At 35.2% G+C, this 57671-nt stretch carries 37 protein-coding genes (2 of these 37 cut by a window edge); 23 read left to right on the forward strand and 14 right to left on the reverse strand.

Annotated elements, in window-relative coordinates:
- From speB to K7G79_RS07350, 10 genes are all read right to left on the reverse strand, one after another.
- Positions 1 to 414, reverse strand: partial view of an agmatinase gene (speB, locus tag K7G79_RS07305; RefSeq protein WP_223550600.1) — the start only. 525 nt of this gene lie to the left of the window's left edge; 414 of the gene's 939 nt are visible here — the first part of the coding sequence; its start codon is at positions 412 to 414; the stop codon falls past the left edge of the window.
- A complete protein-coding gene (locus tag K7G79_RS07310; protein ID WP_223550602.1) occupies positions 404 to 1801 on the reverse strand; it encodes an arginine decarboxylase in 1398 nt (465 codons plus the stop codon). Before K7G79_RS07310 ends, speB begins: the two co-directional genes overlap by 11 nt.
- Before the next feature lie 329 nt (positions 1802 to 2130).
- The gene (locus K7G79_RS07315; RefSeq protein ID WP_223550604.1) at positions 2131 to 2970 is read right to left on the reverse strand and encodes a pseudouridine synthase; all 840 of its coding nucleotides are present in this window, start codon (positions 2968 to 2970) and stop codon (positions 2131 to 2133) included.
- Positions 2971 to 3035: 65 nt separating this feature from the next.
- Positions 3036 to 3938 carry a geranylgeranylglycerol-phosphate geranylgeranyltransferase gene (locus K7G79_RS07320; RefSeq protein WP_223550605.1) on the reverse strand — a complete coding sequence of 301 codons (903 nt, stop codon included), beginning with the start codon at positions 3936 to 3938 and terminating at the stop codon, positions 3036 to 3038.
- A gap of 74 nt (positions 3939 to 4012) precedes the next feature.
- Positions 4013 to 4942: a mevalonate kinase gene (locus tag K7G79_RS07325; RefSeq protein ID WP_223550607.1), complete on the reverse strand. Its 930-nt coding sequence runs from the start codon at positions 4940 to 4942 to the stop codon at positions 4013 to 4015.
- 54 nt (positions 4943 to 4996) lie between these two features.
- Positions 4997 to 6079 (reverse strand): diphosphomevalonate/mevalonate 3,5-bisphosphate decarboxylase family protein, encoded by a 1083-nt coding sequence (locus K7G79_RS07330; protein WP_223550609.1) that lies wholly within the window; start codon positions 6077 to 6079, stop codon positions 4997 to 4999.
- A gap of 502 nt (positions 6080 to 6581) precedes the next feature.
- A complete protein-coding gene (locus tag K7G79_RS14790; protein ID WP_223550611.1) occupies positions 6582 to 6707 on the reverse strand; it encodes a DUF1697 domain-containing protein in 126 nt (41 codons plus the stop codon).
- 7 nt (positions 6708 to 6714) lie between these two features.
- Positions 6715 to 7935 (reverse strand): NAD(P)/FAD-dependent oxidoreductase, encoded by a 1221-nt coding sequence (locus K7G79_RS07340; RefSeq protein WP_223550613.1) that lies wholly within the window; start codon positions 7933 to 7935, stop codon positions 6715 to 6717.
- Entirely contained in the window at positions 7932 to 8621 is a 690-nt protein-coding gene (locus K7G79_RS07345; protein WP_223550614.1) for a glycerophosphodiester phosphodiesterase family protein, read from the reverse strand. The genes K7G79_RS07340 and K7G79_RS07345 overlap by 4 nt, the downstream gene beginning before the upstream one ends.
- On the reverse strand, positions 8618 to 9487 hold the full coding sequence (locus K7G79_RS07350; RefSeq protein ID WP_223550616.1) for an acyl-CoA thioesterase II: 870 nt from the start codon (positions 9485 to 9487) through the stop codon (positions 8618 to 8620). The genes K7G79_RS07345 and K7G79_RS07350 overlap by 4 nt, the downstream gene beginning before the upstream one ends.
- Positions 9488 to 9664: 177 nt before the next feature.
- Here K7G79_RS07350 and K7G79_RS07355 point away from each other — a divergent pair, with 177 nt between their 5' ends.
- Positions 9665 to 10417, forward strand: coding sequence for an SdiA-regulated domain-containing protein (locus K7G79_RS07355; protein ID WP_223550618.1), 753 nt, complete (start codon positions 9665 to 9667; stop codon positions 10415 to 10417).
- On the opposite strand, the gene K7G79_RS07360 is transcribed toward K7G79_RS07355, so the two are convergent.
- The 3 genes from K7G79_RS07360 to msrB all read right to left on the reverse strand — a co-directional run bounded on the left by K7G79_RS07360 (position 10414) and on the right by msrB (position 15283).
- Entirely contained in the window at positions 10414 to 14124 is a 3711-nt protein-coding gene (locus K7G79_RS07360) for a metallophosphoesterase (protein WP_223550620.1), read from the reverse strand. The genes K7G79_RS07355 and K7G79_RS07360 overlap by 4 nt on opposite strands.
- 159 nt (positions 14125 to 14283) lie before the next feature.
- On the reverse strand, positions 14284 to 14832 hold the full coding sequence (gene msrA, locus K7G79_RS07365; protein ID WP_223550622.1) for a peptide-methionine (S)-S-oxide reductase MsrA: 549 nt from the start codon (positions 14830 to 14832) through the stop codon (positions 14284 to 14286).
- Positions 14822 to 15283 carry a peptide-methionine (R)-S-oxide reductase MsrB gene (msrB, locus tag K7G79_RS07370; RefSeq protein WP_223550694.1) on the reverse strand — a complete coding sequence of 154 codons (462 nt, stop codon included), beginning with the start codon at positions 15281 to 15283 and terminating at the stop codon, positions 14822 to 14824. The genes msrA and msrB overlap by 11 nt, the downstream gene beginning before the upstream one ends.
- Positions 15284 to 15417: 134 nt before the next feature.
- Here msrB and K7G79_RS07375 point away from each other — a divergent pair, with 134 nt between their 5' ends.
- Positions 15418 to 16707: a Pycsar system effector family protein gene (locus K7G79_RS07375; protein ID WP_223550624.1), complete on the forward strand. Its 1290-nt coding sequence runs from the start codon at positions 15418 to 15420 to the stop codon at positions 16705 to 16707.
- On the opposite strand, the gene K7G79_RS07380 is transcribed toward K7G79_RS07375, so the two are convergent.
- Positions 16674 to 19055: a GAF domain-containing protein gene (locus K7G79_RS07380; protein ID WP_223550626.1), complete on the reverse strand. Its 2382-nt coding sequence runs from the start codon at positions 19053 to 19055 to the stop codon at positions 16674 to 16676. The two genes, K7G79_RS07375 and K7G79_RS07380, sit on opposite strands and share 34 nt — an antisense overlap.
- Positions 19056 to 19392: 337 nt before the next feature.
- Here K7G79_RS07380 and K7G79_RS07385 point away from each other — a divergent pair, with 337 nt between their 5' ends.
- From K7G79_RS07385 to K7G79_RS07485, 21 genes are all read left to right on the forward strand, one after another.
- Positions 19393 to 23661 (forward strand): T9SS type B sorting domain-containing protein, encoded by a 4269-nt coding sequence (locus tag K7G79_RS07385; protein WP_223550628.1) that lies wholly within the window; start codon positions 19393 to 19395, stop codon positions 23659 to 23661.
- Between the two features lie 95 nt (positions 23662 to 23756).
- Entirely contained in the window at positions 23757 to 26006 is a 2250-nt protein-coding gene (locus tag K7G79_RS07390) for a GH92 family glycosyl hydrolase (protein WP_223550630.1), read from the forward strand.
- A gap of 82 nt (positions 26007 to 26088) precedes the next feature.
- Entirely contained in the window at positions 26089 to 27966 is a 1878-nt protein-coding gene (locus tag K7G79_RS07395; protein WP_223550632.1) for a sodium:solute symporter family protein, read from the forward strand.
- Between the two features lie 104 nt (positions 27967 to 28070).
- On the forward strand, positions 28071 to 29036 hold the full coding sequence (locus K7G79_RS07400; protein WP_223550634.1) for a glycoside hydrolase family 130 protein: 966 nt from the start codon (positions 28071 to 28073) through the stop codon (positions 29034 to 29036).
- Positions 29037 to 29073: 37 nt separating this feature from the next.
- The gene (locus K7G79_RS07405) at positions 29074 to 30153 is read left to right on the forward strand and encodes a carbohydrate-binding family 9-like protein (RefSeq protein ID WP_370634197.1); all 1080 of its coding nucleotides are present in this window, start codon (positions 29074 to 29076) and stop codon (positions 30151 to 30153) included.
- Positions 30154 to 30172: 19 nt separating this feature from the next.
- Positions 30173 to 31315: a glycoside hydrolase family 18 protein gene (locus tag K7G79_RS07410; RefSeq protein WP_223550635.1), complete on the forward strand. Its 1143-nt coding sequence runs from the start codon at positions 30173 to 30175 to the stop codon at positions 31313 to 31315.
- A gap of 17 nt (positions 31316 to 31332) precedes the next feature.
- Positions 31333 to 32451, forward strand: coding sequence for a putative glycoside hydrolase (locus K7G79_RS07415; RefSeq protein ID WP_223550637.1), 1119 nt, complete (start codon positions 31333 to 31335; stop codon positions 32449 to 32451).
- A 28-nt stretch (positions 32452 to 32479) separates the two neighbouring features.
- Positions 32480 to 33499 (forward strand): isoaspartyl peptidase/L-asparaginase family protein, encoded by a 1020-nt coding sequence (locus K7G79_RS07420; protein WP_223550639.1) that lies wholly within the window; start codon positions 32480 to 32482, stop codon positions 33497 to 33499.
- Positions 33489 to 35831 (forward strand): beta-N-acetylhexosaminidase, encoded by a 2343-nt coding sequence (locus K7G79_RS07425; RefSeq protein WP_223550641.1) that lies wholly within the window; start codon positions 33489 to 33491, stop codon positions 35829 to 35831. The genes K7G79_RS07420 and K7G79_RS07425 overlap by 11 nt, the downstream gene beginning before the upstream one ends.
- A gap of 160 nt (positions 35832 to 35991) precedes the next feature.
- Entirely contained in the window at positions 35992 to 38349 is a 2358-nt protein-coding gene (locus tag K7G79_RS07430; RefSeq protein WP_223550643.1) for a PSD1 and planctomycete cytochrome C domain-containing protein, read from the forward strand.
- 4 nt (positions 38350 to 38353) lie between these two features.
- Complete coding sequence (locus tag K7G79_RS07435) at positions 38354 to 39814, forward strand: DUF1501 domain-containing protein (RefSeq protein ID WP_223550645.1); 1461 nt, start codon at positions 38354 to 38356, stop codon at positions 39812 to 39814.
- 2 nt (positions 39815 to 39816) lie between these two features.
- Complete coding sequence (locus K7G79_RS07440; protein WP_223550647.1) at positions 39817 to 40860, forward strand: 6-bladed beta-propeller; 1044 nt, start codon at positions 39817 to 39819, stop codon at positions 40858 to 40860.
- The gene (locus tag K7G79_RS07445; RefSeq protein ID WP_223550649.1) at positions 40857 to 41660 is read left to right on the forward strand and encodes a chitobiase/beta-hexosaminidase C-terminal domain-containing protein; all 804 of its coding nucleotides are present in this window, start codon (positions 40857 to 40859) and stop codon (positions 41658 to 41660) included. The genes K7G79_RS07440 and K7G79_RS07445 overlap by 4 nt, the downstream gene beginning before the upstream one ends.
- Before the next feature lie 4 nt (positions 41661 to 41664).
- The gene (locus tag K7G79_RS07450) at positions 41665 to 43779 is read left to right on the forward strand and encodes a c-type cytochrome domain-containing protein (RefSeq protein WP_223550651.1); all 2115 of its coding nucleotides are present in this window, start codon (positions 41665 to 41667) and stop codon (positions 43777 to 43779) included.
- Positions 43780 to 43784: 5 nt separating this feature from the next.
- The gene (locus tag K7G79_RS07455; protein WP_223550653.1) at positions 43785 to 45116 is read left to right on the forward strand and encodes an alpha-L-fucosidase; all 1332 of its coding nucleotides are present in this window, start codon (positions 43785 to 43787) and stop codon (positions 45114 to 45116) included.
- 2 nt (positions 45117 to 45118) lie between these two features.
- Positions 45119 to 47458: a GH92 family glycosyl hydrolase gene (locus K7G79_RS07460; RefSeq protein WP_223550655.1), complete on the forward strand. Its 2340-nt coding sequence runs from the start codon at positions 45119 to 45121 to the stop codon at positions 47456 to 47458.
- Positions 47459 to 47476: 18 nt separating this feature from the next.
- Positions 47477 to 48973, forward strand: coding sequence for an alpha-L-fucosidase (locus tag K7G79_RS07465; protein ID WP_223550657.1), 1497 nt, complete (start codon positions 47477 to 47479; stop codon positions 48971 to 48973).
- 209 nt (positions 48974 to 49182) lie between these two features.
- Positions 49183 to 51432: a hypothetical protein gene (locus K7G79_RS07470; protein WP_223550659.1), complete on the forward strand. Its 2250-nt coding sequence runs from the start codon at positions 49183 to 49185 to the stop codon at positions 51430 to 51432.
- Positions 51433 to 51450: 18 nt separating this feature from the next.
- Positions 51451 to 53706, forward strand: coding sequence for a GH92 family glycosyl hydrolase (locus tag K7G79_RS07475; RefSeq protein WP_223550661.1), 2256 nt, complete (start codon positions 51451 to 51453; stop codon positions 53704 to 53706).
- Between the two features lie 38 nt (positions 53707 to 53744).
- Positions 53745 to 56399, forward strand: coding sequence for a glycoside hydrolase family 3 N-terminal domain-containing protein (locus tag K7G79_RS07480; RefSeq protein WP_223550663.1), 2655 nt, complete (start codon positions 53745 to 53747; stop codon positions 56397 to 56399).
- A 16-nt stretch (positions 56400 to 56415) separates the two neighbouring features.
- Positions 56416 to 57671, forward strand: the 5' portion of a protein-coding gene (locus tag K7G79_RS07485; RefSeq protein ID WP_223550665.1) for a DUF4838 domain-containing protein. The gene runs 976 nt beyond the window's last position; only the first 1256 of its 2232 coding nucleotides appear in the window; it begins with the start codon at positions 56416 to 56418; the stop codon falls past the right edge of the window.

Genomic DNA, 57671 nt, shown 5'->3' on the forward strand with positions numbered 1-57671 from the left:
TTTACGTAAATCTGCATGGGCATCGATATGTAATACCGTCAAACTGGGAAACATTTCATTAAAAGCTCTTATAGTGCCTATGGATATAGAGTGTTCACCACCAAAAATCGTTACGAATTTGTTTTTCTTAATAAATTGCTTGGTTACTTTATGCACAGCATCGACCATGGCTTCCGGTGAACTGTTTTCGGTAATAGCATCAGCTAAATACACGCCTTGCTGGTATACTTCGGTATCCGTTTCAATATCATAGAGCTCCATATTAGCTGAAGCATCCAAAAAGGCCTGAGGCCCTTTATCGGCACCCTTTTGCCAGGTACTTGTACCATCGTAAGGCACAGGAATCAATACAATTTTTGCTTGTTCTAATTTTGCAAATTCTTCTGGAATTCCAGCATAGGTATTAGTTGTCATAACCTAAAATTTTAAGTAAGTCTTCACTTCTTTGTTGTTCACTAAATAATTCTGTTGTAATGTTTCCGTCTACATCACGGTCAATTAAAATATGCTTTGGTGAAGGAATCAAACAGTGTTGTAATCCGCCAAAACCACCAATAGTTTCCTGATAAGCTCCAGTATTGAAAAAACCTATATATAACGGTTTTTCTTTATTATATTTAGGCAAATAAATAGCGTTCATATGTTGTTCACTATTGTAATAATCATCGCTGTCGCAAGTCAAACCACCCAATAGTACACGCTCGTAGGTATCATTCCAACGGTTAACAGGCAACATGATAAACCGTTTGTTTATTGCCCAAGTATCTGGTAACGTGGTAATGAATGAGGAATTGATCATGTTCCACTTCTCTCGGTCATTTTGTTGTTTTTGGTACAATACTTCGTAAATGGCACCTCCACTTTCACCAACGGTAAAGCTACCAAACTCAGTAAAAATATGGGGCACTTTTACCCCTTCTTCATCGCAGGCCAGTTTTATTTGATTGATAATTTCATCGACCATATACTCATAGTCAAAATCGAAGGCCAACGAGTTTTTAATAGGAAACCCACCACCTATGTTTAAACTATCCAACGATGGACAAATCTTCTTTAAACTCGTGTATACCTTCAAACATTTTGAAAGCTCATTCCAATAATAGGCATTGTCCCTAATACCTGTATTGATAAAAAAGTGCAGCATTTTAAGCCTTACCTTTTTATTCCCTTTAATCTGATTTTTATAAAACGGCACTATATTTTTATAGCCTATGCCCAAACGTGAGGTATAAAACTCGAACTTGGGCTCTTCTTCTGAAGCAATTCGGATTCCAATGTTGAATTTCCCTTCTATCTCTTCGGAAAGCAAATCTATTTCTTCATAATTATCGATAATGGGAATACAGTTATTATGTCCATTATTTATTAACCTCGCAATATTGGTAATATATTGTGAACGTTTAAACCCATTACTCAACACATAGGTTTCATCGGTTATCTTACCTTCCTTTTTTAAACTTTCCACAATATCGATATCAAAAGCTGAAGAAGTTTCAATATGGATATCATTTTTTAAGGCTTCGTTCAGGACATGTTTAAAATGGGAACTTTTGGTACAATAACAATAACTGTATTTACCTCGGTACTTATTGTTTTTCATAGCCTTGTTGAACCAGCTTTTGGCTTTTTGTATGTTTGCCGAAATCTGTGGTAAATAGGTGAACTTTAATGGCGAACCATAGGTTTCTACCAATTCCATTAAATCGATACCATGAAATTGAAGTGTCTTATCTTCAAGTGTAAATTCCTCTTGCGGAAAATCAAAAGTTTGATTGATTAAATCAATGTATTTCGTATTCATCTATTTTTTAAAAATTTTAACATGGAAAATGTGTATAAACCACACGTTAATCGAATAAAAATAAATGGTATCAAATACGGATTTGACTTTGTGTTGTAGGCACAAAATCGTAGTGATGTTGGCTAGCACCTATTGCAGTCACGGAAGTTAGCTTTAAAATTCGGTTGCTTAATCTGTAAGCTGCTTTTGAATATGACTTCCTAATTTTCAAAAGCCCGAACGTAAAAACAGGTTTCAATTTGTTCAGCTAAATACAGTACAAATGAAATATAAAAAATTTAATTAAATCCGTTTTTTTTTATTTTTTTTAAATTTTTTTCACCCTTGATTTACAGCATCTTAAGATTATTAAGCTCTTGTTGGGTTAAATGCTTCCAATGCCCTCTTGGAATATCTTTTTTGGTAAGATGTGCTATGGCTACACAATCTATACTTAAAATATTATAGTTAAAATGGTCAAAAATAGTACGTATAATATTGTTTCCTGTGTTCTTAATCTTCAAACCAATTTCTTTTTTACTGGCACCATCGATATAACTAATCTCTTCAACAGCTATTAATTTACCGTCGATCTTAAAACCACTTTGAATCTTTTTTAAGTCTTCCAACTTTAGATTTTTATCTAACTCTATATGAAACAGTCTTGGCACCCCGTGTTTGGAATTGGTAAATTTATTAACAATAACCTCATCATTGGTAAACAATAGTAAGCCTTTGGAATTCCTCCCTAATCTACCAATGGGTTTAATACGCGATGATGTAGCGTTAGCTACCAAATCCATAACTGTCCTCCCTTTACCCTCACTTGTGGTGGTCGCAAAACCTTTTGGTTTATTAAGCAATACATAGGCTTTTTTCTCTGGGTTTATACGGGCTCCATCGTAACGTACCTCATCGTTATGTTTAACTTTATAACCCATTTCAGTTATTACCTTACCATTAATGGTTACCAAACCTGTGGCAATATGCACATCGGCCTCACGGCGCGAACAAATACCCGAATTGGCAATGTATTTATTTAACCGTATTCCGTCTGGGTTCAATGCTTCATTAACTTGCACAGCTTTTTTTACAGGTGCATTGCCCCTAGCATAACTAGTTTTACGATAGGTATTGTGTCCCCTTCCTGAAGGCTTCCCTTTTCCATTACTGCTTTGATGCCTATTCATGGTAATAAAATTTTATGCAAATATATATTTAAAATTACGATAGTGGTTTTTTAATGATGCTTTTATTAAATCCTATTCATCACCACATCTATATTAATCAACACAATGCTAAAAACCCCAACCACAATAATAAATTTAAGCATGTTATGTAGGATGAGATAATGGGTTTTTGTTTGGGATTTCCAAAGCAATCCCAAAAATAAAAGGAGCATTAATACACTTAAATAAAAAAATAAATACATGTAACCCACTTCAAAATAATACAACAGCAAATAAACTGGAATTAATGCTACAACAATTAATATAGTAAGCATAATCTTAGACACTTTTTCTCCATAAACAACAGGAATGGTCTTGTATCCCAATGCTAAATCGCCCTTAATGTTTTCCAAATCTTTGGTAAGCTCACGCATGGAAATCATTAAAAATAAAAAAATGGCATGTACAAAAATAACCGTCTCAAAATTTTTGTAGTACATGAAAATAGCAAAAAAGGGCAAAATTGTTAGAACTGCCGAGGTTAAATTACCTACAAACGGTAACTTTTTCAATTTATGTGAATACAGCCAAATACCAAAAATATAAAGAGAAAAAAATACTACGGCTCTAAATGACACATAACTAGCCATGATAACGGACATAAAATTGAGCACAAAATAAAATGAGAGTTTGGTGTTTTGGCCCACCAATCGATCCAATCGGGACTTAATAGGCTTATTAATTAAATCTTTTTCTGAATCATAAAAATTATTTATTATATAACCCCCAGCTATGGTCGCTGCTGAAGCCAAAACCAACATAAGCAGGTTTAAATCAAAAACCACCTGCTTCAACGGTTTATCATACGCTAAAATGTAAATAGACGTTAAATATTGAGCAATGACTACCACTAAAATATTATAGCCACGAACCACCGAAAACATGCTGAAGAATTTAAGTAAAATATGTTTATGTTTTCTGGATAGCATTTGAGAAAAGGATGAGATTCTGAAACAACACTTCAATAAGCTTAGAATGAAGTTCAGGATTACATATTTAAGATTTAGAAATTATAAACCACTTCCAACCTGTATCCTGAAAGGGCCTGTTTTGCTTTCTCTATATCTTGGGTAAACCCTAAAATATAGCCCCCACCACCAGAGCCACAAAGCTTTAAATAATAATCATTCGTCTCTATTCCATTTTTCCAAAGCTCATGAAACTGCTTAGGAATCATAGGTTTAAAATGATTTAACACCACTTTAGATAGCTTCTTAGTATTATGGAACAAGGATTTAATATCACCTTTCAAGAAATCGTCTACACAAGCATCGGTATGCTTTATAAATTGGTCTTTAAGCATATTACGGAAGCCTTCCTGCTTCATATTCTCCATAAAAATATGTACCATAGGAGCCGTTTCACCTACTGTTCCCGAATCCAATAAAAACACAGCGCCTTTTCCTTCACTCTGCTGTGCTGGAATACCCGTGGCTTCAATATTATCTTTAGAATTGATAAGGATTGGAATACTTAAATAACTATTTAATGGATCCAATCCAGAAGATTTACCATGGAAAAACGATTCCATTACAGAAAAAATAGCTTTTAACTTTAATAGTTTTTCACGGGTTAAGTTTTCCAAAACCGTGATTTTATCAAAAGCATATTTATCGTAAATTGCCGCGACCAAAGCTCCACTACTTCCAACACCATAACCTTGCGGAATAGAAGAATCGAAATACATCCCCGATTTAATATGACCTTGTAGTGCAGTAATGTCGAAAGTTACCAAACTACTATCTATAGTTTCTAAATAAGCAGCAAAATGCTTTAAACAGTCGTTGGATGTTTTAGCGTTTGCAGAAAGGTTTTTTTTTGTCTTTAAAGCACCATTATAAAAGTTATAAGGAATAGACAAACCTTTTGAATCCTTAATGATGCCATACTCACCAAAAAGTAAAATTTTAGAATAAAAAAGAGGACCTTTCATAAACCTTATTTGTTTCAAAAATAATATAAAATATTAAACAATATTAATATTTTTCTATAATTCGTTAGCTCCTAAGCCAATATTATCGCAAATATAGTTTCCATTTTCACAATGTGCAACTAATTCAGTATTAATGAATTTAAGCACATTTCTTGATTCCTTTTCTGGAAACAAAAGGTGCACATTGGCACCGGCATCAAGCGTAAAACATATTTTTGATCCCGTTTCCTTTCTATAACTCCATATTTTATTAATAATTTCCAAGGTATTAGGCTTTATCAAGATAAAATAAGGCTTACTGGTCATCATCATGGCGTGCAAGGTTAGAGCTTCACTTTCAACAATTTTAATAAACATATCTAAATCACCCTGTTCCAAAACCAATTTTAAAGCTGATATATTGTCATGCGCCTGTTTAAATCGTTCTTGTGCAAAAGGATGGTCATGCATCAAGTTATGCCCCAACGTACTGCTCACCTGTTTTTGACCTTTATCGACCAACAGGATAACATCCTGATAATTTTTAAAATTATCGTGAACCTCAAATGGATATTTTATTCCAAACAAATCTGAACTCCCTTCTATTTCCTGATGAGCTCCCCAAACCACTAAAGGCCCTTCCAAACTACGACAAGCACTGCCAGATCCCAATCGGGCAAGGAAAGATGCCTTTTGTGTAAAAAATAGTTCGTTTATTTCGACTTCACTCAATGACTGTTCAACACTCATTAAACACAAGGCCAACGCACTCATTCCTGATGCTGATGATGCAATCCCTGAGCTATGTGGAAAGGTATTTTGTGTCTCTATAATAAAATGGTAGTCCTTTAAAAAAGGTACATAAGCTTCAATACGCTTAAAAAAAGTATCAATCTTGGGCTTAAAAGCATCTTTTTTTTCACCATTCAGAATCACATCAAATGAAAAATTACCGCTATTTTCCCTCTTGGTATAATTCAACTTGGTTATTGTTTTACATGCGCTAAGCGTAAAGCTAATAGAAGGGTTTTCAGGAAGTTGCGGTTCTCGCTTTCCCCAGTATTTTACCAAAGCAATATTGCTAGGAGACGACCAGGTAACACTACCATTATATAAAGTTTTTGAATATGGTTTTGGAATAAAATCTATTAATCTCATCTAATCAGTTTCAATATACAAAGACGCTCTAAAGACAGGTATTTGTCCATGAGCTAATATTTTTGCAAAAGTAAGCAAAATCTAGTGTGCTTTTTCTTTTTCAATAGACATTGCAAATTACTTAGCATGGTTTTATAATTTCTTAATGTTGTATTAACTTTTAGTTTTCGTTCAAAAAAATCATTATTGAATTTTGACCTGCCATAATTTGCCTTTCTATAAAAATAAATACAATCTCCTCCAATGATAAACAATTCATCATTATTAGATAATCCTGGTACCTATGCAACTATTTGACTCGCTGTACAATAACTTAAAATAGACGTGGACTCTCTTTTCTTATGTTTCTTATGAAAACAGACAAATCTAAAAATTCTTTATAATTTTAATCGAGTTATTAACAATACTGGAAACTTTAAAATCAAAATGGCCTTTGATAACATCATGAATTTTCGATTCTAAACCATGAATGTTTTCTTCTATAGTTTGACAAACAACATTTCTACTTTGATATAAGTCTGTATCTTTTGAAATCCAAAGATTGACAAACACTCTCTAAGTTTAGCATAGAAACTTTCTTCTGTCCATTAACATTGATTCCCCGAAGTAATACAATATAAGCACTCATGATAATTTTACATATCCTTATTTGTTATGTGCTTAGCTGCAATATAGGCCCCCGTCCATGCATTCTGAAAGTTAAAGCCTCCCGTAACAGCATCAATATTCAATATTTCTCCAGCAAAATACAGGTTTTCATGAACCCTACTTTCAAAAGTCTTAAAATTAATTTCCTTTAAATCGATGCCTCCAGCAGTTACAAACTCCTCTTTAAAAGTACTTTTCCCTTCAACATTAAAAACAGCTTTAGTAAGTTGAGTCGACAAAAACTCTAATTGGGCTTTGTTAATATCTGCCCAGATCATATCTTCTTTAATAGTAGATGCCAATACTAACTGTTGCCATAACCGTTTAGGAAGATCAAACTGTGCTAACTTGATTATTTTTTTCTTTGCCAAATCATGTTTTACACATTTTAAAACCTTTAAACAATTTTCAAAAGGCTTGCTAACAAAGTTAATTTCAATTTGAAATCGATAATCCATCTTGGCCAATTCCAACGCTCCAAATGCTGATAATTTTAAAATAGCCGGCGCACTTAAACCATTATGGGTAATCAATAATGGTCCTTTTGACTGTAAATTTGTCCCCAAAACTTTTACCTCGACATTATTAGCAACTACACCTGGCATATTCTTAATGCGCTTGTCCTGAACATTAAAGGTAAAAAGGGAAGGCACAGGATTAATAATATTATGTCCCAACCCTTCCAAAATTTTCCACATTTTTATACTACTCCCTGTGGAGATAAGTATTTTTTTTGTAAGAAAATATCCTTTGTCGGTGTTTATAAACCAATTATCATCCTTCTTTTCAATTGATTTTACAATATGTTCATATTTAACTTCCACGTGTAGTTTTCGGGCTTCACGTAGAAAGCAATCAATAATAGTTTGTGAGGAATTGCTCTGTGGAAATATTCTGCCATCATCCTCTACTTTTAGCACAACTCCTTTATTTTCAAACCAAGCTATGGTATCTCCCGTCATAAATTGATGGAACGGCCCCAATAATTCTTTTTGCCCTCTAGGATAATTCATTACTAAATCCTGTGGAATAAATTCTGCGTGTGTAACATTACAACGCCCTCCTCCAGAAATTTTCACCTTTCGCAAGCCTTCTTTGTTACGTTCTAAAATAATGATCTTTAATTGGGGATTGAATTCTGCAATATTAATGGCTGCAAAAAAACCAGCAGCTCCGCCGCCAACAATTATAACATCAATTTTATTCATAACTTTTCCGGATTGTCTGATATAATACCATCAACACCATAATCTTTCATTCGCTTGATGGTTTCTTCGTCATTTACAGTCCATGTAATCACTTTATAACCTTTTGCCTGGGCGAACTTCACATTATCACGGGTTATAAGAGCAAAATTAGGATGTATAGCTACAGCTTTAACTGTTTTGGCAAATTCTATAGCTTCAGCTACATTGGCTTTTGTTAAAACTCCTAATGAAATATCTTTATTCATTTTAAAGACGTCTTCAAGTTCATGATGCTGAAAACTGGACACAATAAAGTTATTATAACTCCAACCTTTAGTTTCAATATAATACTTAATAATATGGCAAGCCTTGGAAGCAGTATACTTTCCCTTTAATTCAATATTTACCAAAAATTTGCTACCAACTAAGTCTAAAACTTCAGTTAATGTTGGTATTTGAAACATACCTTCCACCCTTAGTTGTTTTAATTCATAAAGCGATCGTTTACCAATCTCACCTGTACCATTAGTCATTCTATCTAAAGTAAAATCATGAAACACCACCAACTCACCTGTAGCACAGGCATGCACATCTATTTCTACACCGTCAATACCAAATGCTAAAGCCTTTTGTATAGATTCCAATGTATTTTCGGCCACATAGGCCATGGCTCCCCTGTGTCCCATTTTTAAAATTTTTATGTTCATTTTTTAGCTATAGGACGCATTAACCCTTCTTGTGTAACTGATGCCACCAACATACCATCTCTTGTAAAAATATGTCCTCTTGCAAACCCTCTTCCATTATGTGTACTTGGTGATTCCATAGAAAATAATAGCCAATCCTTAAAATCAAAATCCCTGAAAAACCACATTGAATGGTCCAAACTAGCGGTTTGTGTATTGCCCCAATGCGCTTTACTTGCATGTGGGTTAAGTGCTGAAACCAAAATATTATAGTCTGAAATATAGGTTAAAATTTGCTGTTTAACAGGCAAGTCCAACTGGTTTGGACCACCCTTAAGTCTAAACCAAACATCATTATAAGGAGGCAAATCTTTACGGTTCAAAGGATTTACAATAACCGTTGGTTTAAAATCTATAGGACGTTCAATTTCAAAAAATGTCTTAATGTGCTTGGGCAAAAAATCGTTGTACTGATATAAAATATCCGTCCAACTTAATAAATCCTCCGGCTGTTTTATTCCTGATTTCATTTTTATCTGATGGTTATACCCTTCTTCGCTTTTATGAAACGATGCTGCCAAAATAAAAATAACCTTATCATTTTGGCTAGCGGTTACACGGCGTACGGAAAAGCTACCTCCATCGCGTAAAACGGACACATTATAACGAATGGGGACTTCTAAATCACCTAGTTCCAAAAAATAAGCATGTAAGGAATGTAACACCCTATTATCAGTTATTGTTCTATAAGCAGCATTAATGGCCTGAGCCAATACTTGGCCTCCAAAAACATTAGGGCTGCCAACAGATTTACTAAACCCTAAAAACTCAGTTTCTTTAATTTTGTCTAATATTAAAATATCTAATAAATCTTTTACCGAGGTCATTTTATCATATACTTTCAAACCATAAAGCTATAAAAATCAAAAATTGGCATAGCATATTTTGATAAATAGTTTTAAATTTTATATTGTATTACATATTCTTATGTCTTTCAAACTTACAATATGCTATTTCAGATTAAATACTTACTTTTTGTTTCTCTTTTATTTTTATCCTGCGATATGGGCAAATTGAACCTTATTGCAAGTTTAAACAATGATCTAGATGAAGCTTCTGCTATTGAAACTTTAAACAGCTCTCATTTACTCTGGACTATTGAAGACGCTGGAAATAAAAACAACGTATATGGCATCGATTTAAATGGGAATATTGTTAAGGACATAGACATCGATAATGCTGAAAATGAAGATTGGGAAGATCTAACTTCAGATCATTTGGGTAACCTATACATTGGTGATTTTGGAAATAATAATAAAAAACGTGACCGTTTTACCATTTACAAAATAAATGATGTAGCTAATCTAAATGATGAAACACAAGCCGAAATGATTCATTTTAAATTACCAAAAGGAATAAAGTCTAAAGATTTTGAGGCCTTCTTTTTATATGAAAACGACTTTTACATTTTTAGCAAGGAAAACAAAAGGTGCATCCTTTTAAAAGTACCCAACAGTATTGGAGAACATTCGGCTAAATTGGTAAGTGATTTCAACTTAGATGGCAAACACCACAAAATTACTTCGGCTGCAGTTAGTCCAGATGGAAAAACCATTGTTCTTTTAAATCACGACAAACTTTGGAAGATTACCAACTTTAATTCAACCAATTTTTTAAAAGGCTCTATTGAAGAACTGAAATTCGATCACAATTCACAAAAAGAAGGCATCTGTTTTAAAGATAACAACGCTGTTTATATTACCGATGAACGCAACCATAGCGAAGGTGGAAATCTTTATACTTTTGATTTGAATTAAAAATTCATTCCAAAACCAAATGAAAACCGCAAACCTTCTACACTATTAAAGAAATTAAACGTCCCTGACAGGGTATCTGCTGCGGTTACCCAAAAACCGCCACCATAATCGTTGTGCCACTTATCTGAAAAATCACCCTTAAGCCATACCCTACCTATATCTCCTCCTGTAAAGATTCCTATTTGTAACGGTAGTGTTTTGGTCTTAAACTGAGGAAAACTAAATCGCAAATCGGCACTCCCAACTAAGGCATTCTTACCTGTAAAACGTTCTGTTCTAAATCCTCGCAAACCATTATTCCCCCCGATGTTTGCAGCTTGGTAAAAAACCAGATCATCACCAACTCGCAATTGAGTTCTTACATCAGTTTTTAAAACTAGGGTTTTATTGGTATTGATTGAATTATAAAACCCAAGATTTGAATTTAAATAGCCATAGGTGTTTTTTGTGTCTTCAAATTCAGTTTTTCCTCCTACTTGAAACATAAATGTCATGGCTTTTTTAGGATTTGCCTTGTTATCATAACTGACATAGTTATACTGTGCTTCCAAGCCTCCGAAAAAACGTCTCTCATAAAAATTTACATTTGGTAACGACATAAATTCTTCAGTGATAAACCGACCTTGAGTATCATCAATCTTTATACCTTCAAAAATAACCCCTAACCCATAGTCACTACCAAAATTTCCTTTTTTTACCATACCTACCTTAGCAGCCATAATGCTAGTTTTAACACGGTTATAGTCTAAATCCAGAACATCATCATTGTTTTGGGTTTCATTACCATACCCAAAGAAGTTGTTTGTAAAATTTTCCGTTGTAAATTTTCCACCAATACTTAAGTTCCAATCGTTCATAATATTGGCTATTTCACCATTATATTCTAATGAAAACCCTTTAGTAGCGAAATAATACCCCCCCTTGAAGTGATGTTGTTGGGAAAATGGATTTCTTTGAAACCCATTGGTGGTTTTGGTAAACGAAACACCTAACAGAAAACCATCATCTGGATTAAAACCTAACGCTGGAGCAATGACGCTATTCTTAACTATATTTTTACTAAAATCGAATAAATTAAGTTTATATACATCGGTAAACCTAATTCGTGCACCATTATTTTCTTCAACTGTATTCTTTTTACTTTCGTGGTCGTATATTTTAACCCGTCTACCATTTTTAATTCTATAGGTATCATTTTCTTGACCACCAATAAGTCTAATAAATATTGGATTGTTGGCTTTACCATTTACTTTAAAAATATCTTTATCGTCCAAACCATAAATCCAAATTTCTTTAGTAACATCTTTATTAAATACCTTATCAACAATTACTTCGGCTTTTTTATCATCAATTATACGTGATATTTTCACATGTGTTTCCTTATCGGCCTGTCGAGTTATCTCAATAAAATCATCTTTATCTGTACCTGTTAGAATCACCAGCTCATTTAAATAATTATAATAACGTTCAGCTATATCCAAAATATTACCCCTACGCTCAATTAATAATTGCTTGATTTCATCTAAAGCCTCTCCTTGAACCTCAACCGGAATTTTTTTAAAGGCTCTTTCTATAACCTCATTAGTAACATTTTCCTGTAAAAATTTTGCTTGCTGCAACCAAGTTTCCTTATCAGCCTGTCGTATTAAAACACGATCCAATTTTATTCCGGCCGAGTTCATCCATTCTATATTTTTAAGCTCCCCATCATATACCTGAAGTTGCTTAGTTGAACCTGATATCCCACGCATTATATCCAAAATCGCTCCATCAAAATTCGCAAAGACCTGGTCTCTATCCCTAGGTATAGGCTTGTAATATTTATCACCATTAGCTTTATTGAACTGTGCCCAACGCCACTGGTCTTGATGTCTGTCCCAATCGCCCACCAACATATCAAACAACCTAGCCCTTACAAAGGCGTTTTCATCTATTTTATGTTTTTCATCATCTCTAATTTTTTCAATAATATCATGTGTACTTTCAATATCATCGGCATATCCAAAATTTCGTTCATCAGCATAATTTTCCTCAGGCCGCTCTTCAATCATATATAATTCACCACCATATTTCCTATTATAATCTCCTAGATATTTATGTTTTGGAATAAAAAACAACTTAGGATTAGTGTGATATACTTCAGCTGCCTCTGAAAGGTCTGGCATAACCATAAACGCGTACGGATGTGCTGCTGTGTAAAAATCCATAATTAGTTTTTCTATAGCAGTTTTTTCAAAGTCATGTTCTATATAAGTGTCTTTAAAGACTACCGCTTGCAAATATTGTGTTGCACTTTTACGAAGGGCACGCATATTGAGTTCTCGACCATCTTTTGTTTTTAAGCGCATAGATCTTGTTTGATGACCACCACCTTCCCTAACTATTTCCAAACCACCATAAAGAGTGTCTAAAGTAGCTACTTTAGCTTTTATTTTTTTACTGTATATACTCCTATAATGATCACCCCAAATTGATTCATAAAACCCTGAAACATCTGTCTCTCTTTCACTGTAGATAGACACTTCCACTTCTTGTGGAAAAACATCAGGTAGATGGGATACGTCATAATGCTCTCTAGGAGCTATTACCTCTTTTTGAAATAGTAGTTTTGGTTGACCATTTTCAGCTCCAAAATATTGCACCAAACTACTTCCGTCCCTAAAGAGTTTAAGTTCAACAAAGCCTTGCTTTCCATATGTAAAAAGACCATTTTTACTAAGTTCAGCGGCCGACTCCTTAGCTCCTGACCCAGAAACTATTTGTTTTATATTTTCATTTTCTATGTATTGAAGCGTGTGTTCATGTCCCGACACAAAAATAATATTGTCCTCGTCCAAAGTCATCGCCTCAAGACGACTCATCAACTCATTATATCGTTCGTTATATCGATCTTGAATAGACACACCTCCTTGATTCCTCAACTGGGTTATTAATGAAGCTAAACCTGGTAATGGTATTTTTTTTTGAGTTGGATATAAATGTTTGGACAAAGGATATTTCCCACCATGTATCCCATTGGTGTACATAGGATGGTGCATAGCAAAAATAATGGTTTTATGTTGAGCCTTTTTTATTTCACCTTCAACCTCTTCGAAAAACCGTTCACGTGTTTTAATCTCACACTTATCGTTTATTGTAGGATGCCTATCCCAATTTTCTAAATACCATTGAGTATCTATTATGATGAGTTCAATATCATCACTAACATTAACAGTTTCTAAAGGGCACCCATGTTTGGGTAAAAAAGCATCATCTCCAATAAGATCCTCCACAAATTCCTCTTCCCTCTTAAGCCCTTTAACACCATCCGAATACCAATCATGGTTGCCTGGAATAAATATAGTATTCCCTTTAAAACCTTTTAATGACCTTGCTTGTGCTTGAAGGGCGTTTTCTGCTTCGGCTCGTCCTTTTTTATTTTTTTTTGGAAGACCATGTGGATAAATGTTATCCCCTAAAAAAAGAACATAATCCCTTTCTGTATTCTTATTTTGAATGTACTGATTAAATGCGGATAAAGCAAAAGACATACCTCCCATAGGTGAAAGTCCTGCATCTCCAATTAAATAAAATGTCCTTTCAACTTCTTTTTCCGGGTAAGTGTCATTTTTATCTGTTTCCTCTTTATATTGCGCTTTATAAGTTGCACAAGCATGTAAACATAAAATGACTAAAGATGCCCATAAGATTTTAAAATAATGTCCCATAAAAAAATGTTTAATTCCATGGCAAACTCAATTACCAAATAAAAGGTAAACACACCAATAAAATACTTGGTATCAACAAATGTTTAAAACAAACTAGCCTAAGATACTTAATTACCATTAATATTTTATTACGACCTCAATTAAATTAAACGTTTTTAATTATTCTTGGGACTTTAGCTTGTCTTTATGAAGTTGTTTGAATTTAGCCAACTTAGGTAAAATTACAAAACTGCAATACCCCTGTGACTGATTATTTCTATAATAGTCTTGATGATAATCTTCTGCCTCATAAAAAACGCCAAGAGGTGTAATTTCAGTAACAATTGGATGATCATAATATCCTGAAATCTTTTCAACTACACTTTGAGCTGCTTTTTTTTGAACCTCATTATGGTAAAAAATTACCGACCTATATTGTGTTCCTCTGTCGGCTCCTTGTTGGTTTAAGGTTGTAGGGTCGTGTGTGGTCATAAAAACCGTCAATATTTCCTCATAAGAAATCATCTGTGGATCAAAAGTTATCTGAACTACCTCAGCATGACCTGTTAAACCTGAACACACTTCTCTATAAGTTGGATGTCCAGGTACATTCCCACCAGAATATCCAGAAACCACCTTGACAACTCCTTTAACTTCTTGATAGATAGCTTCTGTGCACCAAAAGCAACCACCACCAACCGTTGCCAATTGTAAATTATCATTCTTCATTGAAAAATTCTTTAACTAGTTTGATGGATTCTGAATTCACACAATAACGTAGTCCACTTGGTTCTGGCCCATCCGAAAATACATGTCCTAAATGGGCATTACAAGTATTACACATCACTTCAACCCGTACCATCCCATAAGAGGTATCCTTTTCATACTTAATGGCATTAATCTTGATAGGTTGTGTAAAACTAGGCCATCCAGTACCTGAGCTAAACTTTATGCTGGAATCGAATAATGGCGCATTACAGCAAACACAAATGTATTTACCTTCATCGTAAGCATTACAAAGCTTCCCACTATGCGCATGTTCAGTCCCTTTTTCACGGGTAATCCTAAATTGTTCAGGTGTTAAAATCTTTTGCCATTCTTCGTCTGTCTTAAATATTTTATCCTCAGGCTCTGGATTGCCATTAACAGTGAAACTAACAATATCTTTCCAAGTTAACATAAATTCTATTATCGTTTTTAGAGATTTATAGGTCATGTTCTAAAAATGCTTTTTTTAGTTTAAAAAAACTTTTATTTAAAGCATATTAATATATTCAATTTTTAGTACTTTGTAAGCATAAATCTATCTGTTTTATGTCGAAATTAATTGAGAAAACTGAAAAATTTGTGTTCAATTTATTTAAAAATGAATTGGACCAGACTTTTATATACCATAACCATACCCATACCGAACGTGTACTAAAAAGTGTTCGAGAAATTATTGAGAATAGCAACATTGAAGATGAAGACGCAAAAGTACTGGAGCTTGCAGCATTATTGCATGACACTGGTTATACAGTAACTAGAGAAGGTCACGAAGAGGAAAGTGTAAAAATTGCTACAAAGTTTTTAAAGGACAATGATGTTGATGAAAAAACTATTGGATACGTTAACAAATGTATTATGGCCACTAAGTTTAAAGATTCACCCAGTACAGAGCTAGGTAAAATTATTCGTGACGCTGACGCTTCCCACTTCGGCAAAAAATATTTTGGGGAAGCCAGTGAGTTTTTACGCAAGGAATTGGAAATACAGGGTATAGCAAATTATACCCCCGCTGAATGGTTAGACAATAACATTAATGTATTGACGCAAAAGCATGAGTTCTATACAGATTATGCTCTAAAAAATTGGCAACCTAGAAAAGAAAAGAACTTAGCTAAGCTTATAAAAACTAAGAAGAAAAGAAGAAAAAAATTAAAAACTGAACAATTAAAAGCTAAATATAAAGCACAATACAAAAATGAGAGCCCCGAAAGAGGCATTCAAACATTTTACCGTGTTGCCCTTAGAAACCATATAAAGCTTAGTGATATTGCAGATACAAAAGCAAACATTTTGCTATCTGTAAATGCTATTATCATTTCTTTAGTTATGGCTAATCTAATCTCTAAGTTAGACACCAACGCTTACCTGCTATATCCAACAGCCATTTTTACCCTATCTTGTGTTGTATCGATGGTTCTTTCCATAATAGCAACAAGACCAAACATTACCGGTGGTGAATTTACTAAAGAGGATGTCGCCAATAAGGAAGTAAACCTCACTTTTTTTGGAAACTTTCATAAAATGAAATTGAAAGAATTTGAATGGGCTATTGGAGAGCTTTTAAAGGATAAAGATTATGTATACAAATCCCTAACGAAAGATCTCTATTTTTTAGGTAAAGTATTGGAAAGAAAATATAGGATTTTAAGACTAACCTATACCATTTTTATGATAGGCATGATAGTGTCTGTACTCGCTTTTGGGTGGGCATTAAAAACTAACGATGCAGATTTAGAGGATGTGCTTCCAACGGAAACACATGCAGGACCAATATTAAAACCTTCTATGTTTAACGAAACCGATTACGTTTTAAGTTCTTTCATTAAGTCATCATAGGTATAAAAGGCTTTATCATTTTCTTTACCATGATAAAGAATACCAACACGTATTGCCCTTAACCCTGTAACGCCTTGAAGATTTTCCAATTCAAGTATTTCTACATTTTCATCCAAAACCTTTTTACTTTGCAAAAATGAAATATATTGTAAATACTCTAACTCGTCTTCTTTTTGGGAAAATACAATAGTCATCTTTCCATTTTGTGTAATACGTTCTTCGGTACCTTTTACAAAGGCTTTATCTACACGCTTTTTCACAACTTCATACCTTGCATTATAAGTACCATCAACATCGAATTGTTTTTCATCCATTCTAAAACGGATGGATAGTGGTTGATTAAAAACCAATATCATCGAAGCCACATCCAAGGTCAATGGATACAAATGCTGGTTATTGTAGTATTCGTTTTCCATTTCACACATCACTTGTAACTGCCACAATCTTAAATTATAAAGATAAACAGGATTAAAGCTATCCTGTTTGGTAATAGCCTCACCAATATACATGTTATGCTCAACACCATCAGTTTTATAACGCTCAAAATAATGAGGGTGCATGGCTTGGGCTTCTTCCTGTTTTTCATCCAATAAAGACGACATGTTCTTATTAATAAGCATGATAGTGTCGTCATAGTTTTTACGATAATAGTAAATGAGGTTAATATCAGAATCTACTTTACTAAAATAATCTTCAATATCTTCTTTTAAATTCTTATTCTTCTCTAGTTGAAACTTTAACAAAGGCTCTATTTCTTTTCTTAAGAAAGCTACAATGTTTTGCTCACTGTCTACTTTAAAATCGGTCTTTAAACTTTTTTCAAATTGCTTAATACGAAACAACAGTTGTTCATAAATAGGCAGATTTTCCAAAACCATAATTTTTTCAACTATTTTCTCCAATAAAGACAGTTGCAATAACAAGTCCTTTTGTGTTGCTAGATTCCTAGCATTGGATGACCCCTTTACGTCCATTTGACCGAATAATGGGTAAATATTATCAAAAACAATGCTTTTAAACGAAACATTTACTCCCTGCTTTTGCTTATCTCTTAAAAATTGTTTTGCTGCATCGACAAACTTCCAGTACACACTGGGATGAATAGAGGTACATTCTTGTTGTATTATCGCCTCTATTAAATTTTCTTCCTCTCGTTTAGAACGCTCAATCCCGGAAATGATATAAGGCATTACGTCAACCAACTTGTTGGCATTAATGCTATTGAGCATTCGCGGTGTTTTGGATATAATCTCTAAAACACCCATCAACCCTGACTCGTTGGCTATAGGAGCAAGAATAACACTTTTTATACCTTGTTTATAAAATGCCTTTATATGGTGAGGAGCTTTTCCCTTAAGTTTTTTGTAAAGACCAGAAACGTCAGAAATTGAGAAATACTTTCGTTTATTAATGATTTTATTATACGACTGTTGGCACAACACTGCTTCACAAGTCGCCCGTGCTTCATCAACCAACAAGTAACTTTTTAATCCAACCCCTGGAGCCTGTTCAAAATTATTGTCGGCCTGATTATATATGGCAAACCCCAAATACAAATCCTTAATTCCAAAAAGCGACCTAAAAACTTCCTGAAAATCATCCATGAAATTGTCACAATCTTCTTGACCTTCCCCAATTAGATTGGATTTTATATTGGAAATGGATTGATCATCGGTAACATCAAAAATATTGGAAATAACAAACCCCTTAAATATATAACTGTTTGGCGGAAATTTTTCTTTCCATAAGTCAATATTCTCAAAATTATCCAACAGTTCATCGTAATCTTCTTCAGTTACTTTTTTTGTACCTGCCTTCGGAACAACTTCACAAAAATCGGCATTATATAAAATTTTATAATATCTCGTTACGCCATTTTTATCAGGGATTTCGTAATGAAACGGACGTTTAAAATTCAAATCATAATCATATAATGCATTTAAAATTACAGAACAGGCCATAATATACATATCGTCTTGCGGCATACTCTTAACCTTTAATTCAAAATCATTTCCTGCCGCTTTGATAATATCCTTAAACCGTTGGGAAGCATTGAATATTAAATCATGGAATGGTAGTGATGCTGTTTTAATTTCATTTTTAGTAAGCAAAGGGCTAAACAAATCTTGCAGAATAACGCCTATCTCTTTTTTACGTTTTAACAAAATTTCGGAATCGTTAAACCCATTCCTTAACTCTGGAAACTGATCTGCCATTTTTAAAACACGCTTAGCATTAGCCGAGATGAATTGATCGTCACTATCAACTAAAACTTCATAATGTCTTAAAAGCTTTTCAAAACTAAATTCAAGCTCAAATGGCGATAAAATATTATAATTAATGTTCATTATATTAACTCTACTATTTAACAAAGGTACTAATTTCGATTTTGTCGTTTTTTAATAAACTAACTAACACCAAAAAATTCCTGCTATGCAAAAAATTAAATACAATCTGTTTATTATAAATATTAAAAACTTTAAAGAACTTAAACCCTAACGTTCCTGTTAAATTGAGGCAAAAATAATATAACCTTTAGCCTTAATAATAGTAGTTCAAGGATAATAAGGAACCTAACTTTGATAAGTTTTTTTAAACTCCATTAAATTAAATCCTGTGTTAAAATTTACGATAAGAGGGTACATATTCTTCTGTACTATAATGTTGTTGTTAACTGTAAAGCTTTTGGCTTTTCAACTAATAGAACTACCTGCTACTCTAAAGTATAATTCTAACCCTATAGTAAGTAACTTAGCCGATTTTGATGGTGATGGCATAGATGACAGTATAGATTTGGATGACGACAATGATGGTATTCCAGATGCCATTGAATGTGGTGAAGTATATTGTGGTGAAAATATAATTAATGGTAGTTTTGAACAGCCAACAGTTAGCAGTGGTACGTGGATGCTCTTCCATGAAAACAATGTGCCAGGTTGGAAAACAACTGCATCAGACAAGCAAATTGAATTATGGAAAAGTGGGTTTTTGGGCGCACCATCAGCTGATGGTAACCAACATGCAGAATTGAACGCCAATCAAGTGGCCGCATTATACCAAGAACTTTGTATATCTGGAGGATCAAAAGTTCAGTGGGAAGTAAAACACAGAGGTAGGGACGGTGTTGATGTAGCGGAAGTAAAAATTGGGGCAGACTTAACATCAGCTACGGTTGTAGAAACCATGACAGATGGCACAGGATCTTGGGGAAGTTACTCTGGCACTTATGATGTTCCCGATGGACAAGATACTACTTTTTTCATATTTGAATCAAAAAGCACTTCTTCGGGAAGTACTTCTTCTGGAAATTTAATTGATGATATCATTATAACTATTTTATCAGAACCAATATGTACAACAGATTTTGATGGTGATGGAATCCCCAACAGCTTGGATTTAGATTCAGACAATGATGGCATTTATGATGTCGTTGAATCGGGCAATGGCCATTTAGACAGCAATAATGATGGAATTATTGATGATGCCGACATTAATTCTGGCACCAATGGTCTATTCAATGACATTGAAACCATTGTTGATAATGGTGTTATTACCTTTACGGTTTTAGATAGTGATAGCGATGGTGAAATTGATGCTTTGGAATTAGACAGTGATAACGATGGTTGTTTTGATGTTGTCGAAGCAGGCCATAACGATCCAGACAATAATGGTTTATTGGGTACCGACCCCGTAAACATAGATATTTATGGTATAGTAACTAGTGGCTCTGATGGCTATAACACTCCTTTAGATGGTGATGCTAATGACGTATCGGATTTTCAAGAAACAGGTAACAACTTATCTATTGTAAACCAACCAATAGAGCAAGTAAATTGCAAAGGAGAAATCAGTATTTTTGAAGTACTTCCGCAAGAACCAGATGTAACATCTTACCAATGGGAAGTCAATACAGGCAGTGGTTGGACTTCTGTCATTGATAATTCTAATTATAGTGGAAGCAACTCAAGCCAGCTGCAAATCACCAATACACCTCCAAACTTTACAGGCCATATTTATCGGGTCGTATTATCCCATTTAGCATTTTTATGTGATCCAGGCCTAGTATCAAACGAAGTAACACTTACCGTTTATGATACGCCTGAACCAACAGGAAATTCGATACAACAATTTTGTGATACAGACAAAGCCAGTATCGCAGATTTAATCGTTAGTGGTACAGATATACTTTGGTACGATGCTCCTAATGGAGGCAATCTTTTAAACACATCAAACATCTTGGTTAACAATACTGTATATTATGCATCACAAACCCTTAATAATTGTGAAAGCCAAACACGAATGGCCGTAACCGCAGAAGTTTACGAAACCATCGTGGCTTTACCCATTACAAACATACCTCCTATTGAAGTATGCGACACCGTAGAAAGTGGTAGTGACACCGATGGTATTGCCTCCTTCAATTTAAGAGAAAGAGAATCGCTCCTTTTAAACGGTAAAAATGCGGTAAATTATAATTTTAGATATTTTATCAATGATACCAGAACCAATGAAATTACCGGAATAAATGTATCGGCTTTTAATAATACATCAAATACACAAACTATTTTTGTGCGAATTGAAAATGTGGGGCGCATAGATTGTTATACGGATGTAGAGTTTGAAATAAAGGTAAACCCCAAACCGGTTATAAATACCGTAGTACAACTTACGCAATGTGACGACGACCTTGACGGCAAAGCTCCTTTTAACCTCACTGAAGCCAATCAACTTATTTCAATCAACCATTTGGACGAAACCTTCATCTATTATACAAATGCAGCCGATGCAGAGGTAGGGGGAGCCACAGGGAGGATTACCAATAATACCCAATCCCCAAATCCAGAGACCCAATTTGTCAATCCAATAGCTTTTAGTGGCAGTAGTGTGTTTGCAAGAGTTGAAACCTCTAATTTTTGTCACAGGGTAGCCGAGGTGCAACTATTGGTAGGTGCGTCTAATATTCCTTCAGACTTTCTTTTGGAATATTTTGAATGTGACACTGAAGTGGATGACAATGATGACACGAATGGCATTACAAACTTTAATTTTAGTGATGCTGAACAACAAATTGAAGCGATGTTTTCAAATAACGTTCAAGTTACATTTTATACTAGTCTAGAAGATGCCCAGGCCGAAATCAATGCCATTTCCAATATTAGTAATCATAGAAACGATTATACAAATAACAACTTCCCGAACACCCAAAATATCTATGTACGCGTAGATAGTGAAATAGTGAACGCTTGTGAAGGCTTAGGACACCATATTACCCTACATGTAAAATCCTTACCAGAAACACAGAGCATAACCGATTATCCTTTGTGTAGTGAGACAAATACTGCTACTTTTGATTTAGGGATTAAAGATACTGAAGCTATTGGCTCACAAACTAACCCCATCTTGGTAACTTATCACGAAACCCTAACCGAGGCTCAAGACCCTATAGGATTTCCTGTTGGTTTACCTAAAACCAATTATCTTTCGAATTCCAGAACCATTTACGTTAGAACACTTTTTGACAATAACAATAATGGACAACCAGATACAGATGAATGTTTTAACACACATATGACTTTTGACCTAATTGTAGAACCAAATCCAATTATACTCCAACCAAACCCAATACACATTTGCAGTGAACAAATTGATACAGAATACGATTTAACGCTACGTGAAGACCAAATAACCAATAACGACATAAGTATACAACTAGAATATTATGACTCGGCAAATAATTTAATTAACAATCCAAAAGCGTACCTTAGTACTCAACCCAACAACACTGTTATAGTATTGGCTACTGGTACAAATGGCTGTACTAAATCTGTCTTCTTAGAATTGAAAACTACAATATATGCCAATATCAATAATATGCCAGATCCTATTGAGGAATGTGAGATTGACAACAATGGCTTTGATAATTTTGATGTTCGCCGTAGAGAGGCTGATATTCTAAATGGATTAGATCCTTCCAATTTTGAACCATTAACTTATTACGAATTGCAAACCGACGCCATAGAAGGCAACTCCAATTTCATACAAGACCCCTCAAATTTCACTAATACAATACAAGACACACAAACTATATTTGTAAGAGTAACCCCTATAGGTAGTGAATGTCACCAAATAGTTGAACTAACCTTAATTGTAAACCCAGTACCAGAGATAGACATTGAAGATGAATATGTTATTTGCTTGAACAACAATAATCAATCCATACCTCCACAATTATTAACAACATTACCCAATCCCCCCATAGACACACAATTGGATATATCAGATTATAGCTTTCAATGGTATAATGGTACAGAAGCAGATGCCATTGATAATCCGATAGACACACAAATAGTAGGTGCTACAGATTCGAGTTTTATCCCTGCCGAAGCTGGTCAATATACTGTAATAGCTACCAATAGAACAACAGGATGTACCATTCCGGCCACAACGGAAGTCACAGGTTCTTATCCACCAGAGAATATTGCTGTCGAACTAAGTTCTGATGCTTTTTCGGGAAACAACATCTTAAACATCACCGTTGTTGGAAATGGTAGCTACGAATACCGCCTAGACACAACCGATTGGCAATTAAATCCTAGATTTGAAAACGTAAGGGGTGGTGAACGTATTATTTACGCTAGAGATATTTATAATTGTAACGACATTTCGACTTTTCAAATCGTTTTGGATTATCCAAAATTTTTCACTCCTAATGGAGATGGAGTAAATGACATATGGAATATACGAGGTATTGACACCCAACCCAATGCAAAGATTTTCATATACGACCGCTACGGAAAACTTCTAAAGCAATTGACCCCAAAAAGTCTTGGATGGGATGGAACTTTCAACGGAAACCCCATGCCTACAAATGCATATTGGTTTACTATAGAATATAATGAGCCTAAAGACAACACAATAAGAGTATTTAAGGCACACTTTACACTAAAGCGATAAAGATTTTAGTATTTAAAACAATGTTGTTCGACTTAGAATAGTCGTTATTAGTCTAAAATAATTAAGGATAAAAATTAAATTAAAGATATTAGTATATGATTAAAAAACACCTCATATTAGTCCTTGTTTTCACTTTATTCTTTTCTTGTAAAAAAGATTATAAAACAACAAAAAAACTAGTTAAAGAAAAAAATAAAATTGATTATGTAGACCCCTTTATAGGAACCGGTGGTCATGGTCACACCTATCCTGGTGCCACAGTGCCTTTTGGCATGTTGCAGGTTACTCCAATTAATGGCATTAGTAAATGGGATTGGTGTTCGGGTTACCATCATTCTGACTCTATTGCCGTGGGCTTTAGTCATTTGGCACTTAGTGGTACTGGAATTGGAGATTTAGCCGACATCTTATTTATGCCCACCAATAAAGAGGTCGATTTATCTATGGCATCATCCTCACGAGATTCACTTCCATACAAATCCAAGTACAATCATAACAACGAAACCGCTACTCCCGGGTACTATCAATTGTTTTTGGAAGATCATGATGTAAATGTAGAATTAACTACCTCAAAACGAACTGCTTATCATAAATACACCTTTAAAAAAGACGATACACAATCGGTTGTAATTGATTTGGGGTTTGCAATTAACTGGGATACAGCCATTGAATCTGCTATTAATATAGAAAACGACCATACTATTTCTGGTTACCGTTTTAGTAAAGGTTGGGCTCGAAACCAAAAAGTGTTTTTTGTGGCGAAATTCTCAAAACCAATAACCAAACATCATATGTTTGTTGACGGAAACAAAAAGGGAGAACAAACTTCCGAAGGCACTAAAACTTCAACACAACTATTTTTTGATGCTAATAACACTCAAGAATTGTTGGTCAAAGTATCCTTATCGTCTGTTAATATTGCCAATGCAAAAGACAATATGCGAGACGGCGGTTTTGAATTCGATACAATTAAAAAAGAAGCTGAAGCAGATTGGGAAAAAGCTTTGTCTATAATCACTGTCGAAACACCTGTTGATTCATTAAAAACTATATTTTATACAGCTATGTACCACGCCCAAGTGGCACCGGTAACTTTTAGCGATAAAAATGGTGCATTTAGAAAAGAAAATGATTCCATTGTAATAGCAGAAGGTTATACAGCCTATTCAACCCTATCACTTTGGGACACTTTTCGGGCAGAGCATCCGCTTTTAACCTTAACTGCACCTGAAAAGGTTTCTGATATCATTAACTCTATGTTAGCATACTACGAAACCAAAAAGATTCTTCCGGTATGGACACTTTATGCGAACGAGACCAACACCATGACTGGTTACCATTCCATTCCGGTAATAGCTGAAGCCTATAAAAAAGGGATAAAAGGATTTGATGCCGAAAAAGCCTATGAAGCCATGAAAAATACTATGATGCAGGACGAACGTGGATTAAACCACTATAAGAAGCATGGCTATATTCCGTTTAGCTTATTGGATGAATCAGTAACCATCTCTTTGGAGTTTGCTTATGATGATTGGTGTGTGGCACAAATGGCCAAAGCATTAGGAAAGGACGATGATTATAACTTTTTCTTGAATAGATCAAAAGCATACAGACATTTATTTGACAAAGAAACAGGTTTTATGAGAGGAAAATCGGTGGATGGCAACTCATGGAACGAACCTTTTGACCCTAAACATTCTAACCATAGAGAGCACACGGACTATACCGAAGGTAATGCATGGCAGCATAGTTGGTTCGTCCCTCACGCTGTTGAAGATTTGGCACAGTTGCACGGTGGTAACGATATTTTTACCCAACGTTTAGAACAACTCTTTACAGAAAGTTCTGAAATTACAGGTGATAATATTTCAGCAGATATTTCGGGGCTTATTGGTCAATATGCCCACGGAAATGAACCCAGCCACCATATTGCCTACATGTTTAACCATGCCAATAAACCATGGCGCACGCAATATTGGGCAAGACAAATTATGGATACCCAGTACAACACCTCTCCTAACGGACTGAGCGGCAATGAGGATTGCGGACAAATGAGTGCATGGTATGCCTTAAGTTCTATTGGTTTGTATCCTATGAATCCAGCTTCAACCAAATACGAAATTGGTAGTCCTATTTTTGAAAAAGCAACTCTTAATCTTTTAGGAAAAAAAACATTTATTATCGAAGCTGAAGGTGTTTCAAATGAGAATATTTATATTCAATCGGCTACCTTAAATGGTGAAGATTTTAACCAAACCTCAATTTCACATCAACAAATTATAGAAGGAGGCAGACTTCATTTTGTAATGGGAAATACCCCAAATAAGAATTGGGGAGTTGATTGATGGATTATAAAATATCATTACTAACCAAGTGAAGTAACCTGCTAAATAAAAACATCAAAATACCAACCGATAAACCAACAGTATGAACAGTATCGACATCTCCATTATAATAATATACATCGCCTTAACTTTGGGGGTAGGTATCTGGATTTCAAAAAAAGCCTCTAAAGGATTAGACTCTTATTTTTTGGGGGGCAACAGTATTAAATGGTATTATTTAGGGTTAAGTAATGGTTCGGGTATGTTTGATGTGTCTGGTACGGCATGGATGGTCGGTATTCTGTTTTTGTATGGTGCCAAAAGTTTTATGTTTATGTGGATTTGGCCTATTTGGAACCAAATCTTTATCATGATTTTTTTGGCCGCTTGGATTCGTCGGTCGAATATTATGACAGGTTCAGAATGGATTCTGACCCGTTTTGGTGATGATAGGGCCGGAAGAGCATCTCACTTAATAGTAGCTATATTTGCCATTATTGCTTCCATAGGTTTTATTGCCTATTTCTTTGAAGGTGTTGGTAAATTTATGACTATTATTTTACCTTGGGACTTAAGCATCTCTTTGGGAAATGGCATCTTGCTAACTTCTGAGCAAAGCTATGCTCTCATTATTATATTTTTAACCACCATCTACACCATTAAAGGCGGAATGTTTTCTGTTGTAGCTACCGAAGTATTGCAATACATTATTATGGTCTTAGCTGGTGTATTGGTAGCTGTTTATGCGTTTTTCACCATTAGTGATGCCCAAATTACGTCTATTATTCCTGCAGAATGGAACTCCATTCTCTTTGGCTGGGAACTAGAAGGCTTTTGGGATGGCAAACTCCAAGCCTTTAATGATTTAATCGATTCCCAAGGTTATAAAATGTTTGGGGCTTTTATAGGCATGTCCTTATTTAAAGGATTCTTTGCCAGTATCGCAGGTCCAACACCAAGCTACGATATGCAACGGATACTATCAACAAGATCGGTAAAAGAAGCAGCCTATATGAGTGGGTTTACAAATCTTATTTTATTCATTCCACGTTATTTGCTAATAGGAGGAATTGTGGTTATAGGGCTTGTGTTCTTAACACCTGAAATGAGCACCTTATCTGGTGTTAGTTCTAACGATCTGGAAATTATTCTGCCAAAAGTGATTAATTTTCACGTACCTGTAGGTGTTAAAGGATTATTGCTGGCCGGTTTATTAGCAGCATTTATGAGTACTTTTTCAGCATTTGTAAATTCTGGCCCCGCGTATATTGTAAACGATATCTATAAAAAGTATTTTAAACCGGAAGCTTCGGCAAAACACTATGTAAAAGCAAGCCATTTGGCATCGTTTGCAATAGTAATTATAGGGGTTGTTATGGGGTTTTTTGCAGAGTCTATTAATTCCTTAACCCTATGGATTACCAGTGCATTGTATGGAGGTTACGTGGCGGCCAACTTTTTAAAATGGGTTTGGTGGCGCTTTAATGGATGGGGTTATTTTTGGGGAATGCTAAGCGGTTTAATTATTGCAACCCTTCAGTATTTATTGGATTTGAACAAAACAAATTTTGAGATCGACACATGGCTTTACGACCTAGCGCAAATACCCCCAATTTATGTCTTCCCTATATTATTCTTTGTCTCACTATTGGGATCTTTTTTGGGCACTTGGCTTACTCCTGCAACCAATATGGAAACCCTTAAAAGCTTTTATAACAACGTTAGACCTTGGGGGTGGTGGAATCCAGTATATAAGGCTCTTAATAATGAAGATGGTACCATTACCAAAAACAACAATTTTATTAGCGACATGATTAATTGTGTTATTGGCATTGTATGGCAATCCAGCATGATTCTATTACCTATATATTTTATGGTTAGAGCCTACCCTAAAGCCCTTTGGACACTAATGTTATTTGTTATAACTTCAGTAATTTTAAAATTCACTTGGTTAGACAAGGTTAAAAAATATAAAAATTAAGAACTGAATAAAAAACTAAATGTCTTTTCGAATGATTCCGGACTTGCTTAGGTATAGCATCAAGAACTAAATCAAGATAAGACAACAAAATTAACTACATATTTATGAACTCCATTCCTTGGCAAGATAGACCTAAAAACTGTAACGACGTGATGTGGCGGTATTCTGAAAATCCTATTATAGAACGTTATCATATCCCAACATCCAATAGTATTTTTAATAGTGCTGTTGTCCCTTTTAAAGATGGTTATGCTGGCGTTTTTAGGTGTGATAATAAAGCAGTACAAATGAACATTTTTGCTGGATTTAGCAAAGACGGTATTCATTGGGATATCAACCATCAGCCAATTGAAATGAAAGCTGGGAATACCCAAATGATTGATTCTGATTACAAATACGACCCGCGTGTGGTTTTTATTGAAGATCGCTATTGGATTACATGGTGCAACGGATATCACGGACCAACTATAGGTATTGCTTATACGTTCGATTTCAAGGAATTTTTTCAATGTGAAAATGCCTTTTTACCTTTTAATAGAAATGGTGTGTTATTTCCTAAGAAAATAAACGGAAAATATGCCATGCTAAGTCGCCCTAGTGATAACGGACATACACCTTTTGGTGATATTTATATAAGCTACAGTCCCGATATGAAATACTGGGGTGAACATCGGTGCGTAATGAAAGCTACTCCTTTTGAAGACAGTGCGTGGCAATGCACAAAAATTGGTGCAGGACCAATTCCTATATTAACCCATGAAGGTTGGTTGATGATTTATCATGGAGTGATTACTACCTGCAACGGATTTCGCTATGCTATGGGAGCAGCATTACTTGACGAAAATGAGCCCAATAATGTCAAACACAGAACACAACCATATTTGTTAGGCCCAGCAGTAGATTACGAAATGGTAGGCGACGTTCCCAATGTTGTATTTCCTTGTGCCGCATTACATGATATTGAAGAAGATAAATTAGCGGTCTATTATGGTGCTGCCGATACAGTAGTAGCTCTTGCTTTTGGAAAAATAAGTGAAATTATCGAGTTTACTAAAAGCAATAGTTTATAAAGAATATTGAAGTGTTTAAAGTTAAAAAGTGTCTAAAGTGTTTATAAAGCAAATAAAGTTTACGTTTTTAGTGGTAGCCCTTGGTTCCTATTCCATACTAAGTTGTGCCCAAACCAAACAAGATATTGTACCTCAAACTTATGTTGCTCATAAAACACAGGAAACCATAACAATTGATGGGAAAGCAGATGAAACAAGTTGGCAAAAAGCCAAATGGACTAACGACTTTATAGATATTGAAGGTATAGTGACTCCAAAATACAAAACCAAAGTTAAAATGCTTTGGGATGAGACCTACTTTTACATCTTTGCTAATATTGAAGAACCCCACGTATGGGCTGACATTAAAAAACACGATGCCGTTATTTTTTACAATAATGACTTTGAAGTATTTGTAGATCCCGATGGCGATACCTATAACTACTACGAAACGGAAATAAACGCACTTAATACAGTTTGGGACCTGTTCATTACAAAACCCTATAGAGAGAATAATGTTGTTCTTAACGATTATGAAACGACTGGATTGAAATCGGCTGTGCAGATTCACGGTACCTTAAATGACCCTAATGACATTGATGAAGGTTGGACATTGGAAATTGCCATTCCATGGGATGTATATAAGACTTCATACTACGAGGATGCCGTACCTAGAGATCGGTTTTTTCGAGTTAATTTTTCTAGGGTTAATTGGAATTACAGCTTAGAAAATGGCAAATATTCCAGAAAAAAAGACGATAATGGCGACTACCTACATGAATACAATTGGGTATGGTCGCCCATAGGAGTTATCAATATGCACGAACCAGAAAAATGGGGCTATGTGTATTTTTCTACAAAGAAAATTGGCCAAACAGATCATTTTATCATTCCACAGGATGAAAAAATAAAATGGGAGTTATTTAAGTTATATCGTGCACAGAAAAAATATCATGAAATCAATAAAAAATGGGCTAACTCAATTGAAAATTTAACGCCTTCTGCTGTTACAATAGATAGTGAAATCTTATACCCAATATTAGAAACTCATAATTTTGGCTATAATATCTCGGTAAAAAGCCCTTTTACAAAAAAAATGCTAATCATTAATCAGGAAGGAAAATTCAAATCACAATAAAACTGTAGTCATTAATTATATGAGGTTTATTATAACATCCATAAAATCAATTACCTATTTTAGTTTATTTATACTTGTTTTTGCTTGTTCAAAACCTAAAAACATCAAAATAAAATCTGTTGAAAACTTAAAAATTATTGGTTATGTTGCGGGTTACGAAGATTTTGATCCCGCACAGGTCGATGCTACTAAACTTACCCATATTAATTATGCCTTTGCGAATATTGTTGATGGATATCCAAAGTTCGAATTGGATATAGATTCCTCCAAAATCTCAAAACTGATAGCCCTTAAAAAAAAGAATCCAGATTTAAAGGTACTGTATTCTATTGGCGGATGGGTATGGTCCGATAAGTTTTCACATGTTGCTGCTTACCCTGAAACGAGGTTGCAATTTGCAATTAATAGTGTAGCACTTATGAAAAAACACGGGTTTGATGGCATAGATTTAGATTGGGAATACCCTGGACAACGTGGTGAAGACAATGCCTTTAGACCCTCAGATAAAGAAAACTTCACTCTGCTCCTTGCTGAAGTTAGAAAGCAGTTGGATAAGGTTGGAAAAACAGACCAAACTCATTACCTGCTTACTATTGCAACTGGAGCAGACCAAAATTATATTGACCATACCAATTTAGAGAAAGCACATCAATACCTAGATTTTATCAATGTAATGTGTTATGATTTTTATCATGGTTGGCACTATCAAACGGGTCATCATGCCAATTTATATCCTTCAGAAAAAGAAAAATTCATGGGTAATAGTGGACAGGAAGCCATTAACCGACATATAAAAGCAGGTGTACCCGCTGAAAAACTAATCATGGGGATTCCGTTTTATGGGAGAATGTGGGAAAAAGTATCTATAGGGAATAACGGTCTCTATCAAACCGCTATGTCTACAGGAATGATTGTACCTTACTGGGATATTCTTGAAAAAATGAAATCGGGAAAGTACCAAAAAGGTTATGATGACTCAGCCAAAGCATCCTATTTATGGAATGCTAACGACAGTATTTTTATTTCTTGGGAAACTCCAAAAGAAATTCAACTAAAAACAAATTATATCAAACAAAATGGATTGGGGGGCACTATGTTTTGGGAATACAGTCTGGATAAAGACCAAGAGCTGCTCGATGCACTTTATAAAAACATGAAATAAACTTAAGTTCAAAGAAAATGAAAACCATACATTTATTGTTCACTATACTATTTCTTAGTATTACTGCATGTAACCAAAAAAAAGGAGATAAACAAGAAATAGCTGAAACATCAAGTATTGAAATCCCTGCATTTGAATTTGGCACTTGGATTACATCCAATAAAAACAAATCAAATGAAGATTACGCTGCTGAATTCAAAAAATATAAAGATGCCGGCATAGATGAAGTGCTTATAAACACTGGCACCGATCCAATAGAATTAGAGCGACTGGTACCTATAGCAACAAAAGTAGGCTTAAAAGTCCATGCTTGGATTATGGCGGTGAACCGCCCAGGAGACACCGTAGCTTTAAAACACCCAGAATGGTACCAAGTAAGTCGCGACGGTAAATCTTGCCACGATACGCGCCCCTATGTGGGCTACTACCAATGGTTATGTCCTACCAGAGAAGCTTCTAGAAACCATATTTTAGGTTTGGTTGAGGGACTGGCTAAGGTCGATGGTATTGAAAGTGTACATTTAGATTATATACGTTTTCCAGATATCTTCTTGCCTATTGGGTTATTGCCTAAGTATAATTTGGTTCAGGATGAAGAATTACCAGAATACGATTTTTGTTATTGTGATGTATGTGTGGAAGCTTTTGAAAATATGCACCATAAAAACCCTAGGGAAATTAAAAATACAGCTATAGATATGGAATGGAAAAACTTCCGCTTAAATGCTATTAAGGCCTTGGTAGATGATGCCTATAAAATTGTAAATAAAAACAATAAAAAATTAACCGCAGCAGTATTTCCGTATCCCGAAATGGCAGATCATATGGTGCGCCAGCGTTGGGATAAATGGGATATTGATGAAGTATACCCCATGATTTACCACAGCTTTTACAATGAGGAAATCGATTGGATTGGTTATGCCACCAAACAAGGTGTCGCCGATTTAGAAGCTAAAAATGTGGGGCTTAACACAGGCATTTATTTACCGCCTTTCACTTCGGGCGATGAATTAAAAGAAGCTATAAGATTAGCAATAGATAATGGCGCCAAAGGTGTTACATTTTTTGATGGCCCCGCACTAACGCCTGAATATTTACAGGCTATAAAGGAAGTAAAAGCATCATTAAAACTGTAGTTAGAATATAATGATAAAAATAAAAAGCATGGCAAACAGAAGAGATTTTATAAAGAAAGCGGCTTTAGGCTCAATGGGTATAAGTGCTATGGTAAGCTGCAAAGAACTTGCTAAAGATGATGAAAAAACTGAACCTCTTTTAGTAAAAAAAACACAAAAACCTTTAATTATAGCCACTTGGAAACATGGTCTGCCTGCCAATGAAGCTGCTTGGAAAACCCTTACCAATGGAGGTACAGGTATTGATGCTGTTGAAGCTGGCGTAAGAGTTCCCGAAGGTGACCCTAACGAGCGTAGCGTAGGTTATGGCGGATTGCCAGACCGTGAGGGAAAGGTAACTTTAGACGCTTGCATTATGGACGCTAACAGTAATTGTGGGTCAGTATCCTTCTTACAAGGTATTAAGCACCCTATTTCGGTAGCTAGAAAAGTGATGGAAGAAACTCCACATGTCATGCTTTCAGGTGAAGGAGCCCTTCAATTTGCACTATCTCAAGGATTCAAAGAAGAAAATCTATTAACCCCAAAATCTGAAGAAGATTGGAAAAACTGGTTGAAAAAGTCAAAATATAAACCTGTTATAAATATAGAAAACCATGACACTATAAGTATGCTGGTGTTAGATGACAACGGAAATCTATCCGGAGCCTGCACAACTAGTGGAGCTGCATGGAAAATGCATGGTCGTGTTGGCGATTCACCAATCATTGGTGCAGGATTATTTTTAGACAATGAAGTTGGAGCAGCAGCAGCTACCGGTCTTGGGGAAGCTGTTATTCGAACCGCTGGAAGCGCTATGGTTGTAGAACAAATGCGAATGGGGAAATCCCCTACCGAAGCTTGTAAAATAATTGTAGAACGCATTTACAACAAACACAAAAACCATCCTGACATGGAATACCTTCAAGTAGGCTTTATTGCCATTAACAAACAAGGGGAACATGGTGGGTACAGCTTGCGTTCCGGCTTTGACTATGCGGTTTACGACAAGGATAACGGTAACAGAATGGAGGATGCTACATATAAAATGACTTGGGATGAAAAATAAAACCTATTTTACAATAAAATCAATAGTTACAATCTTTTTTGTGACAGTATTCATGGGATGTCAAAGTAAACCCAAAAAAACATTTACCATAAATGATATTAAGGTCATACCAAAGCCAACAACATTAACCCTTGAACAAGGCAGCTTTAGCTTTAATAAAAATACAAAGGTTTATGTTACTAATGATGCTCAATTACAGGCCGCAGGTATTTTATTAAACAGATTAAAAATCGCAGCAAGCTTAGATCTAGAAGTAGTTAAAATGCCACCATCATCAAACTTTATTCAGTTTAAACTAAACGAAGATTTACAAAATGAGGCATATCAATTAAATGTAAACAGTAAAAGCATTACCGTTGAAGCCAATAGTTTTTCAGGGTTTATATATGGCTCTGAGACTTTGCGACAATTATTGCCTGCCGAAATTGAAAGCCAAAACAATATTGAGTCTGTAGCATGGGTAATTCCAAATGTCAACATCACCGATTCTCCACGTTTCAAATGGCGGGGCTTAATGTTGGACCTATCTCGACATTTTTTTGAAAAAGACTATATTAAGCAGACTATAGATCGCTTGGCCTATTTAAAAATGAACACCTTGCACCTACATTTAGTGGATGATCAAGGTTGGCGCATTGAAATAAAACAATATCCAAAACTTACCGAAGTAGGAGCTTTTAGGGTAAACCAAGAAGACAAACCTTGGAATGCCAGACACACTCCAAAACCAGAAGAAAAAGGAACCTATGGTGGTTTCCTTACTCAAGAAGATATTAAAGATATTGTTGCTTATGCTCAATCACGAGGGGTTACGGTAGTACCTGAAATTGAAATGCCAGCCCATGTTACAAGCGCTATTGCATCATACCCAGAGTTATCTTGTTTAGAGAAACCGGTAGCTGTTCCTTCAGGAGGACTTTGGCCAATAACAGATATTTTCTGTGCTGGAAAAGAATCTACATTTGAATTTTTAGAAAACGTTTTAACAGAAGTTATGGGTTTATTCCCCTCAAAGTATATTCATGTTGGTGGAGATGAAGCAACCAAAACCAATTGGAAAACCTGTAAGCATTGCCAAAAAAGAATGAAAACGGAAGGCTTGGAAAATGTTGAAGAACTACAGAGTTATTTTATTAAACGCATGGAACGATTTATTAGCTATAAAGGGCGTGTTTTAATTGGTTGGGATGAAATTCTAGAAGGTGGTTTGGCTCCTGGGGCAGCGGTAATGAGTTGGCGCGGTGTTAAAGGTGGCTTGGAAGCATCGTCCGAAGGACACGATGTGGTGATGACTCCCGGGTCACATTGCTATTTTGACCATTACCAAGGAGATATGGATACCGAACCCAAAGCTTGGGGTGGTTATACTCCAATTAGTAAAGTGTATGATTTTGACCCCGTTGTTGAATCCATGACCGAAAAACAAGCTCATCACGTATTAGGTGGGCAAGCTAATTTATGGGCAGAATATGTGTCTACCACATCACATTCAGAATATATGATTTTTCCAAGATTAGTGGCTTTATCCGAAACCCTTTGGAGTCCTAAGGCGGATAGAAATTGGGAAGAATTCACCACCCGATTAACACCTATGTTTAAGCGCCTAGAATACCAAGGCATTAATTATGCCAAAAGTGCTTATAATATTTCTGCCGAAACACATGTTAACAATAATACAAATGTAATATCCGTTACACTTAAAAATGAATTCCCTAATCCCGATATACGTTACACTTTAGACGGAACCGATGTAAACAATATGGCTATTCCCTACCAAACTCCTATTGAAATTACAAAGACCACTACGATTGAAGCGTCCTTATATGAAAACAACAAACCGATAGGTAAAGTTTTTGAAAAAACATTTAATTACCATAAAGGTGTTGGCAAACCCGTAAATTATATTACCAAATACAGCAACAGCTATCAAGGCGCCGGTACTAACAACATGAACAATATCGTTAGAGGTTCTAAAAACTTTCATGATGGCCAATGGCAAGCATGGATAGGTAATGACATGGAGTTGGTTATCGACCTAGAAAAAACAACCGAAGTTAGTAAAGTAAGCGTGGGCTCAATGGAAAATCAAGGGCCGGCGATTTACTTCCCAACTCATATAGAGGTTCTACTATCTAACGATGGAAAAAAGTTTAATAGTGTTGGTAAAATAAATAGACCTTTTAATTCAAATGCTGAGATAGTGCTTAAAGATTTTACCATTGCATTTGAAAAAAGAACATCGAGATATGTAAAGGTTATAGCTAAAAGCCTAAAAAAAACTCCTAATGGTGGAGGGGCTTGGTTATTTGTGGATGAAATCACAATAGAGTAATTATAATGTTTTCAGCTATAACTCACTGTTATTCGTCGAAATTTTTTTGTATATTTTATACATAAACCCCATATTATGGGTTCATTTGTTAAAACTATAAGTTTTATCATAATATTATTTGATTTTTTTAAATTAATATATTAATTAACAATACATTACAATGTTTAATCCTAAAACCTTAAGATCGTTAAAGCTAGCATTGTATTTTATAATACCATTCACTCTTTTACTGCTGATTAAATATAAACTCAGTAGAACCAATGTTGATTACACAGCACTAGGCAATACCCTATCAAACCACAGCTCAAGTACTTCCAGCTCCAATGTTGAACTCCCCCAAGCCATCGATTACATTTTTCATGTAAAACCCATTCTTTCAGATCGCTGTTATTTATGCCATGGACCTGATGAAGGCACTCGAGAAGCAGGATTACGTTTAGACACAAAAGAAGGCGCTTATGCAGCTATCGGTGAACATTTAGATAGATATGCCATTGTACCTAACAATATTGAAGCAAGCCAGTTGGTTCATAAAATCAATAGTCAAGATCCTGAAAAAGTCATGCCTCCCCCAGATTCAAACCTAAAATTATCGGATTACGAAAAAAAGATTCTTACCAAATGGGTAGAACAAGGCGCTGAATGGAAAGATCATTGGTCTTTTATTCCTCCAGCTAAACCAGAGATTCCTAAAGTTTCTATTACAAATTGGCCAAGCAACGAAATAGATTATTTCATTTTAAAACATTTGGATGAAAAAGGGTTAACTCCTTCTGAAAAAGCATCAAAAGAAAAATTAATTAGGAAAGTTTATTTCGACCTAACAGGTTTGCCTCCCTCACTTGCAGCTATTGACGAATTTTTATCGAATCAAGATGAAAATGCTTATGAAAAAGTCGTTGATAAACTCTTGGCGTCCAAAGCCTATGGAGAACGTATGGCATCGAATTGGCTTGATATAGCTCGTTATGCAGACACTCATGGTTATCAGGACGATTTGGAACGAGTCATGTGGCCATGGCGTGATTGGGTAATCCATGCATTTAATGAAAATTTATCTTATGACGAATTTATTAAATGGCAAATCGCTGGTGACCTCCTACCTAATCCAACATTAGAACAAATTGTCGCTACGGGATTTAACAGAAATCATAAAATTACACAAGAAGGTGGTGTAATTGATGAAGAATACAGAGTTGAGTACGTTATGGATCGTACCAATACAACCTCTACAGCTCTATTGGGTTTAACTATGGAATGTGCAAGATGTCATGATCATAAATACGATCCAATATCACAAAAAGAATTTTATAGCATTTATGGGTTCTTTAATAAAGTAGATGAAAAAGGTAGAATTGAATATGATGAAATTCCAGAACCTAATATTAAGATAACAAATAAAGAAATTGAAGAAAGTTTGTCTTTTATAAATAAGCCTGATTCCATCCCTGAAATTAGGCTAATGGTTATGAAAGATGGTGCTCCAGACAGGCAAACCTATATCTTAAAAAGAGGTCAATATAACGCTCCTACTGATAAAGTAAGTACAGGAACACCAGATGCTATCTTATCATTTCCTGAAACTCTCCCTAAAAACAGACTAGGATTAGTCCAATGGCTTTTCGACGAAAAAAACCCTTTAACAGCTAGGGTCGCCATTAACAGAATATGGCAGCAAATTTTTGGAACAGGAATTGTTTCTACTGTCGATGATTTTGGCAACCAAGGTGCTTTACCTACACACCCTGAATTATTAGACTGGTTGGCAGTTACCTTTAGGGAAAAAGGCTGGGATATGAAACAAATGATTAAAATGATGGTCATGTCCAGCACCTATCAACAAACCTCAAAAGCAACACCCGAACTATTAGAAATAGATCCTGACAATCTATTACTGGCTCGAAGTTCAAGAAGTAAGTTAACCGCCGAAATGGTACGAGACAATGCATTAGCATTAAGCGGTCTTTTAGTTGATAAAATTGGTGGGCCTAGCGTAAAACCATTTCAACCAGAGGGCTTGTGGGCAGAAACTACATCTGGCCAAGGACTAACAAAGTACATTATGGATTCAGGTGAAAATAAGTATAGAAGAAGCTTGTACACGTTTTGGAAACGGACAGTCCCCCCTCCGGCCATGATTACCTTTGATGCCGCAACACGAGATATTTGTTCGGTCAAGCGCCAAAAAACAAGCACACCACTTCAAGCCTTGGTAATGTTAAATGACCCCCAATTAATTGAAGCTTCTGAACATTTAGCACAAGATATACTTGATTTAGATTCATTGAACGATGAAGAACGTATAAAAAGAATTTTTAGAAAAATAACATCGCGTTACCCACAAAAAGATGAAACCGATAAACTGTTGGACTATTTAGAATCATCAAAAGAAACTTTTGAACTAAATTCTCAAGGCACAATAATATCCAATACTGAAGAAAACAACAAAGAGCTATATGCATATATTGTATTAACCAGTTTAATTTTTAATCTTGATGAAGCGATTGTAAAAGGATAATACCATGGATGAGTTAAGCAAACATTTTATTAATAACAACCGAAGACATTTTCTTAAAAAACTTGGATTTGGTATTGGAGGTTTAGCTGCGGCTTCATTACTGGATCCTTTTTCCAGCTTTTCTGGTCAAGAACAGTTAAATAGTTCTTTAGGATTAAACTTACCTCATTTTGCTCCTAAAGCAAAAAGAATCATATATCTTTTCCAGAGTGGTGGTCCATCCCAATTAGAGCTTTTTGATTATAAGCCGTTACTTGATAAAATGCGAGGTCAAGACCTTCCAGACTCGGTAAGGAAAGGGCAACGGTTAACAGGGATGACCTCTGGTCAAGAACGTTTTCCTTTAGTTGGAAGCCTTTTTAAATTTAACCAATATGGAGAATCCAGGGCTTGGGTGAGTGACCTAATGCCATATACTGCCAAAATAGTAGATGAGCTATGTTTCATTAAATCCATGCATACTGAAGCTATTAACCACGATCCCGCCATCACCTTTTTTCAAACGGGATCTCAGCAAACAGGAAGACCTAGTATGGGCTCTTGGTTTAGTTATGGCCTTGGTAGCTTAAATGAAAACCTACCTGCGTTTACAGTATTATTATCGCGAGGTACTGGGCGTCCATTTTCACAACCTCTGTATTCACGCCTTTGGGGTAATGGTTTTTTAAGCTCATTACATCAAGGCGTACAGTTTAGATCAGGCAAGGATCCTGTATTATACCTTAAAGATCCCGAAGGTATGACCCGAGGTGAACGTAGAAAAATGTTAGATTATATAAGTGAGCTCAACCATAAGCAGGAAGAAGAATTTGGTGATCCAGAAATCAATAGTCGTATTGCACAATATGAAATGGCATACCGTATGCAAACATCTGTTCCTGAAACAATGAACATAGATGATGAGCCAGAGCATATTATAAAAATGTACGGTGCCAATTGTACAACTCCAGGCACCTATGCCTCAAATTGTTTGCTAGCAAGACGATTAGTTGAAAAAGACGTGCGATTTGTTCAACTTTATCATATGGGTTGGGACCAGCATTTCGATTTGCCATCTCAAATAGAAAGACAAGCAAGAGACATCGACCAAGCTACAGCGGCTTTAATTCTGGACCTAAAACAACGTGGGTTACTTGAAGATACACTTGTGGTATGGGGTGGTGAGTTTGGCAGGACCAATTACAGTCAAGGCACTTTAACTGACATCAATTATGGTAGGGACCATCATCCTAAATGTTTTACCATGTTCATGGCCGGCGGTGGCGTAAAACCCGGATTTACCTATGGTGAAACTGATGATTTTGGATATAACATTGCTAAGGACCCTATGCATGTACACGATTTGCAAGCTACTATAATGCACCAAATGGGTATTGACCACACCAAGTTTACTTACAAACACCAAGGCAGACGATTCAGACTTACAGATGTGTCTGGTCATGTTATTAACGATATACTTACATAATCATGAGCCGTAGAATCTTTTTAAAACAATCATCCTGTGCATCGTTGGGTATCTTATTGTCCCCTTTGTATAGTAATGCTTTTTCTTTTAGTGACAACAAAGATATTATTATTGGGCATAATTCACATCAATATAAAGTTAATATGAACTGGGGGAATTTAGATCCATTAAAAACTCCAGTAAAAGATTGTCATGAAATGGTTCAGGACTCAAAAGGGCGTATTGTCTTGCTAACCAATCACACTAAAAACAATATTATCATCTATGATAAGTCGGGCAAATTATTGGAAACATGGGGCACTCAATTTCCTGGTGGTCATGGTTTAACTTTATGCAAAGAAAACGGTGAAGATTTTCTATTAATTACCGATTATGAAAGACATCAAATCATTAAAACTACTATTGATGGTAAAGTTATTTTTGAAATAGATTATCCAAAAGAAACCGGGAAATACAATGCTAAAGAAGAGTTTAAACCAACCGAAACAACCGTTTTGGAAAATGGTGATTTTTATGTCGCCGATGGTTATGGAAATCAATACATCTTGCATTACAACCATAAAGGAGAATTATTGAACATTTTTGGTGGTCGAGGTACTGGTGATTCCCAATTTTTAAATGCACATGGTATTTGTTACGATAACAGAGATAAAAACAATCCATCAATTTTAATTTCTGCCAGGGAAATGAACATACTGAAGCGTTTCAGTTTGGATGGCAACTATATGTCATCAATAGACATTCCTGGGGCATTGATTTGTAGACCTGTAATTCATAAAGACCATATTTATTTTGCCGTATTAAAATCGAAAAAAGCACCTAATAGCGATTCCGGTTTCTTACTAATAATGGACAACAACAATAAGGTTGTTTCCTGTCCAGGAGCAACAGCACCCACCTACAATAATAGTAATTTAGAAGAGTTGTACCAAACTATTAGGTTATTCCAATATCCCCATGATGTTTGCATAGACGAAGACGAAAATGTATATGTAGCACAATGGAATTCAGGAAACACTTATCCTATTAAACTATCAAGAGTATGAAGCTAAAAGTAATAATATGCTTTTTAGCATTTATATTTTTTAATTGTAAGCAGAAACCAGAGAACCTGTTTTTACAACAAGATCAAATTCAAATAACCCAACCTAGGCTAGAAGCTACTAATCAACTAATAGATTCTATAGCTTATTTAACTGCGAGCTTAAAATTGGAAGGCACTAAAATTTACTATACGACTAATGGTGAATCTCCTTCTGAAAATTCAAACCTATATACTTCGCCAATAAAAGTTATAAATCCTGGAACATATAAATTTAAGGCCTATCATCCTGACTGGAAAGAAAGCGATATTGTTGAGAAAGTATTTTATAAAAAAGGCATTCCTATTGATAGTATTATTTGGCATTCGAATGCAAGTGATCGCTACAAAGGTGTTGGTTCATTGACATTAAACAACAACAAAAAAGGAACTGTTGATTTTAAGGATACTCAATGGCTAGGTTTTGATACCATTGCACATGCTTCCTTACAATTAAAAATTGAATCGTTTGTTAAATCTCTAACTATTGGTTATTTAAGTGATCCTAGCTCTTGGATTTTCCCTCCAGAACATATTACTGTAAAAACATCGGTTGATGGTAATAATTTTAAGAAGTTGTCTATCAACCTACAATCAATTGACGGTATTTCGGCCCCATCTTTAAAACATGTTGATATCCCCATTGGGGAACCCATAAAATATGTTCAGGTAGAAGTAAAAAATGTATCATCCATTCCAGACTGGCATGAAGGAAAAGGAAATAAAGCATGGCTATTTATGGACGAATGGGTTTTAAACTATTAACTGAATGAAGGTTTTAAAAACGAAACATATTTTAACAATTACCGTTGTATTTGTTACGGTTTTAATCGTATTTGTTCAACCATCAAGGGTGGTACTTTTTTTAGGCAGATTCCATCCCGTTATTTTGCACCTCCCCATTGGAGCTATTATACTTACCCTATTCATAGATATTGTTGGACGCATAAAAAACAATTACCCCAGTTTAGTTATTCAATATGCTTTAGGGTTTTCTTTGGTTTTTTCAGTATTAGCTTGTATTCTAGGTTATTTTTTATCATTTGAAGGCGGTTATGATTTAAATACACTAGATAAACATTTATGGCTAGGCGTAATTTCCACTTTGCTTATTACAGGTCTATTTCTTTTAAGTAAATCTAAAAGGAAACGCACCTCAAAACTGTTTATACCATTTTTTGTATTAACATTGATTGGTATTACAATTACAGGTCATTATGGAAGCATCTTGACTCATGGAAGTGATTTTTTAACCCAATATGCTAAAACTCCTGTCAAATTGAAGCCTATAAAGCAAATAGACAGCCTGAAACTATTTGATGATGTTGTTTTTAAAATTTTGGATTCCAAATGCATTCAATGCCATAACACAACTAAAAGAAAAGGAGAATTAGCTTTAAACACTCCCGAAAACATTTTAAAAGGAGGGAAACATGGTAAAGTAATTGTAAAAGGAAATGCTAGTGAAAGTCAACTATTTAAAAGCATAACACTACCATTGTCAGATGACAAACACATGCCTCCAGAGGGAAAACCTCAACTAACTAAAGAAGAGCAATGGCTTATCTCTTATTGGATAAACCATAACGCCAATTTTGAAAATAAAGTTGTTAATTTAACTGAAAATGATACATTAAATAAGTTACTCGAAAAATATCTAGTTTTTGAAACCCATAATATTAAAGAGGCTTCATTGAGCGATATCAATAAGGTTAAAGGTGTTGGCTTTTCAATATTTAAATTAGTTCCTAACAAACCTGAGCTTAGTGTAAAATTTCAAAAAACAGAACTAAGTAAAGACGCCTTAAAAGTGTTGGAAAAAATTAAAGACCAAATTATCGAATTGGACTTAAGCAATACCAATCTATCAGATGAAATGACTATTGGTTTTAAAAAGTTTAAAAATCTTAAAAAATTACATATAAACAATACTGATATTACTGACGTGTCCTTGAAGTCTTTATATAATGCCAAAAGACTTCAAACCCTAAACCTATATAATACCAAAGTTACTAATAAAGGTTTGAATACACTTTTGGAAAATATTGTTCCAAAGCACATTTATGTATGGCAAACAGAAGTCGACGATAAAGCTATTGCCATGTTAAAATCAAAATATGATACAGTAATATATGGCGCAGCAGATACTAATTTTGTTGAAATTTCTAATTTAGAAACTCCAACATTCCTTTCGGATAAAAATTTATTTGTAGATACCATTTCTGTTAGGCTTCAATCCAAAATCAAAAATGTTAAAATCTATTATACCCTTGATGGTACTGACCCCGATTCGACATCACTTATTTACCAAGATAAGATTTTCTTAGATCGCCCTGCACAATTAAAAATAAGAACATATAAAAAGGGATGGTTACCAAGTAATATATTGGAAAAAAAGTTTTTTAAGGTAAAACACCAAGTCTCAAAATACAACTTAGTGAACCAACCCGACGAAAGATACCCTGGAGGGAATAAATTATTTGATTTTAAAGAAGGTAGTGAGTTGTTTAGGGACGGTAAATGGATAGGATTTTCTGGTGATGACATTAATGCAACAATAGATTTGGAATCGGTTAAGACCATTGACAAAATTTCCGTAAATTGTTTGGAAAATGTTGCCAATTGGATTCTTTTTCCCAAGAAAATATTGGTATATTCAGCAACAAACGAAAATTCTGATTTCAGAAAAATAGGAGAACTTACAATTAACAGAACGGGACAATATGGGAATGGTACAGAAATAAAAAAATATACTATTAATATCCCCAATACAAAAACCCAATATTTAAGAGTAGTGGTAGAAAATTTTAAAACACTACCTAGTTGGCACGAAGGTGCTGGAACTGATGCTTGGCTTTTTGTAGATGAAATTCTAATACAGTAATAAAAATGAAACACTTTTTTAAGATTACAACAACCTCTTTTTTTATTCTTTTTGGATTAATAGCAAAAAGCCAAAATACTGAACTATCAAAAGAAGAACGCCTAGAATGGTTTAAAGACGCAAAGTTTGGGGTTTTTATTCATTGGGGTATTTATTCGGTTAATGGCATAGATGAATCTTGGTCTTTCTTTAATAAATACATCCAATATTCTGACTATATGAAACAACTAGACGGTTTTACGGCCAAAAAATACAACCCTGAATATTGGGCCAACATCATTAAGGAAAGTGGTGCTAAATACACAGTTATTACTACAAAGCACCATGATGGTGTTGCCCTTTGGGACTCTAAATATGGCAATCTGAATACGGTTAAGCAAACTAAGGCTAAAAAAGATTTGCTAACACCTTTTGTTAAGGCTGCTCGTAAAGAAAACCTAAAAGTAGGCTTATATTATTCCTTATTGGATTGGTCTTACCCTGATTACCCTAATTTTTTAAGGGGCGAAAAGCGATATACCGAAGATGCCAAGCGGTGGGAAAAATTCACCAAATATAATTTCGGCCAAATAGAGGAATTAACACGTTACGATCCTGATTTATATTGGTTTGATGGTGATTGGGAGCAATCTGCTGAAAAATGGAAAGCCAAAGAAATTCGTCAATTATTGTTGGATAGAACTCCAACAACTATTATAAATTCAAGGCTCCAAGGCTATGGTGACTATGCTACTCCAGAACAAGGTGTGCCCGTAACAAAACCAGAAAACAAGTATTGGGAATTATGTTTAACCATGAATAACTCATGGGGCTACCAACCAAACGATAAACAATATAAATCAGTAAACCAATTGATACGTATTTTAGTTGACTGTATTAGTATGGGAGGGAATTTACTGCTTGACATAGGCCCCAAACCAGACGGCACTATTCCACAAGAACAAATAGATATTTTACAAGGTATTGGCAAGTGGACCAACAAACATAAAGAAGCTATTTATGGGACTAGAGCAGGTATTCCGCATGGTCACTTTAATGGATATACCGCACTATCAAAAGACAAAAACATTTTGTATTTATATGTAGACTACAAACCAAATGGTCCCTTATTGATAAAAGGACTTAAAAACAAGGTCAATAGAATATGGGTAGTTGGCAATGGCACAAAGTTATCACATCAGGTGGTTGGTAAACAATACTGGAGTGCTGTTCCCGGTTTGTTATATATAGACATGCCTGAAAAAGTACAAGATGATAATGTTACTGTAATTGCGGTGTTATTGGATGGCGAAGTAGATTTGTATAGAGAGGAAGGGCAAAAAATTGAAAGTAATTAAAAATGAAGTTCTCTTTAAAGATTTTTAAAGTATATCTAATTATTGTTTTATTTTCTTTTACATCGTGTAAACAGGATACAAAAGATAGTAATACAACTGTTATCGGTTTAAAAACCAACCTCGTTGACTTTGTCAACCCATTAATGGGTACCGATTCTGATTTCAGTCTATCCAATGGTAATACCTATCCTGCTATAGCCACACCTTGGGGCATGAACTTCTGGACACCTCAAACCTCTAAAATGGGTGATGGCTGGACCTATAAGTACGATGACAAAACCATTAGGGGAATTAAACAGACCCATCAACCAAGTCCTTGGATAAACGATTATGCAGCTTTTTCATTAATGGCTGTTACAGGCAATCTAAAATACAAAGAAGACGAACGTGCTTCCTATTTTTCGCATAAAGCTGAAATTGTAAAACCGAATTATTACAGTGTGTACTTGGCAGATTACGATATTACAGCCGAGGTTACCCCTGCCGAACGTGCGGCCCATTTTAAATTCACTTTCCCAAAAGCCGATTCATCCTATATTATGCTAGATGCTTTCTTTAAAGGCTCCATGGTGAAAATCATCCCAAAAGAACGTAAAATAATTGGCTACTGTCGAAATAACAGTGGTGGTGTTCCTGATAATTTTCACAATTATTTTGTGGCTCAATTTGATAAGGATTTTGAAGTGAATCATACTTGGGGGGATGATTGGCAACTCCAAAAAAACTCTAGCAGAAGTCAAGGTGAGCATGTAGGTGCCATTATTGGTTTTAAAACCAATAATGGCGAACAGATACACGTTAAAGTCGCCTCCTCCTTTATTAGCCCAGAGCAAGCCGAATTAAATTTACAGCAAGAAATAGGTAACGATTCTTTCGAGCAGACCAAAGAAAAAGCACAATTGGCTTGGGAAAACGAATTGCATCGCATTACCATTGAGGATGATAATGTAGATAACATCCGAACCTTTTATTCCTGTTTGTATCGCGTGTTGTTATTCCCAAGAAAATTTTACGAATACGATGCCGATGGAAACATCCTGCATTACAGCCCATATAACGGCAAAGTGCTACCAGGATATATGTTTACCGATAATGGGTTTTGGGACACTTTTAGAGCGGTTTTCCCATTTTTTAATTTGATGTATCCAGAATTGAACAGTCAAATTATGGAAGGTTTGGCCAATACCTATAAAGAATCGGGCTGGTTACCCGAGTGGGCCAGTCCAGGGCATCGCGATTGCATGATCGGTTCCAACTCTGCTCCAATTATTGCAGACGCTTTTTTAAAGGGTAACGTAAAAGATAAAGATGCAGATGTGCTTTTTGAAGCCGTTTTAAAAAACGCCCAAGTTTCCGAAGGACGTCCCGTTAACTCGGTAGGACGCGCAGGTTTGGAATACTACAATACCTTAGGCTACGTACCTTACAATGTCGGTATCCATGAAAATACAGCGCGTACTTTAGAATATGCTTATGCCGACTTCACCATAGCCAGAATGGCTGAAAAATTCGGCCAAAAGGATGTAGCGAATGCATTTTACGAGCAATCCAACAACTATAAAAAGGTATTCGATGCCTCAACCAATCTTATGCGTGGTAAAAATGAGGACGGCAGTTTTCAGTCTCCTTTCAACCCTTTAAAATGGGGTGATGCGTTTACCGAAGGCAATAGCTTACATTATACCTGGTCCGTGTTTCATGATGTACAAGGGTTAATCGATTTAATGGGTGGAAAAGAAAATTTTATTTCTAAACTAGATGAAGTTTTTACTATGCCCCCTGATTTTGATGATTCCTACTACGGTTTTACCATACATGAAATACGTGAAATGCAGATTATGAATATGGGCAACTATGCACATGGCAATCAACCCATTCAACATATGATCTACTTGTACAATTATGCAGGAGTACCCTACAAAACCCAAGAAAAAATTCGCAAGGTATTAACTAAATTATACACTCCTACTCCAGATGGCTATTGTGGCGATGAAGATAACGGACAAACCTCTGCTTGGTATGTGTTTAGTGCTTTAGGATTTTATCCTGTTACGCCAAGCATTGACCAATATGTATTAGGCAGCCCTTTATTCAAAAAAGCGGCCATTACATTAGAAAACGGAAAAACCTTTATTATAACTGCTAATAATAATTCAGAAGACCACATGTATATAAACTCAGCTTATTTGAACAATTTGGACTGGGAACATAATTTTATTCGTTTTCAAGACCTTATTAAAGGAGGGCAACTCAATTTTATTATGAGCAAATCACCTAATAAAGAGAGAGGCATTAATACCGAAAATATGCCTTATTCATTAAGCAATCAAAATAAATATTAAGACAATAAATCCACACTTATGAAACATTTAATCCATAGTATCTTAACATCAATTATCGTTTTAATTGTATCACATAATTGCATGACTGCACAAGCCATTTATGAGGATGAACGTTATGTTCCAGAAGCCGATCCCTTGGTCATTCAAAAAGTAGACGAATGGCAAGATTTAAAATTTGGACTGCTCATGCATTGGGGGACCTATAGCCAATGGGGCATTGTAGAATCATGGTCCTTATGTCCAGAGGAATATGGTTGGTGCGAACGCAGAAAAGGCAGCAACCCTAATAATTATTTTGCCTACAAAAAAGAATATGAAGGATTGCAAAACACTTTCAACCCTGTAAAATTCGACCCAGACAGATGGGCTAAAGCAGCAAAATATGCTGGGATGAAATATGTGGTTTTTACAACAAAACATCATGATGGTTTTAGTATGTTCGATTCCAAATACACCGATTACAAAATCACATCGCCTAATACGCCATTTTCATCACACCCAAAAGCAAATATTACTAAAGAAATTTTTAAATCTTTTAGAAAAGAAGGCTTATGGACCGGTGCTTACTTTTCAAAACCCGACTGGCATGTTAAGAGTTATTGGGATCCGTATTTTCCACCTAAAGACAGAAATGTGAATTATTCTCCTGTAGATTATCCTGAAAAATGGAATGAGTATGTTCAATTTACCCATAACCAAATCATGGAATTAATGACCGATTATGGAAAAGTGGATATTCTCTGGCTTGATGGTGGCTGGGTTGCTAAAACACCTAAAGCCGAAATAACCCAATGGTACAAACATACTGTCGACAATGCTGAAGAGGGCTATCTAAAACACCGTATTATTAATCAAGATATAAAAATGGATGAACTGGTTATTAAGGCACGTAAAAAACAACCCGGCCTTATTGTTGTAGATAGAGCTGTACATGGTAAAAACCAAAACTATTTAACTCCTGAAAATCGTGTGCCAGAAAAGACTTTACCATACCCATGGGAGTCCTGTATCATTTCTGGTGGTGGCTGGTCTTACACCCCCAACGCCAAGTATATGAGTGGTAGAGCGGGTATTCACATGTTGGTAGATATTGTAGCCAAAGGTGGAAACTTATTACTAAACATTGCTCCTAGTCCAGAAGGCGAATGGCAACAAGGGGCCTATGATCTTTTAAAAGAATATGGAGATTGGATGACCGTTAACAGTAGTGCCATTTATGCAACAGAACCCATTTCTCCTTACAAGGAAAACAATATCTGTATGACCCAGAATAAAGCGGGTAATGTATTTTTGTTTTATTTAGCTCAAGAAGGTGAAAACAAAGTTCCTTCAGAAATTGTTGTTAATTCCATTAGCCCTAAAAAAGGTACTAGAATAAGAATGATGGGTTCCAACAAAAATTTGAAATGGAAAAAACAGGACAAAGGTTTTAAAATAATTGTTCCTGAATCTTTACAAAACAACCCAACATCAAAATACGCATGGGTATTTAAAATTGATGCTATAGAAAAATAATCATGCTTAAAAAATTTAACTTTAACCTTTTAGCTGTATTAATTTTAAGCTGTTTTTTTGTCATCACATCGTGCAATAACAAAAATAAAGTCTTAACATTAAAAAACAACTCACTGAAATTTGAGTTTAATAGCAGTGGAGAGGTCATCGGAATTTTTGATAAACACACAAACACAAACTATTTAGACAGGAGTACCCCATCTTACTTGATGGCTATTCGTACTGATGATATTTTCGAGTACCCTACTGCAATGGAAGTAAAAGAAGATATAATAACTTTAAGTTATCCTTCAAATACACAAGCTGAAATTAAATTTAAGATTAAAGAAACTTTTTTCACTTTCGAGTTAGCAGGTATAAAAGGCAATGATAATATCGATTTGATAACTTGGGGGCCTTACCATACAACTATTAGTGAAACTATAGGTGAAACTGTAGGTGTTGTTCGCAATGACGAATTTGCCCTTGGAATCCAATCTTTAAATCTAAAAACGTTGGGCGGATATCCGTATAATGAAAACGATTGTATGCCTGAATTTGATGTGTTTTCACAAAACGATATCACTAACCTCGATGAAGAAGGAAAACCCCATGTTCTTTATCGAATTGAAGCTGCAAAACCAACCAAGGCTGGATCAAGCTTACAAACCTATTGTAGAAATAGAAATGAAGATAGAATTATAGAAAACCTAGGTCACGATAAGTTTGTTTCACCCAAATACAACGACGGTGGTATAATAGGCTCAAAAACAGCCCTTTTTGGGGTCCCTACTAATGATGCTTTAAATACAATTGAGACCATTGAATTAACTGAAGGATTGCCACATCCAACCCTAAATGGCAAATGGATGAAAACAGTCCCTGAGGCTTCTTCAGCATACATCATTATGAACTTTAATGAAGAAACCATAGATGAAGCCATAGAAATTACTAAACAAGCAGGGTTAAAACATTTATACCATCCCGGAAAGCTTTATGAAAGTTGGGGGCATTTTGAATTGTACAATAAAGTATTTCCCAACGGATATAAAGGAATGAAGGCCTGTGTTGAAAAAGCAAAAAAAGAAGGTATTTCAATAGGCTCCCATACTCTTTCCAACTTTATTACCACAAATGATTCTTATGTAACACCTATCCCAGATAAGCGATTGGCTGAAGTAGGAAGTTCTGAAATCACACTAGATACAGATGATAAACAAACAGAAATCCAAATAGCATCACCAGATTTTTTCAACCAATTTAAAAATAACAGTTTACGAACCGTAAGGATTGGCAGCGAATTAATTAGATATGGTAGTGTTTCCGAAAAAAAACCCTGGAAATTATTAGATTGCCAACGTGGTGCTTTTGATACTAAACCATCGTTACATAAATCAGGAACCAAAATTGCCAAATTACTAGATCATCCTTATAAAGTATTTTTATCTAATACTGAGTTGACAAAAGTGCTTTCAAAAAATATTGCTGATGTCTATAATAAAACAGGAATGAAGCAAATCTCTTTTGATGGTTTAGAGGGCAATAAATCTACTGGATTAGGCAATTACGGTGAAGCAATGATGCCTTATGTTTGGTACAATAATTTATCGGAAGACCTCAAAGACGGGTTTATTATCGATGCCAGTAGAACCACACATTTTTTCTGGCATATCTTCACCCGAATGAATTGGGGTGAACCTTGGTATGCGGGTTTTCGTGAAAGTCAAACAGAATATCGCATGAAGAACCAACCGTATTTTAAAAGAAACTACATGCCTGCTATGCTAGGTTGGTTTAGAATGACTCCTGAAATCAGTCTAGAAGATATGGAATGGATGCTTGCCAGAAGTGCCGCTTTTGATGCTGGGTATGCATTTGTTACATCTCACGAAACTATTCAAACCCATGGACAATCTAACGCTATTCTAGAATTGATTAAACAATGGGAACAAGCTAGATTAGCTGGAGTTTTTCCAGAAAGCTTAAAAACAGAAATGGAAAATTTAAAAAATGAATACCATTTAGAAGCCATTTCAGAAAACTCTTGGAAGCTATTTCCCATTACCTTTAACGTCTTAAATCATTCAAAAAAAATAAGGCAACCTGGAGAACCTTTATATTCAACATTTAATTTTGAAAATTCATCTGGTATGCAACCGTTGGTATTTACCATTAAACCATCAAAAGCCACTATATGTAAAAATATTATAATAGAGTTAGATAACTATAAGAAAATCCAGTTACCCATAACCCTAACCAACAACCAGATATTTAAATACAAAGGTGGTGATGAAGGCTTTCTGTACGATAAAAACTGGAACATTATCAAAACTATAGATTTAAATATTGATACTATTGAAATTACAAAAGGAGATCATTCATTAACGCTAGATTGCGAATTTTTAAGTGACGAGGATTCTGAAATAGAATTACAAGTTAAAACTATGGGAAAATCCATTTTGTTGACTAAAAATGAGTAACACATAAAAATTATAAAGATGTTGATTAAAGAACTTAAATCGTTAAAGCTTTTATCTACCATATTTTTATTTACTCTTGTATACCAGTTGTATGCTCAAACTCCTAAGGATTATGTCAATCCATTTATAGGAACCTCCAATTATGGAGCCACTAACCCAGGGGCTATCGCCCCTAGAGGTATGGTTAGTGTATCACCTTTTAACGTGGCTGGAACACAAAATGCACCAATGGAAAAAGATAGTCGGTGGCTCTCCAATCCTTATGTCTATGAAAACACTTTTTTAACAGGATTTAGCCACGTAAACTTAAGTGGGGTAGGGTGTCCTGATTTAGGTGTTATTCTAACTATGCCTACTACTGGAGAATTAGAAACTGATTTTGTAAAATATGGCTCCCCCTATTCGTTTGAAATTGCCAAACCTGGTTATTACAGTACAACACTTAACAAGTATAAGGTAAAAGTAGAAACCACGGCTACAACTAGAACGGGTATTTCTAAATACTATTTCCCTGAAGGCCAGGCAAACATATTAATCAATTTAGGCTTAGGATTAACCAATGAAGAAGGAGCAACTGTAAAAATTGTATCACCTACCGAAGTAGAAGGTATGCGTAACGTGGGGTCATTTTGTTATTATAAACCCGATGAATCTTACCCAGTCTTTTTCGTAGCAAAGTTTAGTAAACCCGCCGATAAATATGGCGTCTGGAAAAAACCTCGAAAATATGAAGGATTAGAAGGCCAATGGATGGGGTATAATGGTAAAATCCGTCTGTACAAGCAATATAGAAAAGAAGTTATTGGTGATAGCATAGGAAGTTATTTTAGCTATAATTTTAAAGAACCCACAGAAGTTGAGGTTAAAATAGGGGTGTCTTATGTAAGTATTGAAAATGCAAGAGAAAACCTAGAGAGAGAAACAGAAGGGTTAACATTTATAGATATTTATAAAAAGACATCAACTTACTGGAATGATCTACTCTCCAAAATTGAAGTAGAAGGTGGCACTAAAGACGACAAGACCATTTTTTATACTGCTTTGTACCACACACTCATTCACCCAAATATTTTAAATGATGTTAATGGTGAATACCCTACTATGTCAAAACGGGAAACAGCCAATACTAGTGGTACACGATTTACAGTGTTTTCCTTTTGGGACACCTATAGAAACTTGCATTCTCTCATGTCCTTGGTCTACCCAAAACAACAATCAGACATGATAAAAAGCATGATAAGCATTTATGACGAAAGTGGTTGGTTACCAAAATGGGAGCTCAATGCTACCGAAACTACTACCATGGTTGGTGATCCTGCAGGAATTGTGATAGCCGACACCTATTTAAGAGGTATTAATGATTTTGATATAGAAAAAGCCTATGAAGCCATGAGTAAAAGTGCAATGCAGTTAGAAAATAATCCGCTTCGTCCTGGAATTAAAGATTATGTAAACAAGGGGTTTTTAACGACAACCACAACAAAAAGTGGGTCGGTTTCTACAACACAGGAATATAATATTTCTGACTTTGCTATTGCTCAATTAGCAAAAACCTTAGGCAAAACAAAAGATTATAAATTATTCTCAAAACGTTCTATTTCCTATAGAAATTTATTCGACAAAGAATTCAACTTGTTGCGTCCAAAAAACCATGACGGTTCATGGTACTCCCCTTTCGATCCAAACAAAGGTGCAAATTTTGAAAAAAACCTTGGCTTTATAGAAGGCAATTCATGGCAATATACTTTCATGGTTTCCCATGACATACCATGGCTAATGAGAAGTATGGGTGGACAAAATCAATTTGTGAAAAAGTTAGATGAAGTGTTTGAAAAAAATCTGTTTGATATGGCTAATGAGCCCGATATTGCATATCCCTATTTATACAATTTTACAAATGGTTATGAATGGAAAACCCAAGACCGAGTTTCTAATCTCATAAAAACATATTTTACCAATAAACCAGCTGGTCTCCCTGGCAATGACGATACCGGAACCATGAGTGCTTGGCTAATTTATAGTATGATGGGTATTTATCCTGTATTACCAGCAAAACCTTTATACACCATTACCACACCAGTCTTCGATAAAGTCACTATTCATCTGGACAAACGCTATTATAAAAACAACACCCTTGTAATAACTTCCAATTCTTTTAAAACTGGCAAAAAACACATAAAAAATATTCAAATCAACAACGAAAACTTAAACAGTTACTTTATATCCCATGATAAACTGGTTAATGGGCAACTTTTAAAAATTAATTTAAAATAAACAGGTTTTATTTACAATAAAACAAAATACTCATATTGATGAAAAAAGCAAATATTCTATTAGTAATTTTACTTACAGTCATTCAAACAATTAATGCTCAAAAAACAATAAAACACCCTTATCAAGACTCTAATTTGGATGTAGAGGAGAGAGTGAAAGATTTATTAAGCAGAATGAGCTTAGAGGAAAAAGTACGTCAAATGGACATGTACAAAGGTCCTGCTTTTAAAGAAGATGAGCAATTTTCGGAAACTAAAACCCAAAAACTTATTGGAAACCATTTAGGGGTTGGTGCAATCCATGACATTTACCCGCGTTCTGCCAAAATGATAAACGATTTACAAACTCATGTCATTAAAAATAATCGCTGGGGCATTCCTGCATTAATAATGTGTGAAATGCTTCATGGTTATTTAGACGATGGAAGCACGGCTTTCCCCATGAGTATTGGACTTGGAGCCACTTGGGACACTGATTTAATGGCTCAAGTAGGACAAGTTGTGGGTACCGAAGCCCGGGCCCATGGTGTGCATTATGGATTAGGGCCTGTACTAGGGGTAGGTAGAGAACCAAGATGGGGAAGAGTTGCAGAAACTTTTAGTGAAGATGCTTATTTGGCTGGAGAAATAGGTTTGGCCATGATAACTGGTATCCAAGGCGACTCGCTATCTTCAGACAGATCTATTATTGCTGAACCGAAACACTTTGCCGTTCATAGTTATCCTCAAGCAGGAGGAAATTCGTCACCAGTGATTGTAGGACAACGTACCGCAAGAGAAGATTTTTTGTCCGTTTTTGAAAAAGCATACACTAAAGGTAATGCCTTAGGCGCAATGTGCGCCTATTCAGAATTGGATGGTATTCCTTGTGCTGTTAACTCTTGGTTGCTTACCGATGTGTTAAGAAAAGAATGGGGCTTTAAAGGTATTGTTATTTCAGATCTTGGAGCTATAAAATATGTTCAAACTACTCATTATGTTACAAGTTCCCCTAAAGAAAGCATCCTGGAAGCTATTAAAGCCGGTGTAGACATGCAATTTTATGATTTTACAAACGAATTTTGGCAACAAACCATTATTGACCTTGTGACAGAAAATGCGCTTTCTATGCAGCACATAGATAGAGCCGCTGGAGGTGTGTTACGCTTAAAGTTTTTACTTGGTCTTTTTGAAAACCCATATACAAACCAAAAACTTATAGACGAAAGATTTCACTCCAAAAAGCATCAAGATCTCGCACTATTGGCTGGGCAAAAATCCATTTGTTTGTTAAAAAATGAAAAGAAAACATTGCCTCTTAAAAAAGACATTAAAACCGTTGCCGTTTTAGGACCTAATGCCGATGCTTCCCGTTTGGGTGGATATTCTGTAAGAAACAAAAAAGCTATTACAGTTCTTGAAGGCATAAAAGAGGTTCTTGGAAAAAACACTAACGTACTATATCATGAAGGCGTACCATTAATAGTTAAAGGACAAGTCATTCCATCCCCATGCTTATTAACACCAGACCAATCCCAAAACGGGTTAAAAGGTGAATATTTTAACAATATGAATTTAGAAGGGACCCCTGTTTTAACTAGAATAGACAAACAATTGGAATTCGATTGGCCATGGTCTCCTGGTGAAGGAGTTAATGATGATCAATTTTCAATACGTTGGACAGGTTTTATAAAAGCTAATAAATCGTTTAACGGATGGCTGGGCCTTAGTTCAGACGATGGTATTAGAATGTGGATTGATGATAAGTTGGTTATTGATAATTGGAAAAAAGGAGGTACCAATATAGTTACTACCCCTACTAATGTTGAAGCTGGAAAAACCTACAAAGTTCGTATTGAAATGTGGGAAGGGGGCTGGGGAGCCAGAGCACATTTACGTTGGAATCTTGAAAAAGTAAATATGAAACCTGCCATAGAACTTGCAAAAAAAGCTGATGTTGCCATAGTCGTTTTAGGCGAGTCGAGAGAATTGGTTGAAGAAAATAGGGATGTTGCAACGCTAGATTTACATGGTGTTCAAGAAGATTTCATAAAAGAAATCACTAAAACGGGTACACCTGTAGTCTGTGTACTTTTAAATGGTAGACCGCTTTCAATAAACTGGATTAACAATAATGTTCCAGCAATTGTAGAAGGATGGTTTCCTGGTGAAGCTGGAGGTAAAGCTATAGCAGATGTATTGTTTGGTGATTATAATCCCGCTGGAAGACTCCCTATTACGGTACCAAAATCAGTTGGACAACTACCTATATACTACAATCAAAAACCCTCAAGTATCCATAGGTATGTGAAAGAAAGTGAAAACCCCCTTTACCCTTTTGGTTTTGGGTTGAGTTACACTACATTCGAGTATAGCAACCTAAAAGTAAGTTCCGGGAGCATTAAAATTGGGGCATCTGTGAATGTATCTGTGGATGTTAAAAATACAGGTGACCTAGATGGAGAGGAAGTTGTACAACTGTACATTAATGACACATACAGTAGTGTTACAACTCCCCGGAAAACACTTAAAGGCTTCAGGCGTGTATTCATTAAAAAAGGAGAAACCCAAACTATATCCTTTACCCTATCCCCCAATGAATTAAGCATTTGGAATCGTGATATGAATCGCGTTGTTGAACCTGGAACTTTTGAAGTGATGGTAGGTGGTAATTCAGTAGATGTAATTAAATCTTCTTTTGAAGTTATAGAATAACCCTAAAAAAGTATTCATGAAAAAGCTGAAAGTGTTTAAACGTATCTCTAATTTTTTATGGATGCCAATTACTTTATTTGTGTTATTCTTTTCATGTAAAGAAAAAAATATACTAGAACTTGTATATGATGGACGTTCAAACTACGATATCGTGGTTTTAGATTCGGCTACAAAACATCATTACCAATCAGCTCAAATTCTTCAAAATTACATTAAAAAAATTACTGGTGTTCATTTGGAATTGGTGGATGAAAGTTCTCAGAATATAAATAAACACAAAATTTATGTGGGGACTATCGTTGATAACAGCTTAGAAAAAGATCAAATCCTCATCAAAGAAGACAACAAAAATCTGTTTATAAATGGAGGTTCGGATAGGGCCCTAAGATTTGCAGTATACGAATTTTTAGAACGCTATTTGGATTGCAAATGGTTAGCACCTAAAGTGGATCATATTCCAAATTCAACCTCAATTACTTTACAATTGCCTATAGCGTATAGTTATAGCCCTGAAATTAAAACCCGAACCGTTCATTCGAAACTGTTTTATACCGATACCATTTTTTCGGAAAAACATAAAGTAACGACCCAAGCATTTCCTTATTATGTCCCAAAAGCAAGGGTGCACACCTTCCATCGTTTTTTACCCGAAGAACAATTTTATAAATCTCATCCAGAATATTTTGCTTTAAGAAATGGAAAACGTCTCCCAACACAACTGTGTTTAACCAATAAAACTGTTTTGGAAATTGTAAAAGATTCGGTACATTCATTGTTTAAACAATACCCAGAAGCTTTAGTAATTTCGGTAAGTAGTAATGATAATACGCAATATTGTACTTGTGATAATTGCAGTAAAATTGATAATGAGGAAGACAGCCAATCGGGTACTATGATTCGTTTTGTAAACGAAATAGCCAAAGCGTTTCCAAACAAGACCATTTCCACATTGGCTTACCAATACACACGAAAGCCTTGTAAAACAAAACCTTTAGACAATGTACTAATTACCTTGTGCTCCATTGAATGTGACCGTAGTGCCCCCATCACTAAAAAATGTACTGATTTCGCAGATGATATTAGGGGCTGGAGCAAACTCACCAATAATATCCGAATTTGGGATTACACTACACAGTTTACCAACTTTTTAGCACCTTTCCCAAATCTCAACACCCTGCAGCCCAACATTCAATTCTTTAGGGACAACCATACAAAATGGGTCTTTGAGCAGCACAGTCACAATCCAAGCGAATTGTTTGAGCTACGCTCATA

This window comes from Aestuariivivens sp. NBU2969 (assembly GCF_019931125.1).
Lineage (GTDB): Bacteria > Bacteroidota > Bacteroidia > Flavobacteriales > Flavobacteriaceae > Aestuariivivens > Aestuariivivens marinum.

Excerpts from the sequence above, each read along its gene's own strand:
- K7G79_RS07310 (WP_223550602.1), bottom strand. The coding sequence starts at position 1,801 with ATGAATACGAAATACATTGATTTAATCAATCAAACTTTTGATTTTCCG.
- K7G79_RS07315 (WP_223550604.1), bottom strand. The coding sequence starts at position 2,970 with ATGAATAGGCATCAAAGCAGTAATGGAAAAGGGAAGCCTTCAGGAAGG.
- K7G79_RS07320 (WP_223550605.1), bottom strand. The coding sequence starts at position 3,938 with ATGCTATCCAGAAAACATAAACATATTTTACTTAAATTCTTCAGCATG.
- K7G79_RS07325 (WP_223550607.1), bottom strand. The coding sequence starts at position 4,942 with ATGAAAGGTCCTCTTTTTTATTCTAAAATTTTACTTTTTGGTGAGTAT.
- K7G79_RS07330 (WP_223550609.1), bottom strand. The coding sequence starts at position 6,079 with ATGAGATTAATAGATTTTATTCCAAAACCATATTCAAAAACTTTATAT.
- K7G79_RS14790 (WP_223550611.1), bottom strand. The coding sequence starts at position 6,707 with ATGAGTGCTTATATTGTATTACTTCGGGGAATCAATGTTAATGGACAG.
- K7G79_RS07340 (WP_223550613.1), bottom strand. The coding sequence starts at position 7,935 with ATGAATAAAATTGATGTTATAATTGTTGGCGGCGGAGCTGCTGGTTTT.
- K7G79_RS07345 (WP_223550614.1), bottom strand. The coding sequence starts at position 8,621 with ATGAACATAAAAATTTTAAAAATGGGACACAGGGGAGCCATGGCCTAT.
- K7G79_RS07350 (WP_223550616.1), bottom strand. The coding sequence starts at position 9,487 with ATGACCTCGGTAAAAGATTTATTAGATATTTTAATATTAGACAAAATT.
- K7G79_RS07355 (WP_223550618.1), top strand. The coding sequence starts at position 9,665 with ATGGGCAAATTGAACCTTATTGCAAGTTTAAACAATGATCTAGATGAA.
- K7G79_RS07360 (WP_223550620.1), bottom strand. The coding sequence starts at position 14,124 with ATGGGACATTATTTTAAAATCTTATGGGCATCTTTAGTCATTTTATGT.
- msrA (WP_223550622.1), bottom strand. The coding sequence starts at position 14,832 with ATGAAGAATGATAATTTACAATTGGCAACGGTTGGTGGTGGTTGCTTT.
- msrB (WP_223550694.1), bottom strand. The coding sequence starts at position 15,283 with ATGTTAACTTGGAAAGATATTGTTAGTTTCACTGTTAATGGCAATCCA.
- K7G79_RS07375 (WP_223550624.1), top strand. The coding sequence starts at position 15,418 with ATGTCGAAATTAATTGAGAAAACTGAAAAATTTGTGTTCAATTTATTT.
- K7G79_RS07380 (WP_223550626.1), bottom strand. The coding sequence starts at position 19,055 with ATGAACATTAATTATAATATTTTATCGCCATTTGAGCTTGAATTTAGT.
- K7G79_RS07390 (WP_223550630.1), top strand. The coding sequence starts at position 23,757 with ATGATTAAAAAACACCTCATATTAGTCCTTGTTTTCACTTTATTCTTT.
- K7G79_RS07395 (WP_223550632.1), top strand. The coding sequence starts at position 26,089 with ATGAACAGTATCGACATCTCCATTATAATAATATACATCGCCTTAACT.
- K7G79_RS07400 (WP_223550634.1), top strand. The coding sequence starts at position 28,071 with ATGAACTCCATTCCTTGGCAAGATAGACCTAAAAACTGTAACGACGTG.
- K7G79_RS07410 (WP_223550635.1), top strand. The coding sequence starts at position 30,173 with ATGAGGTTTATTATAACATCCATAAAATCAATTACCTATTTTAGTTTA.
- K7G79_RS07415 (WP_223550637.1), top strand. The coding sequence starts at position 31,333 with ATGAAAACCATACATTTATTGTTCACTATACTATTTCTTAGTATTACT.
- K7G79_RS07420 (WP_223550639.1), top strand. The coding sequence starts at position 32,480 with ATGGCAAACAGAAGAGATTTTATAAAGAAAGCGGCTTTAGGCTCAATG.
- K7G79_RS07425 (WP_223550641.1), top strand. The coding sequence starts at position 33,489 with ATGAAAAATAAAACCTATTTTACAATAAAATCAATAGTTACAATCTTT.
- K7G79_RS07430 (WP_223550643.1), top strand. The coding sequence starts at position 35,992 with ATGTTTAATCCTAAAACCTTAAGATCGTTAAAGCTAGCATTGTATTTT.
- K7G79_RS07435 (WP_223550645.1), top strand. The coding sequence starts at position 38,354 with ATGGATGAGTTAAGCAAACATTTTATTAATAACAACCGAAGACATTTT.
- K7G79_RS07440 (WP_223550647.1), top strand. The coding sequence starts at position 39,817 with ATGAGCCGTAGAATCTTTTTAAAACAATCATCCTGTGCATCGTTGGGT.
- K7G79_RS07445 (WP_223550649.1), top strand. The coding sequence starts at position 40,857 with ATGAAGCTAAAAGTAATAATATGCTTTTTAGCATTTATATTTTTTAAT.
- K7G79_RS07450 (WP_223550651.1), top strand. The coding sequence starts at position 41,665 with ATGAAGGTTTTAAAAACGAAACATATTTTAACAATTACCGTTGTATTT.
- K7G79_RS07455 (WP_223550653.1), top strand. The coding sequence starts at position 43,785 with ATGAAACACTTTTTTAAGATTACAACAACCTCTTTTTTTATTCTTTTT.
- K7G79_RS07460 (WP_223550655.1), top strand. The coding sequence starts at position 45,119 with ATGAAGTTCTCTTTAAAGATTTTTAAAGTATATCTAATTATTGTTTTA.
- K7G79_RS07465 (WP_223550657.1), top strand. The coding sequence starts at position 47,477 with ATGAAACATTTAATCCATAGTATCTTAACATCAATTATCGTTTTAATT.
- K7G79_RS07470 (WP_223550659.1), top strand. The coding sequence starts at position 49,183 with ATGGCTATTCGTACTGATGATATTTTCGAGTACCCTACTGCAATGGAA.
- K7G79_RS07475 (WP_223550661.1), top strand. The coding sequence starts at position 51,451 with ATGTTGATTAAAGAACTTAAATCGTTAAAGCTTTTATCTACCATATTT.
- K7G79_RS07480 (WP_223550663.1), top strand. The coding sequence starts at position 53,745 with ATGAAAAAAGCAAATATTCTATTAGTAATTTTACTTACAGTCATTCAA.